This window comes from Microcoleus sp. Pol7_B2 (genome assembly GCF_036701035.1).
Classification (GTDB): domain Bacteria; phylum Cyanobacteriota; class Cyanobacteriia; order Cyanobacteriales; family Microcoleaceae; genus Microcoleus.
In genome coordinates this window covers 1-57671 of record NZ_JAUBQB010000040.1, presented here as the reverse complement: position 1 = coordinate 57671, position 57671 = coordinate 1, and the positions used below count along the sequence as shown (strand labels likewise).

At 46.1% G+C, this 57671-nt stretch carries 55 protein-coding genes, 1 tRNA gene and 1 pseudogene (1 of these 57 running past the window's edge); 27 read left to right on the top strand and 30 right to left on the bottom strand.

Features of this window, described 5'->3' with window-relative positions:
- Nucleotides 1-153: the end of a porphobilinogen synthase gene (gene hemB / locus QUA57_RS16375; protein ID WP_333062150.1), read on the top strand. Its footprint begins 831 nt before the window's first position; the window shows 153 of its 984 coding nt (coding positions 832-984); the start codon falls outside the window, past its left edge; its stop codon occupies nt 151-153.
- A gap of 512 nt (nt 154-665) precedes the next feature.
- Nucleotides 666-1154, top strand: a complete 489-nt coding sequence (locus tag QUA57_RS16370; protein WP_333062152.1) for a GNAT family N-acetyltransferase — start codon at nt 666-668, stop codon at nt 1152-1154.
- A 192-nt stretch (nt 1155-1346) separates the two neighbouring features.
- On the opposite strand, the gene QUA57_RS16365 is transcribed toward QUA57_RS16370, so the two are convergent.
- The 6 genes from QUA57_RS16365 to QUA57_RS16340 all read right to left on the bottom strand — a co-directional run bounded on the left by QUA57_RS16365 (nt 1347) and on the right by QUA57_RS16340 (nt 6154).
- Nucleotides 1347-2282, bottom strand: coding sequence for a HAMP domain-containing sensor histidine kinase (locus QUA57_RS16365; protein WP_333062154.1), 936 nt, complete (start codon nt 2280-2282; stop codon nt 1347-1349).
- A 25-nt stretch (nt 2283-2307) separates the two neighbouring features.
- Nucleotides 2308-2901, bottom strand: coding sequence for an L-threonylcarbamoyladenylate synthase (locus tag QUA57_RS16360; protein ID WP_333062155.1), 594 nt, complete (start codon nt 2899-2901; stop codon nt 2308-2310).
- Nucleotides 2902-2948: 47 nt separating this feature from the next.
- On the bottom strand, nt 2949-3836 hold the full coding sequence (prmC, locus tag QUA57_RS16355; protein ID WP_333062156.1) for a peptide chain release factor N(5)-glutamine methyltransferase: 888 nt from the start codon (nt 3834-3836) through the stop codon (nt 2949-2951).
- Between the two features lie 380 nt (nt 3837-4216).
- A complete protein-coding gene (locus QUA57_RS16350; RefSeq protein ID WP_333062157.1) occupies nt 4217-5050 on the bottom strand; it encodes a Tic22 family protein in 834 nt (277 codons plus the stop codon).
- A 152-nt stretch (nt 5051-5202) separates the two neighbouring features.
- Nucleotides 5203-5276: transfer RNA gene (locus QUA57_RS16345), tRNA-Pro, on the bottom strand.
- Between the two features lie 326 nt (nt 5277-5602).
- On the bottom strand, nt 5603-6154 hold the full coding sequence (locus tag QUA57_RS16340) for a GNAT family N-acetyltransferase (protein ID WP_172187348.1): 552 nt from the start codon (nt 6152-6154) through the stop codon (nt 5603-5605).
- Between the two features lie 270 nt (nt 6155-6424).
- Between QUA57_RS16340 and QUA57_RS16335 the strand changes: the two genes are divergently transcribed.
- From QUA57_RS16335 to QUA57_RS16290, 10 genes and pseudogenes are all read left to right on the top strand, one after another.
- Complete coding sequence (locus QUA57_RS16335) at nt 6425-6577, top strand: hypothetical protein (protein WP_333039846.1); 153 nt, start codon at nt 6425-6427, stop codon at nt 6575-6577.
- Nucleotides 6578-6662: 85 nt separating this feature from the next.
- A complete protein-coding gene (locus QUA57_RS16330) occupies nt 6663-7388 on the top strand; it encodes a hypothetical protein (protein ID WP_006631881.1) in 726 nt (241 codons plus the stop codon).
- A gap of 985 nt (nt 7389-8373) precedes the next feature.
- Nucleotides 8374-9243 (top strand): alpha/beta hydrolase, encoded by an 870-nt coding sequence (locus tag QUA57_RS16325; RefSeq protein WP_333062158.1) that lies wholly within the window; start codon nt 8374-8376, stop codon nt 9241-9243.
- A gap of 299 nt (nt 9244-9542) precedes the next feature.
- Nucleotides 9543-10685, top strand: coding sequence for a heat-inducible transcriptional repressor HrcA (gene hrcA / locus QUA57_RS16320; protein ID WP_445304486.1), 1143 nt, complete (start codon nt 9543-9545; stop codon nt 10683-10685).
- Nucleotides 10686-11056: 371 nt separating this feature from the next.
- On the top strand, nt 11057-11233 hold the full coding sequence (locus tag QUA57_RS16315) for a hypothetical protein (protein ID WP_333062161.1): 177 nt from the start codon (nt 11057-11059) through the stop codon (nt 11231-11233).
- A gap of 291 nt (nt 11234-11524) precedes the next feature.
- Nucleotides 11525-13117 (top strand): methionine--tRNA ligase, encoded by a 1593-nt coding sequence (gene metG / locus QUA57_RS16310; RefSeq protein ID WP_333062164.1) that lies wholly within the window; start codon nt 11525-11527, stop codon nt 13115-13117.
- 105 nt (nt 13118-13222) lie between these two features.
- The gene (locus tag QUA57_RS16305) at nt 13223-13828 is read left to right on the top strand and encodes a LabA-like NYN domain-containing protein (RefSeq protein ID WP_006631885.1); all 606 of its coding nucleotides are present in this window, start codon (nt 13223-13225) and stop codon (nt 13826-13828) included.
- A 196-nt stretch (nt 13829-14024) separates the two neighbouring features.
- Nucleotides 14025-15221: an LPS export ABC transporter periplasmic protein LptC gene (gene lptC / locus QUA57_RS16300; protein WP_333062165.1), complete on the top strand. Its 1197-nt coding sequence runs from the start codon at nt 14025-14027 to the stop codon at nt 15219-15221.
- A 438-nt stretch (nt 15222-15659) separates the two neighbouring features.
- A pseudogene (locus QUA57_RS16295) lies at nt 15660-16711 on the top strand (ISKra4 family transposase).
- Between the two features lie 375 nt (nt 16712-17086).
- Nucleotides 17087-17218, top strand: a complete 132-nt coding sequence (locus QUA57_RS16290; RefSeq protein WP_333062166.1) for a hypothetical protein — start codon at nt 17087-17089, stop codon at nt 17216-17218.
- On the opposite strand, the gene hpsP is transcribed toward QUA57_RS16290, so the two are convergent.
- The 8 genes from hpsP to hisH all read right to left on the bottom strand — a co-directional run bounded on the left by hpsP (nt 17215) and on the right by hisH (nt 24422).
- On the bottom strand, nt 17215-18393 hold the full coding sequence (gene hpsP, locus QUA57_RS16285) for a hormogonium polysaccharide biosynthesis glycosyltransferase HpsP (RefSeq protein ID WP_333062168.1): 1179 nt from the start codon (nt 18391-18393) through the stop codon (nt 17215-17217). The genes QUA57_RS16290 and hpsP overlap by 4 nt on opposite strands.
- Before the next feature lie 47 nt (nt 18394-18440).
- A complete protein-coding gene (locus QUA57_RS16280; RefSeq protein ID WP_332977946.1) occupies nt 18441-18620 on the bottom strand; it encodes a hypothetical protein in 180 nt (59 codons plus the stop codon).
- Nucleotides 18617-18964: a hypothetical protein gene (locus tag QUA57_RS16275; protein ID WP_333062169.1), complete on the bottom strand. Its 348-nt coding sequence runs from the start codon at nt 18962-18964 to the stop codon at nt 18617-18619. Before QUA57_RS16275 ends, QUA57_RS16280 begins: the two co-directional genes overlap by 4 nt.
- A gap of 43 nt (nt 18965-19007) precedes the next feature.
- On the bottom strand, nt 19008-20177 hold the full coding sequence (gene hpsO, locus QUA57_RS16270) for a hormogonium polysaccharide biosynthesis glycosyltransferase HpsO (RefSeq protein ID WP_333062171.1): 1170 nt from the start codon (nt 20175-20177) through the stop codon (nt 19008-19010).
- A 34-nt stretch (nt 20178-20211) separates the two neighbouring features.
- Nucleotides 20212-21183 carry a hormogonium polysaccharide biosynthesis glycosyltransferase HpsN gene (hpsN, locus tag QUA57_RS16265; protein ID WP_333062173.1) on the bottom strand — a complete coding sequence of 324 codons (972 nt, stop codon included), beginning with the start codon at nt 21181-21183 and terminating at the stop codon, nt 20212-20214.
- 186 nt (nt 21184-21369) lie between these two features.
- Complete coding sequence (glmM, locus tag QUA57_RS16260) at nt 21370-22830, bottom strand: phosphoglucosamine mutase (protein ID WP_333062175.1); 1461 nt, start codon at nt 22828-22830, stop codon at nt 21370-21372.
- A 258-nt stretch (nt 22831-23088) separates the two neighbouring features.
- Nucleotides 23089-23631, bottom strand: a complete 543-nt coding sequence (gene rsmD, locus QUA57_RS16255; RefSeq protein ID WP_333062176.1) for a 16S rRNA (guanine(966)-N(2))-methyltransferase RsmD — start codon at nt 23629-23631, stop codon at nt 23089-23091.
- A gap of 155 nt (nt 23632-23786) precedes the next feature.
- Nucleotides 23787-24422 (bottom strand): imidazole glycerol phosphate synthase subunit HisH, encoded by a 636-nt coding sequence (gene hisH / locus QUA57_RS16250; RefSeq protein WP_333062177.1) that lies wholly within the window; start codon nt 24420-24422, stop codon nt 23787-23789.
- On the opposite strand from hisH, the gene QUA57_RS16245 reads away from it, so the two are divergent.
- A complete protein-coding gene (locus QUA57_RS16245; RefSeq protein WP_445304485.1) occupies nt 24412-24990 on the top strand; it encodes a pyroglutamyl-peptidase I family protein in 579 nt (192 codons plus the stop codon). The genes hisH and QUA57_RS16245 overlap by 11 nt on opposite strands.
- A 242-nt stretch (nt 24991-25232) precedes the next feature.
- On the opposite strand, the gene QUA57_RS16240 is transcribed toward QUA57_RS16245, so the two are convergent.
- The 4 genes from QUA57_RS16240 to lgt all read right to left on the bottom strand — a co-directional run bounded on the left by QUA57_RS16240 (nt 25233) and on the right by lgt (nt 28626).
- Nucleotides 25233-25715 (bottom strand): flavin reductase family protein, encoded by a 483-nt coding sequence (locus QUA57_RS16240; RefSeq protein WP_333039820.1) that lies wholly within the window; start codon nt 25713-25715, stop codon nt 25233-25235.
- 152 nt (nt 25716-25867) lie between these two features.
- A complete protein-coding gene (locus QUA57_RS16235) occupies nt 25868-26704 on the bottom strand; it encodes a dienelactone hydrolase family protein (protein WP_333062180.1) in 837 nt (278 codons plus the stop codon).
- 71 nt (nt 26705-26775) lie between these two features.
- Complete coding sequence (cobM, locus tag QUA57_RS16230; protein WP_333062182.1) at nt 26776-27612, bottom strand: precorrin-4 C(11)-methyltransferase; 837 nt, start codon at nt 27610-27612, stop codon at nt 26776-26778.
- Between the two features lie 120 nt (nt 27613-27732).
- Nucleotides 27733-28626 (bottom strand): prolipoprotein diacylglyceryl transferase, encoded by an 894-nt coding sequence (gene lgt, locus QUA57_RS16225; RefSeq protein ID WP_333062184.1) that lies wholly within the window; start codon nt 28624-28626, stop codon nt 27733-27735.
- A gap of 346 nt (nt 28627-28972) precedes the next feature.
- Here lgt and rlmN point away from each other — a divergent pair, with 346 nt between their 5' ends.
- Nucleotides 28973-30082, top strand: a complete 1110-nt coding sequence (gene rlmN, locus QUA57_RS16220) for a 23S rRNA (adenine(2503)-C(2))-methyltransferase RlmN (protein WP_333062185.1) — start codon at nt 28973-28975, stop codon at nt 30080-30082.
- 329 nt (nt 30083-30411) lie between these two features.
- Here the strand turns inward: rlmN and QUA57_RS16215 are convergent, their stop codons facing one another.
- The 3 genes from QUA57_RS16215 to QUA57_RS16205 all read right to left on the bottom strand — a co-directional run bounded on the left by QUA57_RS16215 (nt 30412) and on the right by QUA57_RS16205 (nt 32889).
- Nucleotides 30412-31521: a class I SAM-dependent methyltransferase gene (locus QUA57_RS16215; protein WP_333062187.1), complete on the bottom strand. Its 1110-nt coding sequence runs from the start codon at nt 31519-31521 to the stop codon at nt 30412-30414.
- A complete protein-coding gene (purN, locus tag QUA57_RS16210) occupies nt 31514-32185 on the bottom strand; it encodes a phosphoribosylglycinamide formyltransferase (protein WP_333062189.1) in 672 nt (223 codons plus the stop codon). The genes QUA57_RS16215 and purN overlap by 8 nt, the downstream gene beginning before the upstream one ends.
- 128 nt (nt 32186-32313) lie before the next feature.
- The gene (locus QUA57_RS16205) at nt 32314-32889 is read right to left on the bottom strand and encodes a GNAT family protein (RefSeq protein WP_333062190.1); all 576 of its coding nucleotides are present in this window, start codon (nt 32887-32889) and stop codon (nt 32314-32316) included.
- Nucleotides 32890-32948: 59 nt separating this feature from the next.
- Between QUA57_RS16205 and QUA57_RS16200 the strand changes: the two genes are divergently transcribed.
- A complete protein-coding gene (locus QUA57_RS16200; protein WP_333062191.1) occupies nt 32949-33839 on the top strand; it encodes a sugar ABC transporter permease in 891 nt (296 codons plus the stop codon).
- A gap of 143 nt (nt 33840-33982) precedes the next feature.
- Here the strand turns inward: QUA57_RS16200 and QUA57_RS16195 are convergent, their stop codons facing one another.
- Nucleotides 33983-34600 (bottom strand): DJ-1/PfpI family protein, encoded by a 618-nt coding sequence (locus QUA57_RS16195; protein WP_333062193.1) that lies wholly within the window; start codon nt 34598-34600, stop codon nt 33983-33985.
- Nucleotides 34601-34677: 77 nt separating this feature from the next.
- On the opposite strand from QUA57_RS16195, the gene QUA57_RS16190 reads away from it, so the two are divergent.
- Nucleotides 34678-35037 carry a hypothetical protein gene (locus QUA57_RS16190; protein WP_333062194.1) on the top strand — a complete coding sequence of 120 codons (360 nt, stop codon included), beginning with the start codon at nt 34678-34680 and terminating at the stop codon, nt 35035-35037.
- A gap of 265 nt (nt 35038-35302) precedes the next feature.
- On the opposite strand, the gene QUA57_RS16185 is transcribed toward QUA57_RS16190, so the two are convergent.
- A complete protein-coding gene (locus tag QUA57_RS16185; RefSeq protein ID WP_333062195.1) occupies nt 35303-35449 on the bottom strand; it encodes a photosystem I protein PsaX in 147 nt (48 codons plus the stop codon).
- A 126-nt stretch (nt 35450-35575) separates the two neighbouring features.
- Nucleotides 35576-36532, bottom strand: coding sequence for a lipoyl synthase (lipA, locus tag QUA57_RS16180; RefSeq protein ID WP_333062196.1), 957 nt, complete (start codon nt 36530-36532; stop codon nt 35576-35578).
- 198 nt (nt 36533-36730) lie between these two features.
- On the opposite strand from lipA, the gene QUA57_RS16175 reads away from it, so the two are divergent.
- Both QUA57_RS16175 and QUA57_RS16170 read left to right on the top strand, forming a co-directional pair.
- Entirely contained in the window at nt 36731-37282 is a 552-nt protein-coding gene (locus QUA57_RS16175) for a response regulator (RefSeq protein WP_333062198.1), read from the top strand.
- 286 nt (nt 37283-37568) lie between these two features.
- Complete coding sequence (locus QUA57_RS16170; protein ID WP_333062199.1) at nt 37569-38660, top strand: PfkB family carbohydrate kinase; 1092 nt, start codon at nt 37569-37571, stop codon at nt 38658-38660.
- 213 nt (nt 38661-38873) lie between these two features.
- Here the strand turns inward: QUA57_RS16170 and QUA57_RS16165 are convergent, their stop codons facing one another.
- Nucleotides 38874-40628 carry a CapA family protein gene (locus QUA57_RS16165; RefSeq protein WP_333062200.1) on the bottom strand — a complete coding sequence of 585 codons (1755 nt, stop codon included), beginning with the start codon at nt 40626-40628 and terminating at the stop codon, nt 38874-38876.
- 905 nt (nt 40629-41533) lie between these two features.
- Here QUA57_RS16165 and QUA57_RS16160 point away from each other — a divergent pair.
- From QUA57_RS16160 to QUA57_RS16120, 9 genes are all read left to right on the top strand, one after another.
- Complete coding sequence (locus tag QUA57_RS16160; protein ID WP_333062201.1) at nt 41534-42730, top strand: HEAT repeat domain-containing protein; 1197 nt, start codon at nt 41534-41536, stop codon at nt 42728-42730.
- A gap of 105 nt (nt 42731-42835) precedes the next feature.
- Complete coding sequence (locus QUA57_RS16155) at nt 42836-43921, top strand: glycosyltransferase family 4 protein (RefSeq protein WP_333062202.1); 1086 nt, start codon at nt 42836-42838, stop codon at nt 43919-43921.
- Between the two features lie 135 nt (nt 43922-44056).
- Nucleotides 44057-44818 (top strand): type I methionyl aminopeptidase, encoded by a 762-nt coding sequence (map, locus tag QUA57_RS16150; RefSeq protein WP_333062203.1) that lies wholly within the window; start codon nt 44057-44059, stop codon nt 44816-44818.
- A 305-nt stretch (nt 44819-45123) separates the two neighbouring features.
- Complete coding sequence (locus QUA57_RS16145) at nt 45124-46053, top strand: LD-carboxypeptidase (protein ID WP_333062204.1); 930 nt, start codon at nt 45124-45126, stop codon at nt 46051-46053.
- Between the two features lie 165 nt (nt 46054-46218).
- Nucleotides 46219-47001, top strand: a complete 783-nt coding sequence (locus tag QUA57_RS16140; RefSeq protein ID WP_333062206.1) for a hypothetical protein — start codon at nt 46219-46221, stop codon at nt 46999-47001.
- A 234-nt stretch (nt 47002-47235) separates the two neighbouring features.
- Entirely contained in the window at nt 47236-48300 is a 1065-nt protein-coding gene (gene hemE / locus QUA57_RS16135; protein ID WP_333062207.1) for a uroporphyrinogen decarboxylase, read from the top strand.
- A 408-nt stretch (nt 48301-48708) separates the two neighbouring features.
- Nucleotides 48709-49674 carry an NAD(P)-dependent oxidoreductase gene (locus tag QUA57_RS16130; RefSeq protein ID WP_333062209.1) on the top strand — a complete coding sequence of 322 codons (966 nt, stop codon included), beginning with the start codon at nt 48709-48711 and terminating at the stop codon, nt 49672-49674.
- Nucleotides 49675-50059: 385 nt separating this feature from the next.
- On the top strand, nt 50060-51652 hold the full coding sequence (locus QUA57_RS16125) for a B12-binding domain-containing radical SAM protein (RefSeq protein ID WP_333062210.1): 1593 nt from the start codon (nt 50060-50062) through the stop codon (nt 51650-51652).
- Between the two features lie 326 nt (nt 51653-51978).
- Complete coding sequence (locus QUA57_RS16120; protein ID WP_333062212.1) at nt 51979-52878, top strand: M48 family metalloprotease; 900 nt, start codon at nt 51979-51981, stop codon at nt 52876-52878.
- A gap of 275 nt (nt 52879-53153) precedes the next feature.
- Here the strand turns inward: QUA57_RS16120 and QUA57_RS16115 are convergent, their stop codons facing one another.
- The 5 genes from QUA57_RS16115 to QUA57_RS16095 form a co-directional block, all read right to left on the bottom strand.
- A complete protein-coding gene (locus tag QUA57_RS16115; protein WP_333062215.1) occupies nt 53154-53390 on the bottom strand; it encodes a type II toxin-antitoxin system VapC family toxin in 237 nt (78 codons plus the stop codon).
- A 1-nt stretch (nt 53391) separates the two neighbouring features.
- Nucleotides 53392-53613 (bottom strand): type II toxin-antitoxin system VapB family antitoxin, encoded by a 222-nt coding sequence (vapB, locus tag QUA57_RS16110; RefSeq protein WP_333062217.1) that lies wholly within the window; start codon nt 53611-53613, stop codon nt 53392-53394.
- Between the two features lie 250 nt (nt 53614-53863).
- Entirely contained in the window at nt 53864-55732 is a 1869-nt protein-coding gene (gene ftsH4, locus QUA57_RS16105; RefSeq protein WP_333062220.1) for an ATP-dependent zinc metalloprotease FtsH4, read from the bottom strand.
- 231 nt (nt 55733-55963) lie between these two features.
- A complete protein-coding gene (locus QUA57_RS16100) occupies nt 55964-56437 on the bottom strand; it encodes a tryptophan-rich sensory protein (RefSeq protein WP_333062223.1) in 474 nt (157 codons plus the stop codon).
- A 112-nt stretch (nt 56438-56549) separates the two neighbouring features.
- Entirely contained in the window at nt 56550-57395 is an 846-nt protein-coding gene (locus QUA57_RS16095; RefSeq protein WP_333062225.1) for a M48 family metallopeptidase, read from the bottom strand.
- Nucleotides 57396-57671 lie beyond the last annotated feature (276 nt).

Sequence of the window (57671 nt, the reverse complement as noted above, 5' to 3'; positions counted from 1 at the left end):
GGAGAATATGCGATGGTGAAAGCCGCCGCCCTCAACGGTTGGATAGATGAAGAAAGAGTAGTGATGGAAACTTTGACAGGATTCAAGCGTGCTGGTACTGATTTAATTTTGACTTATCACGCCAAAGACGCCGCCCGCTGGCTGCAAAACTAGATTCACTCGATTAGAAATTAGAGATTAAAGAATTGACTCCACAGCACAATCTTCGGGTGTTTTCGTGGAGTCAATACCTCTCTCGATAGATGATTTTTGAGCAATTAGGCAACACACTAGCTATCGCTTACGCTTAGCAATAAACGACGCCTCGAAACCTGGTTTTTAGAGTTTCGGTGGGCTGTAACGAAATAGACGTGAGAAAAAACCCGGTTTCTCTGTAGGCAAACTCCAAACACCCTAACAAATCAGTCATTCCCCATCTCAAATCTCAAATCTCAGATCTCAAATAGTATGAGTTATAAGTTGGGAATTTTGACTCAAAGACTTTTTTACAAAATTTACCCCAAAAAGTATTAATAATCACCGAAATTATTTAGAAAATATGTATAACTAAAAATAGTTTTGTAAATCGGGAATTCAATCATTGATTGTTCCCAAGCAAAATTAACTATACCGGCTAAGACAGTAAAAGTAACACAGTTTAGATACAACTTGAAGGCAGATTGAGCATGACATCAACGACTAGGGATTCCAGTCACATTCAATTTTGTATAGGTCGCGATCGCGCAGACATCGCACAGATCCAAGAACTATTTAAAGCCGCCGCCTTTTGGGCGAGGGAACGCAAGATAGAAGATTGGGAAATTGCGATCGCCAACAGCGAACCAGTTGTTACAGTTTGGGACGGCTCACGGGCGATCGGCTTTGCCAGAGCCACTTCAGATGGGATCTATCGAGCTACCATCTGGGATGTCGCCATTCATCCGGATTACCAAGGTGCAGGACTCGGCCGTAAATTAGTGCAAACCGTCTTGAGTCACCCTCGGATGTGCCGAGTAGAGCGAGTTTACCTGATGACAACTTACAAACAAAGCTTCTACGAGCGCATCGGTTTTCAGAAAAACGCTAGCACCACAATGGTACTTGAAAATCAGCTTCTAGAAGAGAATCTCGAATTAGAAATTAGCAACGGCGAATTGCTAACTGCTAATTGTTAAATAATCACCCGATTGGCATCAAAATCTATAATATGTAGGGTGCGTCAGGGCGCACCTTACTCCCTATAAATACTTTCCTTCTTTCATCTTCCCTTTTCCATCTTCTCGCCCTCAGTTAAATCAGTTAAATCCCTTGCCCTCTTCCTCACCTGCGTTACATCCCGTACATTGCGCGTGGCCCAACTTTCTTCATCAGAAAGTTGCCAAAGGAATAGAACACTGAGTCCGGTTAAAATTGCACTCTTCGGACTCCGAAGGCACAGCCAGAACCTCCAACTTTCCGCTCATCAAACTTAAAAGAGTCTGATTCATCAATAACCTCATTCCAGAAGACACCTGAGAATTATCGCTGCTCTTAGTAACATCACACTCCAAATCGTGCTTCAGCAAATCCCAAGACTCGCTCCAAGCACTGACTGAACGCTGATCGTCCACCCAAATGTGAACGTATCCAGATTCCGGCGAAGCATGGGCAGACACAGAAATACTCCCCTCCTCCATCTGAGCAACAGCAGTATCTACCAAATTGACTAAAACCTGCCTAAACCTCGGCAAATCTGCCAATACATAAATCCCCGGATCTGGCGGCAATATCTCCAAACGAATGCCGCGATTAGCAGCCTGCAAGTAAGTTAAATCATCAACCTCGTCAAGAACCTTAGCTAACTGAATCGGCTCAATATCCATGCTTTCAGTGCCGTGTTCAGTTTTAGCAACAGAGATAATTTCATCTATTAATTTCACCAGCTTGAGTGCCGCGGCGTGAGCTTGCTCGACAAACTCTCGTTCCTCAGCAGGATCGTCGCACAAATCCGAGAGAATTAATTGCAGCGTACCAATCATAGTGCTCAGGGGCGATCGCAACTCGTGAGAAGTTCGAGCCAAAAAACCCGCCTTAAATTGGCTCATCTCCGATGCCATCTGATAAGCCAATTGAGTTTGCTTAAGTTGGTCGGAAAGGGCATCAAACTTCTCTAAGTGAATTTCTTGAGGAGGTGGGGCTACTTTGGGCGCCGGTTCGGGCTGTTGCGAGCTTTTTTGCCGCAGGCGCCAAATCAAACTGCTTCCCAAACCCAGCCCCAGTCCCATACCTAAATATATAAAGTTGCTCCAGCCGATCGGCGCCATATTGCTTTGCCTTGGAGTTTAGCTTTTAGCATTCTAACTCGATCGCGCCTTGTCGCAATATTTCCCACTCGCTGCCCGTCCATTTAGCCACAGTCGAAGGCAAACTCGAAGCTGTTGTCGCTGTTGCTAATTCAGAAGGAACTAATGTCAAGACTTCTGGAAAGTGAGCCTCAATTTCTGTCACAGACTCCAGAGGTGGCTGACCGGATAAATTAGCACTGGTAGTAGCCAAAGGGCCTGTCTGCTCTAGAATCTTTAGGGCAAGGGGAAGATTAGGCACTCGTATTCCGATTGTACTCGGGTCGATGGGATTTATCGCCGCCGGGACTTTTGGCGAAGCCGGCAGCACCAAAGTTAATGCCCCCGGCCAATAGGATTCGGCTACTTGCTGCCACAATTTTAACTCTGCTGGACTTCCCTGCACGTAGGGCCACAAGGCCTGGGCCGATGCGGCCATCAAAATCAGCGGTTTGTCTTGACTGCGACGTTTAGCTGCAAAAATCAACTCCGAGCGATCGGGACGCGCAGCCAAAGCGGGTACAGTATCTGTAGGAAAACTGACGATATAATTACCAGAAATTGCCCCTTGAACTAGGGCATTTATCGAAACTTGTGTCATGCCATTTTAGATTTAAGATTTTAGAATTTGCGGCATTTTCTTGAAACCTAAAGACGGTAGGCTAAGGCAAACCGATCGATCCCTGCTAAATCAGAAAATATCTGAACTCGATCGTAACTCCCGTGACTTTGCAGCATATCAGCTACCGCCTCAGCTTGTCCCGCCATCATCTCCACCAACCAAACTCCCCCGGATTCTAAATAATCGGGAGCCGTTTCTATCAAATGCCGGATGCAATCTAACCCGTCAAAGCCGCCGTCTAAGGCCAGATGAGGTTCGTGCTTCAAAACTTCTGGTTGCAGAGTCAGCACCGTACTGCTGGGGATGTAAGGCGGGTTAGACACCATGCCGCTCACTTGACCTTTGAGAAATGCTAGCGGTTCCCACCACAAACCTTGATAAAAATTAATTCGCGATCCAAAACCCAAATTCTCAGCATTCAGTCGAGCAACTGCCAAAGCTTCCGAACTGCAATCTACCGCATAAACCGTAGCATTTGTCAACGCAGAAGCCAAGCCGATCGCGATCGCCCCGCTGCCCGTCCCCAAATCCACCCAATGCGATTTTGGATTGACACCATAGCTTTTAACAGCTTCTACAGCCAAATCAATCAGCAATTCCGTTTCAGGACGAGGAATTAGCACCGCCGGCGTTACTTTGAGCGAAAAATGTCGCCAATGTGCAACTCCCGTTAAATACTGAACCGGCACCCGTTCCTGCAAGCGCCGCTGCCACAATTGGGCAAGTTCAGATAAATACAACTTTAATTCAATTTTTGGCAAATCTTTAAACGACTCTAAACGCAGAGCCAACCTATCCAAACCAGCCAGCTCTTGCAGCAGCCAGTCGATTTCTGCTAGGGGAATGTCAGAGGCGATCGCCTCTGTTTTAGCTTGATTCGCCCATTCCCAAAGCTCTAAACCAGAAACAAACATAAGACTTTGTAATAATTGCTAATTGCTAATTGCTAATTGTTATATTAATTCCGGTTGCACTCATACATGATATAGAGGACACGGCTCTTGGAGTGTCCCTACCGAAAATAATATTGTAGGGACTTAGGCACTCGCGGTGTCCTAATTTTGGCTAATATAGCAAAACCATTTGATTTGTAAACAATCGATTCAATGATCACAAGCGTTTCAGGTAGTTCTACATTCATGACTCAAATGGACTTGCTATAATTCCGATGCTACCGGAAACGATATTAATTGCTAATTGCTAATTCGTAAATAGTAGGTTGAGTCGAGAAACCCAACCTACTAATTAATGACTGATAACTGATGACTAATGACTGATGACTGCTGACTAACTATTAGCGAGTCGGTCGAGCTGGAGCCGGTCGAGCTGGAGCCGGAGCTGGAGCCGGAGCAACCTGTGGATTTTGGCCCGCACCTGCAGGTTGGAGCGATCGCACAAATTCCAGCGACTCCCGCGAGGGAATCAAAATCATTTGGGTCAAAAACGGGTCGTTCTCAGTACGCAAAGCTTCCAAAACGCTCTCCAAGTTCACCACCTCAATCTTAATTGTGGCTGTCACGTTGGGCTGCTGCTGCTTAAAACGATCGACCATTCCTTGCAAATCCTCCTTGTTAAAAAACAAGGGAATCACCTCTTGTTGACCCCGCTGAATCGTCAAATAACCATTTTCCGCGCCGCCTCTGGCTAAAAACAGAGGTACACCGTTGAACTCGTTAACTTGTTGACCAGTCTGCTGAAGTACAGTTTTAGCCGACTGCACCTGCACCGGAGCCGGAACGAAAGCAAATTGCACCTCCTCCGGCTTGCCTTTATTTGCTTGAGTGATCTGATAAATTTCCCCCAGCGACACCGGCATCACGCGCACCGACGCCGCCAACTGAGGATTTTTGGTTTTGAGTTGATCCACAAAAGCTTGAGCATCTTTCTGGCTGATGAAAATTCCCGCCACGGAAGCGTTACCAGTTTGACCCTGACCCTGCTTGGGAACAGAAGCTACCAGGGGCGCACCCTGAGCGTCTGTAATCGTAAATACCGGCACCGATCGCAATTTTTCCAAAATTTGCGGCTCCGGCAGTGCCAGTGCAGACATCTTGCCAATTGGGGAGGGGCCCAGCAGAGTGCTGCCGACAATTCCCAATATTGCGCCCAAACGAACTAATGATTTCATGTTTTTTCCATCAGGAGCGATCCTGAAACACATTAACGCAAAGACTGGCGAGTTAACACGATCGGCAAAAACTGCCTCAATTTGTTTTCATTTTGACGAAATGTAAACATCAGAGACAGTTCTGCTTCAATCTATTATTTAACATTATGCGATCGGGATGACAGGATTTGAACCTGCGACATCCTGCTCCCAAAGCAGGCGCGCTACCAAGCTGCGCTACATCCCGGTGGTATAGTTAGCTAACCTCTAACCATTAACACACAAAACCGCTTGCTTGTCAAGCTTTATTAAATATTTAGCTCTCGATGCAGCTAAGGCGAAGTTTTTTTCAGGTTGTCCGGTTTGACCCCACCCAAAAACCGATACCCGCCCCTGACTCCTATCGTGCTCGGCTCAAATCGACTGACAATACTTGCACAGCTTCATAACGGCCCTGATGCCGAGATACATCAACGGGTAACTGACCGCAGCGCACAGGTGCATTCAGTGTTGTCAGCGTCAATATTGTATTGTATGTCCTCAACAAATCAACGCCGACCGGCACCTCGCTTGCTAATCTGGATACCAAAACATACCTTTAATCCCCTCTGGATCGGACATAAAGCCCAAATTGCGGTAAAAGTCCACCACTTGAGGGTCAGCAAATAAGGTAATGTTGCTGATATCTTCACTGCGGAGTTTTTTAATGATGTATTTCATCAGCGCCTTGCCCATGCCTTTGCCCTGGTAGTCGGGATGAACTACCACATCCCAAAGCGTGGCATTAAAAGCATGGTCTGAAGTCGCTCTGGCGAAACCCACCAGCCGTCGCTGGCTGCCCCGCATCTCCCACATAGAGACGACTAGGAAGCTGTGCTGAATAGCTTTTTTGACTTTACGCAGGGGACGGCGGGACCAACCCACTGCATTACAAAGTTCTTCGAGTTCGTAGAGGTCAATGTCCCGATCGCAACTGAAAAAGATGCGAGCGTTGCCGCTGGCGGGTTTGCGAAACGTTGGGGAAAGCGGATCGCCTAACCCAACAGCCACATCTTCCTCAAAATCCGCTGTTTGGGGTACAGAGGCAGACTCAGAACTACTAAATAAGTTTTTCCAAAAACCCATGCAGGCGCGGTTAAGGTAGTAGAAGTTGGACGACGAGAAAGAGAACCCGACAGATAAACCCACTCCGATCGGCGTAGGATCAATTGCCGGTAGCCTCTTGAGGAACAGTTTACGGTACACTCATCTTACGCCGAAAACAGGGATTTGTCGTCCAACATTGAGTCTGCGCTTTTTTGATGCTGTCAAGTTTGGTAGAACTGTTCTGCTAGCCAGTGCCCGGACAACCCGCTTTTAAGGTAAAATTTGTTGCCGAACCAGGACTGAGGCATTTTGGGAAATGCTTCTTTTGAGTGCCGCCGATCGCGCCGGAACTTATACCCTTGGTGGGAAATACCACTGGAATGGCGCAACGGTGACATTCTCGTGATAAGTTCTCAGACAGATTTGACTTTTGCTTTTAGTGAGGAGACGGGCACAATTTAAGTCGAATCGTCGAATCGAAAATCCCATTGCCATAAGGCATGGAAGAGTCAATACCTCGTATATCTCCCGCACCTTCTCCTCAATTATGGCTTCGGGTTTAAAACCATCTACACTAGAACTCCTCAAGCGCTTTAACCGAGCGTTTCCGCAGTTTTATGAGCAATTTGTCAGCAGCGAAATCCAGTTGCAAAACCTCAAATTAGCTTACCAGCTTTACAAAACTCGGCAAGCAGTCATCGAAATCCGAGCCGAAGGTAACAAAAGTGCCCTGCATTTTGCTTACCGGAACCAGTCTTTTCTACTGAGCGATATTTTTGGAGTGCTCGCGGCCTACGGACTGACGATTCACAGTCTGAGTCTGTACGGTCAAATTTACCCGCCCATGCTGGTATTTATCAAATTGGTCGTATCTCGCGGTGGCAAGGTATTGGCAGATAAAACAGCAGAAAACGTCTGTAGAGCCGTTCGAGAGGCATTGGCGGGACATTTTGAGGTTGAAGAGATGTTGGCGGTGGAATTTAATTTAGACGCGGGTTTGGAAGATGTGGCAACTGAATTCTACGTCGATCCAGTTTTCCACTTGCCAGCTTTACTGATTGAAGCAGATAATCAACCTGGACTTTTTTACAAAGTTATGTATGCCATCTGGCAAGAGGATTTGTTGGTCGTAAATGCTAATTTGCTGGTTTGGCGGGGGCGAACTCGCCTAATTCTCTACTTGTTGGGGCCCAATGAAAGCTTAATTCCCGAATATCTGGGGCAGAAAATCGCTGAGGGGGTGCGACAAAGATTGCTGGGCGAGCGATTTTAGGGCAAGCTACCGATGATCCCTAAATAACTAGATTGCTATAAGTAGACATTAGTTTGCAAAAGTTTTCCAGTGAGATAGGATAAAAAGCTCGGCAAAATTGTTCCTACAAACGAGTGTAGATAGCGGTTCTCATAAACATGGGAGACGCACAAACGATGTTGTCAAGCTTTTTAAGTTTGATGGGTAATTCATCTACAAAATAACCACCCTAATAGAAAAAACGTGCCAGATAAATAGGCGAGTTTAACAAGCAATAATCCGGAGTGTTTTTAGTTCCTACTCTGAAAACAGCGATTTTCCGTTGGTAGCTCGATTGCCTTGGAGCCTTAAAATCCTTCTTCTACGGTTGGCTATCAAAAACTGTCCGAAGTATTGAACAAGTGTTACTTTCGTTTAACACGGAATTAAAACCTCCTAATAAACAGGTTTTAATTCCGTCAACATTCTGGATTAGCAAGACACGCTTACAATTGGGAGAACGGGATAATGCTCGAAATAGTGGCGTTGAGAGCAACGGATCAAACCATAAAACTCCCTACAGCGAGCGAATTACACAAACGCTTGGCAACAAAAATTAAAAGTTATTATCAGTGTGATTACAATCAATAATTAAATTTTTAAAATTATCTATGATTTACCTATAATGAACTGAGTTAATAACCGCTTAAAATAAGGATTTAGTGAGATTACAAACACCAAAATTTCCGATAAAAAAATTGCATAAAAGGGCAAGCTATGCCAATATTGCCCGTGCAGTGTACAAAAATCTTGTAACGTCCGCTTAAGACCGCGCGTTGCAGCAGGAAGTAAGCGGTAAATCGATAAAGTTGAGTCTTTTTGGCTTAGTTATAGCGCTTTTTGGGTATATGAGGTAAACAATTAAACTGAAAAAGCTTGAGAACACAGGGTTTCGGCGTACTCGCTCTTTCTGAGAAAGGCTATACATAGGTTTACATAGGTCTTATGGAGCGGATAAGATAAAAGTATGGCAACAATCGACATCCTAGGGGTTCGGCACGCTTACGATTTGACGGCTCCGACTGCAACTTCCCCGGTTCTGGTATTTGTCCACGGCTGGCTGTTAAGCCGCCACTACTGGCAACCTTTGACGGATCGCTTGGCATCAAACTATCAGTGCCTTACTTACGATTTGCGGGGGTTTGGCGATTCTCAATCCGACGGTGGCGTTCATCATGGGCATTCCGAACCGCTAAATTCCTGCTACACTCCCGCAGCTTACGCTCGCGATTTGGAACTTTTACTCGAAAAACTCGATATATCTTCTGCTTGGCTGGTGGGACACTCTCTGGGCGGTACGATCGCTCTATGGGGAGCCAGCAAATTGTCCGATCGCGTTAAAGGCGTGGTCTGCATCAATGCAGGGGGTGGCATCTATCTTAAGGAAGAATTTGAGCGGTTTCGAGCGGTCGGCAAGCAGCTAGTAACAATGCGTCCCGGCTGGCTGCCTCGCTTGCCGTTAGCAGATTACCTGTTTGCCCGCGATTCTGTAGCCCGCCCCATCGGCAGATCCTGGGGACGGCAGCGCTTAATAGATTTCGTGGGAGCTCATCCAGAGGCAGCTTTGGGGGCTTTGTTGGACTCCACCACAGAAGCGGAGATTCACCTATTGCCACAAATTGTCTCCCAACTCAAGCAACCTGTTTATTTTATTGCCGGTACTAAAGACAAAATTATGGAACCAAAATACGTGCTGCATTTGGCTAGCTTTCACTGGATGTTCCAAGGTTGTGGCGAAAATGTCCTTCAGCTTCCCGATTGTGGCCATTTGGCAATGGTGGAACAGCCGGATGCAGTGGCTAGTTACCTGCAAAATATTCTGAAAGAACACACTTAAAGGGCATTTGCTAAAGCGAAACCGAGGAATGGGGCATTGGGCAGATCTCCGGTTCGGGGAAGCTTCGCTTCCCAAATAGAAAGTTACAAGTTAAAAGTTAAAACATTTTTCCCTGTTCATTCCCTCAACATCGGTCCGTAAAATCACGTACACAATCCGTAAAATCCCGTACACAATCTGTTGCTGAACTTCCTTCACCTAAATCTGTTATCTTAAATAGATAACTCTGCCCGATCGCCCTTAAGGACAGAGCTTCTGACTCGATAGTGGCAAATTGTCTGAATACTAATTCTGCTTAAATATCTGTGCGCGTTAACCTCACCGATCGGCAACAACACATCCTTTGGGCAACGGTTCGCCACTACATAGCTACAGCGGAACCCGTTGGCTCAAAAGCTTTGGCTGACGAATTCAACCTCAGCGTCAGCCCAGCTACAATTCGCAATGCGATGGGGACTCTTGAAAAAGCTGGACTGCTTTATCAGCCCCACACTTCGGCAGGACGAGTCCCCTCTGACTCCGGCTACCGAATTTATGTAGACCAGTTGATTCAGCCGTCTGATACGCTGGCCCGCAAGGTGGAACAGGTACTACACCAACTCAATTGGTCGGACGGTCGCATGGACGCGGCACTGCGTGGCGCTGCTCAAATCCTGGCAACTATCAGCGGTTACATAGCAATGATCACCATACCGCAAACCAATATGGCTTGCTTGCGCCACTTGCAACTGGTGCAGCTAGAGCCGGGAAAGGTGATGCTGATCGTGGTGACGGATGCCTACGAAACTCAGTCGGTTTTGGTGCAGTTGCCTTTGGACGCAGAAGGTAACACGCCTGATGTCGAAATCGTCGATCGCCAGTTGCAGATTTTGTCGAATTTTTTGAACAGCAAGTTGCGGGGACGAGCGCTCTCGGAACTCTCGGCTGTAGACTGGAGCGAGTTAGACCGGGACTTTGAGCTGTACGCTGAGTGGATGGGAACCATGCTGACTGCTTTGAGCAGCCGCCAAAGCAATCCAACCTACACGCGGATTCTGATCGGCGGTTTAGCAGAAGCGCTGCGCTTGCCAGAGTTTTCGCAGTTGCAGCAAGTTCAAACCCTGGTGCAATTACTAGAACAAGAGCAGGAACTGCTTTGGCCTTTGATTTTTGAATCGCCTGAATTAGACACCCCCGGCAAGCGGGTAACGGTGCGTATTGGTTCGGAAAACTCTTTAGAACCAATTCGTGGCTGTACTCTGATTTCTTCGACTTACCGCCGGGGATCAGTGCCTGTTGGTAGTGTTGGGGTTTTGGGGCCGACGCGGATGGTTTACGAAAATGCGATCGCGGTTGTGGAAGCTGCGGCCGATTATTTGTCAGAAGCTATTGGCGGAAATCGAGTGAGTTTTCCTGATGGCGATCGAGGGCGATCGGATCATCTCTTGTTAGATGCACCCTAATTTGATAGCCCCAAGCTTAACTGGCTTGGGGTTTTATTGTCTGTGGACGTACTTGCAACCTTTAAAAACGGGGTTTTGTGACAAAAAACCTAGGCTTTCATCCCACATTCGGCATCCTGGGGTGTCACACAGCATAATTACGCAGAAAAATCTATCTTTAAAGTAATAAATTATGCCTTTAAAAAGTTCTTTATCCGTTAATGTACGGTATTATAGTATAGTTTATAGTTTTATTGCTTGATCAAAATAAGTAAAAACCGATAGTGAGAGTTGAGGGTACGGAATGTGGGTTTTATACTCTTTTTGGGGTAAGAAACTAAAGCGGTAGCGCTTGACAAGAGAGCTTCGTAAACAACCCGGTTTTTGCGTCCATGAGCGGCTCGGAAAGTGGCAGGAGTTGCGGGCGATCAACTTTCCAGCGATCGGGAGAAAGAGATGGCGATGGTGAGCGATCGCGCATTCACAGAAAGTGGTCGCGGAGCGTTAGTCGAACGCCGGGTTTAGCAGCCCAACTGACGAGTTTTGTTGGCAACCGGGTGGGCTGCTAAACCCGCTCTAGGGATAGCGGCTACGACCAATGAATAGATCAGGCACGTACCCTGGGATCGTCGATTCCCAAGGCAGCAGAATGTCAAAATATTAAGACATTTTAGAGAGTTCGTCAAAAACAACTAAAAAAGATTAGTGTGGAGATGAAAGCAATATTTTTTTTGGGAATAGCCCGGGTTAGACAATTGCAAATAACTTGCAGTGAATTTGGCTTGATTGCCACTCCCAAAAAAATTTAACCGCTGAGTTAAGATCGAAACGAAATTTAGGGAATTTTCTTTTAGCATTCAATGAAATCGACTGATAAAACTAAGAATACCTTTGCGATAACAACGCCTCTGTATTATGTAAACGATTTACCTCACGTTGGCAGCGCTTATACAACTATGGCTGCGGATGCCCTAGCCCGATTTGAGCGGCTGCGGGGCAAATCTGTTTTGCTGGTGACGGGGACGGACGAACACGGGCAGAAAATTCAGCGGACAGCCGAGAGTTTGGGACGATCGCCCCAAGCTCACTGCGATTCAGTAGTTCCTGCGTTTGAGGCGCTGTGGGAGCAACTCGACATCCAGTACGATCGCTTCATCCGCACAACTTCGCGGCGTCACGAGTACATTGTCAAAGAATTTTTCCAGCGCGTCTGGAACTCCGGCGACATCTACTTGAACCAGCAACAAGGCTGGTACTGCGTCTCCTGTGAAGAATTCAAGGATGAACGGGAATTGTTGCCGGGAAATCGGTGCTCCGTCCACACCAGCAAGGAAGTTGAGTGGCGCGACGAGGAAAATTACTTTTTTCGCCTGTCGCGGTATCAAGACCAACTGCTGGCCTTGTACGCAGAACGTCCCGACTTCATCGGGCCCGAAAGCCGACGCAACGAAGTGCTCAGTTTCGTCAACTCTGGACTGCAAGACTTTTCGATTTCTAGAGTGAATCTCGAATGGGGTCTGCCAATGCCAGTTGATCCCAGTCACAGCATCTACGTGTGGTTTGACGCTTTGCTGGGATACGTCACGGCCTTGCTAGATCCGGACAGCGACCCGATTTTGGAGAATGCTTTATCTAAATGGTGGCCGGTTGACTTGCACTTGATCGGCAAAGATATTCTTCGCTTCCACGCAGTTTACTGGCCGGCAATGCTGATGTCAGCGAATCTGCCGGTGCCGGGTCGCGTCTTCGCACACGGGTTTTTGACCAAAGACGGCAAAAAAATGGGGAAATCGGAGGGTAATACTTTAAACCCTGTCGAATTGGTCAATAAATACGGCGCTGACGCAGTGCGTTACTATTTCCTCAAAGAAATTGAGTTCGGAGAGGACGGCGATTTTAACGAAACTCGGTTTATCAATATATTGAATGCTGAGCTAGCAAATGATTTGGGAAATTTGCTTAACCGTACCCTAAACATGGCTCGAAAATATTGCGGTGGTTGCGTACCCAATGTGTTGGGAGAAAACATTGACGGCGACAACCTTCTCAAGGCTATGAGCCTGGATTTGGGCGCTCAAGTAACGGGTTTTTACGAAGAGTTGGCTTTTAGCAAGGCTTCCGAAGCCGTGCTTGCATTAGTTCGAGCCGGTAACAAGTTTATTGACGTGCAAGCACCTTGGAGTTTGTACAAGCAGGGACAGATCGAAAGTGTCGCACAAGTGCTATATTCTGTTCTGGAATCTGTTAGACTAGCATCTTACCTTTTATCGCCGATTATTCCAAATATCAGCAACGCTATCTATCAGCAGCTAGGTTTTTCAATTGACTTTAACGATCGAGTTACAGTTAACAGTTTAGCGAATTTTGCGGCTCATGCTGCCTGGGGCGCTTTGCCGGCAAACCAAACTCTGGGGGAACCCCAACCTGTTTTTAAGCGGCTCGAACTGCTGTAAACAGTACCTTCATAGTTGGCAGCCACCGCTCGGGGTGTTATGACAGACTACGAATTAGCAGTTATTTCCTTACCAATCTTTCATAAAATTTGAGGCATAACAATCATGTTGAATAGAATAGAGAGCAACGACCTTTTTACGCCGGAACAGGTTCTAGAAAATCGTGGTAGAGTGGCAATTTTTATTGACGGTTCTAACCTTTTTTACGCGGCTTTGCAGTTAGGAATTGAGATTGATTACACTAAGCTGCTGTGCCGTTTAACTGCGGGTTCGCGGCTGCTGCGCTCTTTTTTCTACACGGGTGTCGATCGCACTAACGAGAAACAGCAGGGGTTTTTGCTATGGATGCGCCGCAACGGCTACCGGGTGATTTCTAAGGATTTGGTACAGTTGCCTGACGGTTCTAAGAAGGCGAATTTAGATGTAGAAATCGCTGTGGATATGATGGCTTTAGTGGGCTCTTACGATACGGCGGTACTGGTGAGCGGTGACGGCGATTTGGCTTATGCTGTAGACGCTGTGAGCTATCGCGGTGTGCGGGTGGAGGTGGTGAGTTTGCGATCGATGACGAGCGACAGTTTGATTAATGTAGCCGATCGCTATATCGACCTGGAAATGATTAAGGACGACATCCAAAAAACATCGCGCCCTAATTATGCTTACCGCCCTTTGTCGGGTCTGAGCTTGATGGAGGAACACGACGACAGATAGGGATTTGGTAATGGGTAATTGGTAAGGGTTAATAGGTGATGATTAATGGGTTGAATTATTGAGAATTAGAAGTTAAAAATTTAGATAAAGCATGACACATTTTTAATTTTTGATTAAGTGTTTTTCACGACCCAATTATCAATTACCAATTCCCATTCCCCATTCCCCATTACCGATTATCAATTCCCTATTCCCAATGATTTATCTCAAATCCCAAATTCCCAATCTCAACTCCCCAAAATTGAGGCTGCTATTTTTAGCCGCACTGATTTTGGGGATTGATGCTTGTGCGGTTCCGCAAGAGACTCAAAAGAACAAATTAGCTGAGGATCTCCAAACTGCTCAACAGTCAAACAGCACTTTAACTTTAAACAAAGTAACTCTAGAACAAGCAAACGAAAAGGGGGAGACGTTCTGGAAAGTCAACTCGCAAAATGCCGTTTACAGCAAAGACAAAAAAATAGTTAACGTTCAGAAACCTGTGGGCAAATTGTTTCAGGACGGCAAAGAAATTTACGATATTCAGGGAGAAACGGGGCAGGTATTTCAGGAAGGAAATCAGGTTTTTCTCAAAGGTAACATAGTCGCTAAAGACCTAAAAAATGGAGTGGTCTTGCGCGGAAATGAGTTGGAGTGGCGACCAAAGGAGGATGTTTTAGTTGTCCGTAACAATTTGACGGGAGAGAACAAACAGGTGACGGCTTCAGCGAAGGAAGCGCGGGTTTTCAGCAGGGCTAAGAGGATGGAGTTATTCGGTTCTGTGGTGGCGAATGTTAAAGATCCGGTTTTGCAATTGCGAACCGAGCACTTAGTGTGGTTTGTGGAACAACAAAAGGTAAACAGCGACAAACCAACTCAAATTGACAGATACAAAGATAAAATAGTAACAGACAGCGGTTTTGCCGACCAAATAGATGTAGACTTAAAAACCAAGATTGCGACGCTGACAAAAAACGCTCAGTTGATGCCATCAGATCCGCCGCTGCAAATAGAAAGCAGTTTGATGAGTTGGAATTTTCCGGCGCAATCTGTGGTATCGCCCGGGCCTGTGAAGGTTTTTCACCGCGTGGAAAAGGTGACGATGACTGGGGATACGGGGCGGGGAGATTTAGATAAAAAAGTTTTTTATTTGACTGGAAATGTGGTAGGAATTGGTGAAAAACGTCAAGCTCAATTAAATACCGATCGCGTAACATGGTATTTAACTAATCAGACTTTTGATGCAGAAGGAAATGTGGTTTACAAGCAACTAAATCCGGTGTTTAATTTGACTGGGCCAAGGGCGGCGGGAGAGTTGAAAAATCAAACTGTGATTGTCAAAGGCGACGGTGGTGGCGGCCAAGTGGTTACGGAATTTGTACCGGACGAGTATAAGGGAACTTTGGGAGAGTAGATGGGATTGCGATCGCAGATGTCGACAGATGAGCCCTGATGAACGCAGATAAGTAGCTAGACAGAATTAATAGACCTCTTGCAAAAAAAATATGTGTTATCCTTAAAAGTTTGCTCAAGTTTATGTCAAACTTTGAATTATGGGGTTGATTGGCATCTCCTTAAACTTGCCCAGCCTGCTCGATCATAAAATTGGCTAAACTTTCAATAATAGCACCAAATTATTTTGCAAGAGGTCTAATTACACAAATAGGGAGCATCCCGCTTTTGCAAGTAGGCAAAAGTATGATAAAATCTTTCGCTTTATGGAAAAACCTACACTTAGCTTCCCAAAAAAATCTGTTTTAGAGTCAATGAGCCATTTTATAGCAATTGAAAAATAGAGTATCTCAAGAGTTACAATAGTCAATAAATAATTTTGACGAACCCAACATGACGCCTGACGAACAAGCACGTTTACGATCTTCGTACTGCTGAAATCGCCAAAATTTTATACAAAAACACTCCCCCCGAGGCATAAGAGAGGCTAGAAACAATAGAAGGGCACCTGAGAAAACAATGGATAAAGATAGTGGGGCCCCAAGTTGCTTTTTTTTTATCAAAGAAAGAACGGCAACAGACAAAAGACGTCCCCGAACAGTAAAAATCTGTGTGGGTGAGTTAAAATTTACCCAAAAACAAGCGGAACAATTAAACCTCAAAAAATCGACTCGCTTGGCCCCTTTTTTCGAGAAATGCTGTCTGCGACAAGTGGCAGTGTTATCCTATTCCAAGGCATCTAAAGAAATTGAGGTACAGACGGGAGTCAAGATAGGTCATACCACTTTACATAGATTGGTATAAAACCAAGAGTGGGTCGAACCAGTAGCCGAAGCCCCCGTTAAAGAAACCAGCGTAGACGGAGGGAAAGTGCGTATTAGAGGACGAAAAGGGGAGGGTTCTCACTGGCTCGATTATAAAGCAGTTAGTCTTCATGACAGCTTTTATGCTGCATATTTTCTGGAAAATGAAGTGTTGATTGATTATGTCAATCGTCAGCCGTTAAATTCCCTACTGACTTGTTTAGGCGATAGACACGATAAAATTTGGAATATCATCGGTCAATTAAATCCGAATGGCAATAGCCGAGAAATCTTAGACTGGTATCATTTAGTAAAAAATTTGCACAAAGTAGGAGGGTCTAAAAAACGGCTGTATAGAGCCAAAAAATTGTTGTGGCAAGGCCGTCTATATGAAACGATTAAGTTGTTTGAGTTGTGCGGTCGCCGTCAGAGTACCAACTTTTGTAACTACATAACAAAACCTCGGAATCGGATCGTTAACTATCAAGTCTTGTCCATCCAAAATACTTGCTCTATCGGGTCGGGAGCCGTGGAATCATTAGTGAAACAGATTGATAGAAGATTAAAAATTTCCGGGGTTCAGTGGCGCCGTGAAAATATTAATCAAATGCTGAAACTTAGGTGTGCTTACTTGAATGAATTAATGTAAAATATAGACGCATCCTTCAAGAGCCATATTCCTTCCAAACTCTCATACTTTAGATGCTCCTAAAGCCAGTGCGCTTAGCGCGCGGGCGAAACTTTTGCGTTCTATCATATAGCGCAGGGCGAAAACTTTTGGCTCTTATCATACTTTTAACCATTTACAAAAGCGGGATGCTCCCTGGCTCGCTTCTGTTCTCTAGGCTCGGGGTTGCTATCGATAAAATCACTTAATTCTTTGAGATTTTGCTGCTCAGACCTATTTTTCTATTCACGCTATATTGCCCATCTAAATATTAACACACGACCTAACTATTATAAATTATAAATTTTTACGAATCATTTAGGATTGCTATATTTATTCATTACCTCAAGTTTGGTGATGTCCCTGTACCCGCGCGCTTCATCCCTTAATTCAGCAACGCCGACAAAATCTCGCCTGAAAATTCAGATAGTAGCAGCACAACAACTCGCAGCAGGAGAAGAAGTAAAAGGTAAACGGCTGTTGCACTAATTAATAGATGACAAAATCTGCTGGTAAGCATCGATGGTTTGTTGGGCGATCGCCTCCCAGTTATAATGCTTTTTGGCATACTCTTGGCCGTTCAATCCCCGGCGTTGACGCTCCTGTGGATTCAGAAGTGCTGATTTGATTGAATTGGCGATCGCCCCTACTTCCAAAGGCCCCACCCAACCAGCCTCTGCTTGCTGTATGTCTTCGGCAATATGTATGCGATCGGAAATGGCGACAGGTAGACCGGCGGCCATCGCTTCTGCTACAGCAATGCCAAAGTTTTCGTAATAAGAAGGCAATACAAATAAGTCGGCTTTTGTCAACAGTTTAGCTTTAAAATCACCGCTCACAAAGCCCATTATTGTTGTGTATTTTGCTAAGCTTGAATTCTGAATTTGCCCTTTAATTTTTGTTTCATAATCAGCATCTTGGGGATTTGAACCAGCTAAAATAAAGTGAAACTCTATACCCGCTCCTAAAATACTTTCTAATGCTGGAATTAACAAATCAAGCCCTTTTTTAGGTTCAATTCGCGACATAAATAAGATGATTGGCACTTGAGAGTCCCGCAATCTCTTAGGAAACAAACCTGCTGTCACCCCCAATGGAATCACCAAATCCCGTGGCACAGGCATCTTGCCTGTGAAGTCCAAACCAAATCTTTCTGAGATTTTAGCCTCTTCTTTACTTGTGAAATGAATTGCGGCTGCCCCTGCTAAATTAGGGCGTTCTAAAAGCGTGGCATAAATCTGTTTCAAGCGCTTTTTTTTCTGCAAATCGGCGGGGTCAAGCATACCGCAGGGACGCATAATATATGGCAAACGATGATATCTAGCAATTGTGGCGGCAAAGGTAGTTACTGGTGAGAAAAGAGCGTGAATGTGAGCCAGGTCAAATTGTCGCGCATTTTCATTTAACCACTGCAATAAACTCAGAGAAAACTTATATCTACGAAACGGAGAACAGCGGAAATAAATAATTTGATAACCGTTTTGTTTTAGTGATTGATTTAAGGGGACATCTAAGGGATGTTGACCGATATCTCCGTTAGAATCTGTGGTGATAATTGTGACATCAATACATCGGGAAGCGAGGGCCGCAGAAAGTCCAAGTACCATTTGACTTGGCCCACCGTATACCAAGGAAATTGAGGGGATAATTTGAAGAATCCGCATGGGGGATAGTTATTTAAATCAACATACCAACATCTCCCATTACAAATTTAATTATCTGCAAAAGGTTGCCCGTCTAGCTGTTCAGCTTCCTCTCTTTTTGTTGCTGTAATTTGGGTATTGTGAGCCATTGTCTTGGAAAATTCATACATTTCACTGGCTTTTGCTTCCGCAGCTTTCACAATTTCAAGGATTTCCAGGAGTAGGCTTTCATCTGGTAATTGTTTCATGGCAATGCTTCTAATCTCTCAACTACTTTGTCAATCATAATTTTCGATTCAGGAGCCATATGTAGCAACCCTGCTAAATAATCTCCTGCTTTTTGAACATCTTCATGGGGCACACCAGCCATCAATACATTCCCCACAATGTGCTCTGCTTGTAAACGAGTACCTGCTACGTTGAATTGAAAATTGGTGATGGAAGAAAAGTATTGCATCAGTATTTCATTTTGGGGAAAAAGAGACATTGCTCTTCTAAGTGCAAAAAGTCCCTGCGTTGCTTGGCGCTCACTATCGTCTAGTACCTGGTAGAGTTCGTCAACCAAAGAGCGTATGTCGGAAGGAATAGACATTTACTACAGTTTTTATTTAACACTTGCATTATACTGCTAAAAGTTACAACAATTCTTTGTAGAATTCCAATAACTGCTCAGCTAAAGCTTTATTTGTATAATTGCTCATCGCTCTATGATAACCCCGATCGCCCAAATCGGCCGCCAACTCCTGCCGCTCCATCAATTTCTGCAAACACTCTCGCAAAACCCCTACATTCCCTTCTGGGAATAATAAACCCGCATCGCCGACGACGTGGGGAATTTCGCCGCAGTCGGAACCAATAACCGGAATGTGACAGGCCATCGCTTCAATTAAAACGTGACCGAATTGTTCTTTCCAGCCCACAGTGGTCAAAGTTTTGAATTTATAGCTGGTTTGCGAAGGCAATACCAAACAGTTCATTAAGTTAATGTAAGGGGGAATTTCTTCGTGGGAAACGCTTTCTACCCAGATTATTCGGTCGCTGATTCCCCATTCAATACATTTTTCGGCGAGGTGCGCCCGCAATTTTCCTTGTCCTACTAACAGCCACTTCCAAGAGCTTTTTTTCAACCCTGCCAAGGCTTCAGCTAAAGTCAACAATCCTTTTTCTTCGACAAATCGCCCTACAAATCCTACCACAAAATCGGTCGGTTCAATGGCGAACCTACGCGATAAATCAGCGTCTTTACCTGTGGGGCTAAACAAAGTTTCATCTACTCCGAGTTGTGGCATTACTTTTACCGCACCTTGATAGCCCCGCTGCCGCAAAATTTTAGCTCCATCTAGGTTGCCTGCAATAATTCCATCGGTGTGCTGAAGATTGTAATTTTCTAAGACTGAAACAGGCCAATTCAATTGATAAGGCAGGTTCCACCAAGTAAATAATATATTTTTTGCTTGCAGCTTTAGCAGTTTATTTAGTAATATTAACTGAGCGCAAGCGATAGATTTTGAACCTTGTTCAACTTGAATTATCTGGGGTTTAATTATTTGCAAAAGTTTAATTAAATCTGTGCCAAAAGTTAGCAATCCTTGATTGTTTTGACTAAAGTTGGATACGGGGACTACTTTAAATGAGCCTTTTTGATAAAATTGCGTTTCTATAATTTTATTTTGTACGCCTCCGGGTTTCCAACGCTGCGGCACTACCACTGTTACTTCAATATCGGGTTCTAGGTTGGCTAATATCTTGAATTTTTCCCGATTAATGTCCACAATGTAGGTGTGACTAGCCACGAGAATTCTCATTTATGGGGAAGGGCGAATGGGGAATAGGTAATTATTAAGCGTTAATATTGTCTTGATGGCTATAACTTTGTCCATCATTCCACAGAGATTGAATTACTGTATTTATAGCACTGAGAAAACCCAGGATATAAAAAGCAAATCTAGTTATAATTTTAATGGGCGAGGCGCTTTTATAACAAGGTGGATTTCCCAAAACGTGGCAGTCAAAGAGTTTGGCAAAAAATCGCAGGCATTGAAAGGCTGTTAAATTTTTTAATCCCATCAGGAAATGGTTGTGATAAAATGTTACTTGATATTCGATCGATCGCGTGCTGACATCGTGACATCCGCCGCTCTCTTCCCCTAAGTGAACTAGACACGCATTGGGATCGTACCAAATTTTCAGGCCAGTTGATCGCAATCTCAAACAAAAATCCGACTCCTCCCGCACCGCACTCCCTGCAAACCGCTCGTCAAACCTCAGCCCGCATTCAGCAAAAACCTGCCGGCGAAAAGACATATTACAGCCTCTAGCCGAGAGCACCTGCTGCGGTTTGACTGTATGCACCAAATCGATAAAATACCAGGCAATCCCGGCATCCATCGCTTCTGAGGGCAAATATTCGATCGCCAAATCCCCTCCTGAATTATCCAGTTTCATTCTGTCAAAAACCCTGCCCGCCACACATCCCACATCAGGTTTTTCTAAATAGTTGTCAGCGTGAGCCGCCAAAAAACCCTCTGGCAATTTTACATCATCATCAATAAATAAAATAATCTCTCCAACTGCGCGTCGCACTGCATAATTTCGAGCCGCAGGTAAACTCGCCCAATCTACTCTAAACCAGCGAATTTGGCCAGCATTTGCCAATTGCTCTAAATAAACTTGAGTTTCCGATTCGTGGGTGCGAGTTTGATCAATTACAAGCACTTCAAAATTCGGGTAATTTTGCCGAATCACATCAGCCAATGTCTCTCGCAGAGGTTGCTCGCGGTTGTAGGTGGGTATCACAACAGAAATCATCATCACACAATTGAGTGAAAATAAAGTTAAGGGCAGGCAAGATGCCTGCCCCACTCGTTATTTTTGGAGAAGTTGATTAAAACTCGAAATTAATAGTTATAAATTTTGATTTATGAATTTTGAATCAAAGGATTTTAACTCAAAACTCAACACTCAAAATTCACAACTTTTAGCAAGTCCCCATTTCCATCAGAGAGCTATGTGTTGCTGAACGGCTAAAACTAAATTTTCAGTCCAGAAATTAGCTAATTCGGCGCTGGCAGCTTCCACCATAACTCGAATTAGCGGTTCAGTGCCAGAAGCGCGCACCAAAACCCGTCCCTGTTCGCCCATTGCTGTTGTAGCACGTTCGATCGCACTTTGCATTGCCTCGCACTCCTGCCATTTCAGGCGTTTTTCGCGATCCTCCACCCGAATATTTCGCAACAACTGCGGATAAGTTTGGAAACTGCCACTTACCAATTGTGCCAAAGATTGCCCGGACTGGCGCACCAGCGAAGCCAAATGCAAAGCTGTCAGCAAACCGTCGCCGCTGACACCATAATGCGGACAAAGAATGTGTCCTGACTGTTCGCCGCCCAACATCGCACCAGTGCGCTGCATTTCAGCGTGAACGTACTGATCTCCCACGTTGGTTCTAGTTAGTTTGCCCCCCAATTCTTCCCAAGCTCGCTCAAAGCCGAGGTTAGCCATTACAGTAGAAATAATTAAATTGGACGGTAACTGTTCCGAGTCGCGCAACTGCCGACCCCACAGATAAAGAATGTAATCGCCGTCAATCGCTCGACCTTTGTTGTCAACACACAAAACTCGATCGGCATCGCCGTCAAAAGCAAATCCCAAATCGGCATTGTGTTCCAAAACAGCCGCTTGCAAACTGTCGAGATGAGTAGAACCGCAGTTAACATTAATGCGAGATCCATCAGGAGAGTCGTGCAAACAGATAACCTCCGCCCCCATTTGCGCGAACACCGCCGGCCCCAAGCCCGCAGCGGCCCCCCAAGCCAAATCCAAAACTATCCGCATTCCCTCCAAATTCATCTTTTGCAGCGAATCACAGAGGGAAGTGGCATAATCTTTAACCAACTCAGACCGATGGTAGTGGTGTCCCCAAGCCAAGCTAGCAACCGGAACCTTTGCCCCCCGGATTCCCGCTTCGATTTGTTCCTGCAACTGCTGCGACAGCTTGGAGCCGTTTGAGTCGAAAAACTTAATGCCGTTGTCTTCTGGGGGATTGTGAGAAGCCGAAATCATCACTCCGCCGACCGACTCCGAAACGCTTGCCAGATAAGCAACGCAGGGAGTGGGACACAATCCCAAATTCCACACTTCCAAACCGGCGGCCGTCAAACCCGCTGACAGTGCCATTGCCAGCATATCGCTGGAATTCCTGCTGTCTTGGCCCAAAATCACAGGCCCCTGGTTGGGGGAATTTTGGCGTAGAACTTGTCCAGCCCAGAAGCCCACTTGCAAGGCTAGGGGTGCATTCAGCAATTCTCCAACTTTCCCGCGAATGCCGTCTGTGCCGAAGAGTTTGGTATTTGGCAGGGAGAGGCTATTTCCCAGCAGAATCGTATCCAGTTTGGCTGGCTGTACCGAGTTAACAGCCGGAAACTCGCTGCCACGAGGGCGCGAAGGTGTCTGAACCATATTCACTCCTTTAGGAATATTCACACTCACACTTTGGGTTCATGTTACAACTGAAAGTCTTTATTTTCAGCGTAAACTCCATTTATTTCGTCAATTGCTGAAGCAACTTGCTTTGACAACCTACGCACAAAGCTTAGCTTCATCGGAAAAATTTGTATTGTATCCAAGGGAAAAACTTTTAGTACCGGGGGCGGCCCCACGCCACGAAACCCGGTTTTTTTCTGTCTCCAGGCCTGACGCTGCTGCGGTTTGAGCCGATCAGCAACTGCGGGTATAGAAGGTTAATGCTGTATTGCCGTATACTTTGTGGCGGCAAATTTCTAGACCGGAAATCGGTTGTGTCGATCGCTCCGGGCTGTGTTCGATCGCGATTTCGCCGTTTGGTGCTAGCATTTCTTGGCTGGCGATCGTGTTTAACACAGGTTCGTACAAGTCGCTGGCGTAGGGCGGATCGAAGTAAATGCGATCGAACTGCTGCCCCGCTAGTGCCACCAATTTCGCCGTCGCGTTTCCCCGCAGTATTTGGAATGTTTGGGACGAGTCTGCTACTTGCTCCCAGTTTTCGCGGATAATCGCACAAGCTTTCGCCGACTGTTCGATGCCAATGACAGTCGCTGCTTGACGACACAAAGCTTCTGCACCCATCGAACCGCTGCCGGTACAAATGTCAAGCCATCTGCAATCTGCGATCGTCCCTTGCCAAATATTAAATAAAGCTTCTCTGACTCGCGAAGGTGTAGGGCGAGTTGCGAGTCCCGGCAGGGTTTTGATTTGGCGATTGCCACAGATTCTTAAACTCATTTAGGAAGAAGGAAGTTCGGCAACGGATTGTGTAACGGATGTAACGGATTTAACAGATGTCAGGAAGAAGGAAGAACAAAGAAGAAGGAAGAAGACTTTTAAAAATGTCAAACCCGGTTTCGGCAATCTACCGGGTTTTTCAAGACTCATGCCACCTAAGCAGGTACTTTTTCCCTCACCCGACTGACAAAATTTGACAGCATTTGCAATCCGGTACTCGAAGACTTTTCCGGGTGAAATTGCACGGCCATCAAATTATCTTTAGCTATAGCCGCCGTCACGTTTTGACTGCCGTGACTCACCATTGCCGATCGCACTTCCCAATCAACTGGATCGACATAATAAGAATGCACGAAATAAACCCAAGGATCGGACGGTAAATTTGGCCACAGCGGGCAATTCTGCTGAGTAAATTGCAATTGATTCCATCCCATGTGGGGAATTGTCAAACCCGGTTCCGAGCGAAATCGGCGCACTGTTCCCGCAATAACGCCCAATCCCGGTTCTACACCTTCTTCGGAACTTTCCAACAGAATTTGCATACCCAAACAAATGCCTAAAAAAGGTTTTCGCGAGGCGATCGCCCTTTTTATCGGTTCTATCAAATTGCGCGATCGTAAATTCTGCATTGCCGGGTCAAAGGAACCAACTCCCGGCAAAACCACCGCATCAGCCTGCTCGATTATAGCAGGAGAATCTGTAATTTTTGGCACTGCACCCACATTTTCCAAGCCTTTACAGACTGAGTGCAGATTGCCCATGTCATAGTCTACTACTGCAATGACAGACATTGACTTACTTGCCTTATATTATCAATATCAGTATTATTGCACAAATATGACAGCGAAAATCCTGCTAACCTCATTTGATACTTGGCTTCCCCATCAGCAATCCAACTCTTCGGACGACTTATTAGCCAAGATTTCCCAAATCAAATCTTTGCCTGATTCCCTGACTTTTTTGAGGAAACTGCCAGTAGATTTTCAGCTAGCACCTAATTTAGCGATCGCCCAAATCAACCAACTCCAACCCGACACTATTATCTGCTGTGGCATGGCCGAAAGTCGGCAAAAGTTAACCGTAGAATCTTGCGCTTGCTGCGATAGCGACATTCTGAAAACAGCAGTTAATCTCGAACCGCTGGTCGCTGATTTAGCTGCCACAGAAATCAGTCACGAAGCCGGAAAATTTGTATGCGAAGCCCTATATTATGCGGTTTTAAAACATATTTGCGATTCTCAAATAGCCGCTAAATGTATTTTCGTTCACGTACCAATTTTAACTGATGAAAACACCGAAAAGATTGTCGCCGATTTTTTATTAGTTATGCACCGCCTCAATCTAGTGGCTAATAAATAGGTCGCTTTAATCTGAGATATTGCACCATTGTCAATAAGTCTTGGACGGGCGGGCAGGATGCCCACCCCACAAGAAAACTCACTCTTTGTGGAACAGGCATCTTGCCTGTTCTTGACAATGCTACAAGATGTAAGTCTAATTCAACATAAAAATTTGTTTAGTATTCAGAAACCCGGACTTTTAAAGAAACCGGGTTTCTCAGTGTTAGTTTTTTTTACTAACAACTGCCAACTGCCCAGTCTTTAGCCGCCGTAATTCCAACCGGTGCTTTCTAGCAGCAACGGATTGCCTTCTCGGTGGACGCCGGCTGCCACAACTTCTCCCACATAAACCGTGTGATCCCCGTGTTCCACAGCACCGACAACTTTGCACTCGACGTAACCCAGAGAATCCGAGATAATCGGACAACCAGTTTCCGCGCCGGGATAAAATTCTACATCCTCAAATTTATTGCCAACGCGGCGCTGCTGCTTGAAGAATTTCTGGGCTAAGTCTTTCTGTTCTGCTTCTAGGAAACTCAAAGCAAAGACACCGCTAGCTTTGATCATGGCGTGGGATTTGGAGTCTTGCTTGACGCAGTTGACAACTAACGGAGGGGTAAAGGAAGATTGCATCACCCAGCTAGCGGTGAAACCGTTGACTTCCTCCCCGTCTTTGACACCGCAGATGTACAATCCGTGAGGGATTTTCCGCAAGATGGTCTTTTTAGCTTGTTCGTCTAGCACGGGCTTACCTGTTCGATCGATAATTCTACACCGCTCAGTTTACCAATGTCGGGCCCACAAACCCACCTGTCTTAAGGGCTATTCGCTAATATTGCCTTTTCCGATCCCAAACTTGACACCAGTTTTAAGTGAAAATTAACAACTCAAAACTATTATGAAACTCCATACTTTTTAAACCAATCTTGCATCCGTTTCCAACCATCCTCAGCTTCTTTTTTCCGGTAACTGGGGCGATAGTCGGCGTTAAAAGCGTGCGGCGCATCTGGATAAAGCACAATTTCGGAACCGCTGCTGCCAGTTTTGAGAACTTCCCGCATTTTCTCGACTGTATCGTTGGGAATTGACTGGTCTTTGCCCCCGTAAAGCCCCAATACGGGCACTTTCAAACTGGCTCCAATGTCGATCGGCTGTTTGGGAGTTAAATCCGTAGAATTGCCAACCACACGCCCGTACCAAGCCACTCCTGCTTTGACTTTCGGGTTGTGGGAAGAGTACAGCCAAACAATTCTGCCACCCCAGCAAAATCCTGTAATTCCCAACTTATTAGTATTGCCTTTTCCTGACTTTTGTGCCCACTCTACGGTAGCATCTAAATCAGACATAACTTGAGCGTCAGGAACTTTCGAGACAACTTTACTAATAATTTCTTGAACCTCGGTGAGTTTAGAAACATCACCTTGACGGGCAAACATTTCTGGGGCGATCGCTAAATAACCTAATTTGGCAAAACGGCGGCAAATATCTTGAAGGTGCGCGTGAACTCCGAAGATTTCTTGAATTACTAAAATTACTGGAAAATTGCTGCCGCTGGCTGGCATGGCTCTGTATGCTGGAATTGAGCCGTCTTTTACAGGAATTTTTACCTCACCTGCAACTAAACCAGCAGCATCGGTATTGATAACGGCAGCGGCAATAGGATGAACTGCTAAGGCAAATCCGGCGCTTAATGCGGTGACAGTGATAAATTGTCTGCGAGTTAAATCAGTCATGGCGATTTTAGATTTTAGATTTTAGATTTTAGATTTTAGATTGGGGAATTGGGAATTGGTAATTGGTTATTTCATAATTGCTCCTTCTTCCCTCTTCCTTCTTCCTTCTTCCTTCTTCCTTCTTCCTTCGATGGTCTAAAAAGCCGATCGTGCTCTGGATGGTACAAGCGCGATCGCCCTTCTGCTTCCTTTCCCAACGCCGGACTAATCACATACATTGTCGTTCTCAGCAAATTATTTTCGCGGGTAGCAACTGCCATTTTGTCAAGGGGAACTAGCACAATTTTTTCATCTGGCCACCCCAACCGATAACAAATAGCTACAGGCAAATCCGAGGGGTAATGTTCCATCAATTTAGCTTGAGCCTGTTCGACATGGCGGGCGCTCAAATACAGACACAAACTCGCTTGATGAGCCGCTAAACTCGCCAATTCTTCGCGTTCCGGTACTTCTGTTCTGCCGCTAATTCGCGTCAAAATAATTGTTTGCACAACTCCCGGGACTGTCAACTCAATTTTAAGTTTAGCTGCGGCAAGTTGGAAAGCGCTAATTCCCGGGATTACCTCAAAAGCAATTCCCTCGGAGGCCAAAGCTTGCATTTGTTCGCCGACAGCCCCGTACAGACAGGGATCGCCGGAATGGAGGCGGACGACGCTTTTTCCGTCGCGCACTCGTTCCACCATCAAAGGTACAATCTCTTCGAGGGTCTTATCCGCAGTTTGGATCACTTCAGCATCCGCGCGCACCCCATGCAAAATTTGCTCTGGGACTAGGGAATCAGCAAATAATATGACATCAGCCGCAGCCAGTAATTTTTGAGCCTTAACAGTCAACAAATCCGGATCTCCCGGGCCTGCACCTACAATGTATACCCTTGGAATTAGGGCTTCAATCTCTGTCAAACTCATTGCTGCTAAAAAATTTGCTAAATTTACGAACGCTTCCGGATGTACCTATTTTGGTTGGAAGTAATAGATGGTAGATGCACCCTGGTTTTGAACCCTAGAGACTAACCTCTCTGGGGTTTTTTATTGATCCTCTGGCAATTTCTGAGTGATTTTTGCCCGATCGCTATTGGGGGAGACAACATCGGGCAAAGGTCGATCGAGCAAATAAAGCCAAGCCAACCCGCCCAACCCTAAAACGATCCCAGTCAAGCTTACCATTTGCGCCGTCCGCAGCGGCCCGAACATCAAACTATCAGTTCGCAACCCTTCAATCCAGACTCTACCAGAACTGTAAGCTGCGATATAAACTAAAAACAAAGCACCAGTTTTTAAGCGAATTTTGCCCTGCAAATCGCGGAAAAATAAAGTTAAAAGCAATCCAAATACTGTCAAATTCCACAGGGATTCGTAGAGAAATGTGGGGTGGAAGTATTCAAAATTAGCGTAGGCGGGCGGGCGGCTGTTTGGCGGAATATAGAGTTTCCAAGGCAAATCTGTAGGACTGCCAAAAGCTTCCGAGTTAAAGAAATTTCCCCAGCGTCCGATCGCCTGACCGAGAATTGCCGAAGGCGCGATTAAATCTGCCAATTGCCAAAAAGAAACTCGCTGGATTTTCGCAAAAATTAAAGCTGCGATCGTGCCACCCAAAATCGCCCCGTGAATGGCAATTCCACCTTTCCAAATCGCAATAATATCTTCAGGCCTCTGGGCGTATTGCTGCCACTCGAAAGCCACGTAATAAATTCGAGCGCAGGGAATAGCGCCCAGAACCAGCCAAATTGCCAAATCACCCAGCAATTCCGGGTTGACGCGGCGTTTTTGGGCCAAGTATTGGGACAGACTGACCCCTATCAAGACGGCAGAAGCTATCAACAGCCCGTACCAGCGAATCGCTACGGGGCCAAGTTGAAAGATAATTGGGCCCGGCGATGTAAATTGAAACGCTAAGGGCAGCGCAAGAATATTTAGCACCATAAAAGTTGCATTAATTGTGATGGAAAGCTGTCAAATTTGCATACCCTTTAACAAACTCCAGAGTTTATTTTAGGGGGCTGTGGTCATTTACACGCAATATTTGGGGAATTTTACCAAAAATTAACTGGATTCTTGATTGTGCAGATTTCTGTCTTGAGTTTTCTTTGTGAGTCCACAATAAGAGACCCCTAACCCCCTTTTTTAAAGGGGGGAACCGGATTATTCTTAAAGTCTCCCAGATTAAGAGGGATTTAGGGGGATGGAGACTTCACCTTTTGGAGGATTAACGGCAGCTTTGGTCGAGAAGTTTTAATATAGAGGGTGGCTTTAAATTTTCTGATGACCTATGTCTCCTACTTCCGTTTCTCAGGTGTACTCTTCTGGTAATTCCAAGGGCGCGAATCAGTCTCGCAAGACTGCTGCTTTGGCTGTTGAGTCGGGTAAAATTCCGCCCTTGTTGGGGGCGAGTTTGGCTGAGTTAACGGAGTGGGTGCAGCAAAATGGGCAACCTGCTTATCGCGGGAAGCAGTTGTACCAATGGATTTATGAGAGAGGCGCCCGATCGCTCTCTGACATTTCTGTATTCTCGAAACAGTGGCGCGAGACTGTTGCTAAAATTCCGATCGGGCGATCGACCCTTCACTATCGATCTGTCGCACCAGACGCCACGGTAAAGTATCTCTTAAAATTGGCAGACGGTCAAATCATTGAAACAGTAGGCATTCCCACCGATAAACGGCTTACTGTGTGCGTCTCAGCCCAAGTTGGCTGCGCGATGGGCTGCGACTTTTGCGCTACCGGAAAAGGCGGTTTCAAGCGCAATTTAGAAAAACACGAAATCGTCGATCAAGTCTTGACTGTACAGCAAGATTTCGGCCGCCGAGTCAGCCACATCGTATTCATGGGAATGGGCGAACCCCTGCTGAATTTCGATAATGTTGTAGCTGCTGTCAAGTGTTTGAATCAAGACGTAGGAATTGGACAGCGAAATATCACCATTTCCACAGTAGGAATTCGCAATCGCATCAGCCAACTAGCCGAACATCAACTGCAAGTTACCCTCGCCGTCAGCCTCCACGCTTCCAATCAAAGATTGCGCGAAGAGTTAATTCCTAGCGCCCGCCCTTATCCTTTGGGTGAGTTAATCGCAGAATGTCGGGAATATGTGCGATCGACGGGACGCAGATTAAGTTTTGAATACGTACTTTTAGCAGGTGTGAATGACTTGCCGGAACACGCAGCCGAGTTAGCAACTCACTTGCGCGGTTTTCAGTGTCACGTCAATTTGATTCCTTACAATCCGATTCAGGAAGCTGAATACAAGCGACCGACTCCCAATCGAATTAACAGTTTCGTTGCGACTTTGAAGGAAAAGAAAATTGCAGTTAGCGTGCGGTATTCTCGCGGCTTAGAAGCAGATGCAGCCTGCGGACAATTGCGGGCATCCGAGGTTTAGGATTGGATTTTTAACCGCTAAAATTTGTCGTAGGGTGCATTATACCTGAGATGTTGCACATTCTCAATTAGCCTTTTGCGGGCGGGCAGGATGCCCACCCCACAAGAAAACTCCATCTTTGTGGAACAGGCATCTTGCCTGTTCTTGAGAATAGTGCAAGATGTGAGTTAGAGCGCGTTATTTTATCAATCATCGATAAACTACTTTGTGACGCACCATACTAAATTCTTTAAGCTGTTCTGCCTTTAAATCGTCTGTCCAAAAAAATCAAAGTCTTGTGGGGTGGGCGTCTCGCCCGCCCTGAATATACAATTTAAATGCGCGACAGCTTACAAGCGTTTAACAAGTATCCACCGCAACTCTAACGGCGGTGTTTGTTGCACAGAAAATAAATCGCGTCCGCTAGCCCAACTGACAAACCAAGGTGTCGGGGGCCACGCCGAGTCAGGCAAATGTTTTTGTTCGTATTCAATCACAGATTCATCAGAAATAATTTCTAACGGCAAACCCTCTATTGCTGCTTGCAATTCTTGTCTGGTAATCAGATAAGACCAACACAATTCAGACATTTGTTTTGCCATCTCGTCGGGTTCGTACCCATCTATAGCTAAGAAAGCACTGAATAAGATAAACCCGCCGCTTAAAACAGCATCTGACATTTTGCCGAGGAAGAGGCGGACTTGTTCGGGGTAGCGGAAATGAGAGAGAACTTCGGTAGCAATGGCTAATTTGTACCGATAAGTTTTCATCCTCAATAATGGATCTAAAACGTCGCCTTGGGTGACATTGATCGGCAAGTTTTCGGCGGTGGCTGCTGCTGATAGTTTCTCGGCAAATATCGGTGTTAGTTCGATCGCATCCACGGAATGGCCTAACCTTGCTAAGGGCAAACTATTGCGCCCTGGGCCAGCACCGACATCTAAAATAGGTGCTTTTCCCGGTTCGCCTAATTCGGCGGCAATGGCGATGACTTTGGCATCGGGATGGCTGCCGAATAAAGGTTCGGGGCGAATATCCGGCCAGCTATGATATTTCTGGGCCATTGATTCGATTTGAATCTTGGTATTCAGAGTAATGCCGCCGGCTAAACCGCTTTGGGAATTGGCGGGAAAGTATGAGACTATTAGATTAGCGTGGGGGGAATTTTTGAATCCTTCTGCTAAGGCGTTGGCGATTAATGTTCGCAAGTTTTCGGCTTGGGCAGCGTCGATGTTTTGTCCGAGAATGTTTAAGAAGTCTGAGAGTAATTTAAGATAGTCGTCTAGCATTGATGGCAAGCAAGGCAGATAGAATTCTCCCTTGAGGCCGATGCTCCTTTTGAGCCTTTCTTTGAGAATTAATTTCAGGCGATTCGAGTCTGTCAGCGGCGGGCCTGTTTCGGGTGATTCGCTGACGGGCAATTTGGGGGTAGATGCGACACTGGTGAGGTTTTTAGTCACAATATTTTCGATTAGATTCGGCAATAAGTGCGATCGCACCGAGCATAATCTTGTGTTCTTGCACCTGAATTCTCGCGTGCAGCGTTTCTGCGGTATCATCAAGCAATACGGGCACCGCAGCCTGCATTAAAATCGGCCCGCTGTCTACTTCTAAACGGGCAATATGCACCGTACAGCCGGTGATTTTAACCTTGGCAGCTAGTGCTTGCTCGACGGCGCGAATTCCTGGGAAACTCGGCAGTAAGCTGGGGTGAATGTTAATAACGCGATCGGGAAAAGCATCAAGCAAAACTTTGGTAACAATTCGCATCCAACCCGCCATCACTACCCATTCTACATCATATTCTTGGAAAGTTTTGACAATTTTTGTATCTAATTCTTCGCGGCTTTTGCAGTCGCGGTGATTGAGCAGAATCGAGGGAATGCCGTATTTTTCGGCTCGGGCTGCGGCTTTGGCTTCGGGGTTGTTGTAAATTAATACTGGGATTTTAGCGTTGAGTTGTTGATTTTGGATGGCTTGGGCAATTACCTCGAAATTGCTGCCGCTTCCTGATGCTAAAACTCCTAATTTTAATGGAGGATGGGCCGGATCGATCGCACTTTTGCCAATCTCAGGAGAAATCAGGCAGGCCGTGGAATTAACAGATACTGGATTAGCGGTCATAAAGATAAAAACTATTCACTCGTCTTCTACAATACAGGTAAAGGGTAAGGTGTGCTTCGGCGCACTCTACATGGAGATATTGCGTAAGTCCTAAGTATATTTTTTTTCGCTGAGCTACTGATTCACTCCTATTCTACAATATTCTCAAAAAACTCTTCTCTGAGAATCGAATAAAGTTTTAGATCCCAATATCTGTCTTTCACAAATAGGTGCTGTCGCAATACCCCTTCCAATTGCATCCCCACTTTTTCCATCACCCGAGCGGAAGCAATATTGTTAACTTCACATCGAGCCATAATTCGATTCAGCAACATCTCCCGAAAACCGAATTCAATAACTGCATTGACAGCCTCGCTCATGTATCCTTCGCCCCAATAGCTCCTAGAGAGCGCGTAGCCAATTTCCGCGCGGCTGTGCGTCATGCTCCATTCCACAAATCCGCAAGTCCCGATAAACTTTTTCTCGACCTTGTGGACAATTCCCCAATCTACAAGCTCTCGTCTTTTGTACATTTTTGTAAGTGACTTGAGAAAGTATTTAGTGTCTTCAATCGAAGTGTGGGTTGACCACATTGTGTATTGTGATACTTCGGGGTTTGAGGCATACTCAAACATATCGCTCGCATCGTTTAAAGTAATTTTTCGGAGTAGGAGCCTTTCAGTTTCTATAGTGGGTAAATGAGCTAATATATCGAGAAGGTTCATTTTGACATTGACCTATTTTGTGATACCATTTAAAACTAAAAGCTAAAATTTACAAGCCAATGGTTCGGATTAAATTTGGGCGTTTTAACTGGTTGGATAATGATGCGATCGCAGCTTGGACTTTTCTAGCCCCGGCTTTGCTGTTTCTGGGTACTTTTTTGATTTGGCCGATCGCCTATTTATTTTACCTCAGCTTTACCAGCGGCAGCTTTACCCAGTCGGGAGTGCGTTGGATTGGCTTCAACAACTACTGGCGTCTAGTCACAAACCCGGATTTCTGGCAAATTCTCCAAAATACGGTCTATTTTACTACTGCAACAGTCATTCCCAGTTTAGTGATTCCATTAGGCTTAGCAGTGTTGCTAAATCGCTCGTTTGCTTGGCGAGGAGCTCTCCGTACCGCTTATTTCATTCCTTCGATTACCTCTTTAGTTGCAGTGGGCTTGGGTTGGCGGTGGTTGTTTCAAACCGACGGCCCGGTGAATAATGCCCTAAGTGCGATCGGCTTAAATCCAATTCCTTGGCTTAGCAGCACAGTTTGGGCAATGCCAGTGATCATTCTGCTCAGTGTTTGGAAACAATTAGGCTTTAATATGGTAGTATTTTTAGCAGGATTGCAAGCAATTCCGGTAAATCGTTACGAAGCCGCAGAATTGGATGGAGCTAATGCTTGGCAGCAATTTTTGTACATCACTTTACCCGGTTTGCGACCGACTTTAGTATTTGCTACTGTCACTACTGCTATATTTACTCTGCGGAGTTTCGAGCAAGTTTACGTCATCACCGGCGGCGGCCCTTTGAACTCTACTAATTTGCTAGTTTATTATATTTACGAGCAAGCTTTTTCGCAATTTGATTTTGGCTATGCAGCCGCTGCGGCAACTTTCCTGATGGCTGTAGCTTTGCTATTAGTTTATTTACAACTAAAAGTTTGGGGCGAAGATGCTTGACATCACGTCCAGTAGCATCCTTCGTGTATGTGCGGGGCGGGTTTACCGAATTGTTTGTTGTAGGCAATTATGGTTGGTAAAACCCGCCCCAACGCGCAAATTATACAATTAACAATGCCCGATACCCGATGCCCAATGCCCAATTACCAATTCCCAATTTGATATTCCATGTGCTCTGCTGTTTGTTCAGCTTGTGCTGTTCCCAAAAGTTTGCCTACAACGTGCAAAGACATATCAATTCCCGCAGCAATTCCCCCAGAAGTGATGATTTTGCCGTTATCTACAAATCGCTGATTTTCAATAATAGTTGTGTTGGGAGCTAATTCTTTCAATAAATCCAATACTTGATGGTGTGTAGTTGCTTCCAAACCTTCCAACAAGCCAGCTTTTGCTAAAAGCAGCGAACCCGTACAGACAGAAAGCACTAATTCTGCTGTTCGCGCACAATCTTTTATCCAATTAATAACTGCTGAATTATCGATTAACTTTCTCGTACCTTGTCCTCCCGGTACAATTAAAATATCCGGTGGCGGACAATCGGAAATGGTGCAGTCGGGATTTACACTCAAACCATTGCGGGCGTTGACCGCACCGGGATGTTCGGCTACGGTAGAGACTGTAAAAGGTCGTGAAGCGAAGCTATCCCGAAGGGAATCGCCCTTACTTAATTCTGATGCCACCGAAAACACTTCAAAAGGGCCTGCAAAGTCTAGTACCTCGACATCATCGAACATTAAAATAGCTACGTTCCTAGTTGCCATAAGACATACTTCTGATAGAGGTCAAAATATCGGCGATTTGTTATCGTAGAACTGGTATAATTTAAATCATTAAAGCTATGCCGAAAAATATTCGCCATCGCGCCCTGAAACTCTGTGTTTTGTGTCTGGCTTGTGCCTTGGCAATTGCTGTTTCGCCAATTTTTACACCCGCCCAATCCACAACTCAATTAGAATTTCGCATTGTTCAATTAGAACGTCAAATTTCTGAACTTAGAGGACAAATCTACAGTTTGCAGAATCAAGGTTCTAGAGTTAACAGACCTCCGTCTCCTTCCGGTTCTGGTCGGACAAATGCTAGAATGCTGTCGGGAGACCCGATGTTTGACAATTTAGCAACTTTGGCAATTGAAACTAAGCAAGATGTTATCAAAATTCAAGAGCGGTTGTCAAAGCTAGAATCGTCCAGAAATCGCTAGAGAAGTCATTAGTTAGAAGAAAGAGGGAAGAAGGAAGGCACGACAAGGATTTTGACACGGATACAGGAATTAATTATTGAGTAAAAGTCGGAAGTCAGGAGTCAGGAGTCAGAAGGAAGAGGGAAAAAGTCAGTAGTCATTAGTTAGAAGAATGAAGTCATATTCTCGCCAACTCCAAACTCCAAACTGTCCCCCTCTCCATCTCTCCTATTCTCCGACGTTGAGGTCGAGAACAGCAGGGTCTGCTAAAAGTTAACTTGCAGAACTATTCAATGATATGGAAATAAAAGCCGGCCACCACAAAATTGATGGCTAACAGCAAGAGAAACCAGCCTGCGCGAAATGTGTAAGGGAATTTGCCCGTTTTCATCACGGAGTCGGATTTTAATTGGTTCTTGGCTATCTCTGGCATAGGTAAAGCTCCTAATTCATAATGTCACTCTATTCACAAATAGCAGAGAGCGTCGCACTTATGCACAATCCTCTAGAGTTATTTTTTGTAACAAGGAGTTTATACCGAGTTGAATTCAGATTAGTTTCAGTCGCTCTCTCCGGCGTGGTAGGAACTGCGGACGAGAGGCCCCGATCGCACGCGCTCAAACCCCATCTCCCGGGCGATCGACCCGAAACGGTCAAATTCGGCTGGCGTCCAGTATTTACGCACTGGGAGGTGATCTAGAGATGGTCTCATGTATTGACCGAGGGTGAGCCGATCGCACTTGGCATCCCGCAAATCTGTCATCGCTTCGACTATCTCGGCTTCGGTTTCCCCGTGTCCCAACATCAAACCGGATTTGGTGGGAATAGTTGGGTCATATTGCTTAACAATACGCAGAACATCGATCGAGCGATCGTACTTCGCCCCCCTCCGCACCGGCCCTTGCAATCGGCGCACCGTCTCAATATTGTGGTTGTAACAAGCCGGTTTAGCCTCCACCACCGTGCGAATCCGATCTCGCTGCAACTCATCGAGCCCTGAATTCTCCCCCTCTGAACTCCTGCCCATTCCCCCCCAAAAATCCGGCGTCAGCACCTCCACTTCAGTATGCGGGTTGAGAATGCGGATTTGGGCGATCGTCCTGGCAAACCAACCCGCACCCCCATCCGGCAAATCATCCCTCGCCACCGAAGTCAGCACCGCATAGCGCAAACCCAACAACTGCACAGCCTCGGCCACCTTTTTCGGTTCCTCCGGGTCGAGCGGCATCGGAGAATGACCTTTATCTACTTGACAAAAAGCACAAGCGCGGGTGCAAGTCGGCCCCATCAACAAAAAAGTCGCCGTTTTTTGCGCGTAGCACTCGCCCCGGTTGGGGCATCTCCCCTCCTCACAAATCGTGTGAATTTGCCGCTGTTTGATAATTTTTTGCACTTGGGAAAGTTCGCTAGCTTTGCCAACGGGTCTACGCAACCATTCCGGCATCGCCTCGATTTCACCCCGCATTTGGGCGGCAACTGCTTTGACAGTAGGAGTTTTAGGAGTTTGGGGCGACATAAAATTAAGTGGCGATTGAGTTAATTCCTTCGATCGTATCCGAAATCAAAGCCCCTGAACTTGTAGGAGTATCACCCGAAATCAGGATCGCGCCGAGGTGCAACAAAACTAAACTCGCCCAGAATTATGGGTAGAATTCTGTTAGGGATATACTGAAGGTTGCAAATCATCACTCATTCATTACTGAAGGAGTCAGTCGTGGCTGGTCAAAAAATCTTGGTAATCGATGACAGTAAAGTCATCCGCGTCCGAGTCCGAGAGATGTTGCCTCAGGGTAACTTTGAAGTTCTAGAAGCAAAAGACGGCGAAGAGGGACTCAAACTGATCCGTCAAGCCCGGCCAAATCTAATTATGTTAGATTTCCTACTGCCCAAAGTCAGCGGTTGGGAAGTGTATCAAAAAGTGCAAGCCCATCCTGAGCTTTCTAAGATACCTTTGGTGATCATGTCGGGCCGCGAAGAAGAGGTGATGGAAAAAATTCCGAAACCCTTTGAGAAGCATTTTTTTGCATTCATCGCCAAACCGTTTGAGAAGAAGCAGCTAACCGAGGCAATCAAATCGGCGATGGTACTGGCCAAAAAGAAACCAGTGCCGGAAGCCGCAGCCGCCGCCGCTGCACCCAGCTCTGGAGCGGGCGCCGCCGAAATTCAAGCGATGACTGCGAAAATGGCGAAAATGCAAGCGGAAATTGATGCACTCAAAAAACAAATGACTCAGGTGATTACGATCATCAAGCAGAAATTGAAATAATTCTGCAGTTTTTTGAAGGCACTTATGTAGAAGGAAACTTCCACACCGTGAAACTTTCAGTTGAGTCTCAAAGGCTGCGATTTTATCTGCATTTTTTTGCCAAATTGTTGGAGCGAGTGCGATCGCCAATAGCCTGCAACTGGTTTCTCAAAATCCCAGTGAGAAAATCAATTAAAAGTTAAAAATAAAACAAGGGAGGAAATTAATTATTAATTAATATTAGGATTTTTAATTCCCGCTCGTTCCACACTCAATTATTAACTCCTCAGTCTCATTTTTTTGGTTAATGACTAACGACTATTCCGATTTTTTGCCTCAACTGCGTGCCTCAACAGAGCAATTATTGAAAAGATTAGACTGCTTCGATCGAGCGCAGGTATTAGCGATCGGAGATTTGACCTTGGACGAGTTTCTTACCGGACAAGTAGAGCGAATTTCCCGCGAAGCACCTGTGTTGATTTTGCGCTACGAAAATACTCAGCAAGTACCCGGAGGTGGCGCAAATGCGGTCTATAATTTAGCCAAACTGGGAGGCCAAGTAAAAGTTGCTGGTTTGGTGGGAAAAGACGACCAGGGAAAGGCTTTGTGCGGTATTTTTGAGGCGGCGGGAATTGATACGGGTGGGATTTTAATCGATTCGCAGCGTCCAACTGTCACCAAAACTCGAATTTCCGGGCACGCGCGGCAGTCGGTGACTCAGCAAATTGTCCGAGTCGATCGCAAATCGGACGAGTTGCCGGATTTAGATTTGCAGTTGCAATTGGCAGACTACATCCGGCAGCAAATACCGACAGTAGATGCAGTGGTTTGTTCCGACTACGGCGACGGAGTTTTGACGAATTTGGCGATCGAATCGGCAGTGGTTCCCGGCAAAACAATAGTAGACGCTCAAACAAATTTGCAGCGATATTCTGGAGCAATGTTATTTACTCCGAACTTGCCCGAAGCCGAGCAAGCCGTCGGATATGCTATCAAAAACCCTCAAACTTTAATGCAAGCAGGACGGGATTTGTTGAACTTAACTCAAGCTCAAAAAATCCTGATTACTCGCGGCGAAGAAGGGATGACTTTGTTTGAAAGAGCGAACGGCGAAGAAATCAAAAATTCACCTTCTCCAACATCCATTTGTGAAAAGGGGGAATTTGCCATTCAAAGTTGGGACATTCCCCCTTTTAACAAGACTGATGTATTCGACGTAACCGGTGCTGGAGATACAGTTGTAGCAGCAATGACTTTAGCTTTGTGCGTCGGTGCATCTGGTTGGGAAGCGGCAGTTTTGGGCAATTTGGCGGCTAGTATTGTCGTGCGTCAGTTCGGTACGGCAACGACGACAGCAGACGAAATGAAAGAAGCTTTGAAAACGATGATTGCACTATAGGGGCGGGTAAGCTGTACTCCATTTAAATTGCATATTTCGGGCGTTGCTCCGAGCAACGGGCCACAAGAGTTTGATTACTTCCAGGCTCTGCCTGGTAACGCAGATCCGGAGGCTCAGCCTCCAATTTTCCCGATCACTTTTCGAGGCAGAGCCTCTGGATATCGGTTCCCAGGAAGAGCCTGGGAACCAGTTAAAATTCCCAATTCCCAATAACTACTTACTCTTTTTCAAAATTTGTCCCTTGTCATCAATTGTCAAACCGCTATTGGGAAAATCGCTCTTTGTCAAACGGTCAATCAACCCCACAGTCCTAAAATTGTTATCAACAGCCGGCACACCTCGCCCGTCAAGTTGGATGGGGATAATCTTACCAGAAACAAAATCCCCTTGCGGAGTCATTTTCACATCCAAAATTAGAGATTTACCGAGTGCTCCTGCTGAGGACAAAGTGCGATAACCCAAAAAATTGCCCAGCGAATAAGCAATCAATTTCCCTTTATAAAGTTCCATCGCTCGGGGAACGTGCGGGCCATGTCCCAAAATCAAATCTGCTCCCGCATCAATCATCGTCCGCGAAAACAAAACCATATTTCCCCGGTTTTCTCCGTAAAAGAACTCAGTTTTATTTCTCACATTCAGAGCTCCCGTTCCTTCAGAGCCAGCATGAACTGATATCACTACAATATCAGCTTTTTCCTTAGCTTTTTTGACAACTTCTGAGCCTGCTTTCAGTTCCAGCAAAGAATTGTGAACGTCGCCGTAGTTGCTGAAACCGATAAAGGCAAAATTCACGCCCTTGACATTTTTATAAACAATTTGATTTCTTTTACCAACAGCCTTCATGCCATTGCTGTCGATGTTTTTAATCGTGTCATTAAATCCCTGCTCGTGAAAATCGTAAGAGTGATTGTTGGCAATACTCAAAATATCAAAACCAACATCTTTGAAGATTTTGGCATAACTCGGAGGCGTCCGAAAGGCAATCAGCATTCGTCCGCCGCCTGCTTTGGAACTGTAAGGATAATCGGTCATCGTGCTTTCAAAATTGCCAAACAGAATATCAGCTCCTTTGAGGTACGGTTTTACCGACTCTAATAACATCTCTTTTTTTGCCGGCAGTTTGTTGTAGGGATAATTTGTACCGGGAACCATGTCGCCAACTGCTTTGATACTGACAGTTGCGGGCACAGTGGCAGGTTTTTTGGCAGCCGGGGAGGGCGATTTTGGATCTGGAAGGGGTTTGGCTGCGGCTGCTGGTGCTGGTGTCGAGCTCACTTCTTGTACCGCAGGCTTTGACGTTAGAGGGTTATTAGTAGCGGTGGTTGAAGATTTGTAAAGTTGAGAAGCCAGCACAAGGCCGGATATCGGCACGAGAATTAGACTCAGAGCACCGACTGAGAACCCAAATTTTTTAGTTTTAGTGCGGGCTAACTCTGGCTGCGGTGATGGCTTTTGCTGCCTTTGATTTGGGGGTTTTGGAGTGGGGATTTTAGGGGGTTGGGGCGGAGATTGTTCTGGTGTTGGAGGGGGCTCAATTGTGACATTTTGAGGTTTTTCTAGCTTGGGCAAAGTGACAGGAATGGGAGAAGCGGGTAGACTCGCGGCTACTGCTGCACTCGCGGCTACTGCTGCATTCACGGCAACTAATGCACTCACGGGTTCGGAAGTCAAGCGTTTTTTTAATTCTACCGTCTGAGTCCAAGCGGGCAATTGCTGGCCGCCCTGCCGCCCGTAAATTGTCACTGAGTAAAGGTTATTTGGTTGCAGCCGCTGCAACCCTTTGACTGCGACTCGGAGACAGGCTTCTTCTGCGGGCAATTGTTCTGCTTCCAGCAGCAGGTGCAGGGTGTCATTTTCCCGGCTGGCTTTAGCCGTGACGCCGAAGCTTTGGAGTGCTTGGCCGATCAGAAATGCGATCGCCCTGGCATCGCCTTCTTTTGCTAAATTTAAAATATCTTGTTGGCTCACAAACGCCTCTACTCTCACACTAGAAATTTAGGTCGATCTTATATCAAATTTGGCGGCACAGCATTAAATACCGATTGATTTAACTTAAGTAAGTGGGTATAAATAAACAGAACGTGGGGAGAAGGCGCGTGCGTGAAACGGTCTACTCGCTCTCACTATAGCTCCTAACTAAATCCGACCCTACTTTTACAAAATAGTATGATTTTTGGCGCTGGCTAGCTGAATACAATATTTCCTAACGGTTATCTTAGCCGATCGCCCAAACACTTCTATCCGGCATAATTGCCCCCTTCAAATTAACATCTGTCAAATCAGCGCTCTCTTTCTTACAGCATTTTTGGTAAATAAAACTGGTTTACGATCTCCAGAGTGCGTCCTTGAATGTACTGAAAATATGCGGTTGAGCAGGGAAGAATTAACGAAAAAATCAGGTTTCTCGTTTCCAATGCCAATCCCCCTGTCCCACTTCCGCCCAAATTCAGACAAAAACGATCGACCCGCAGGCTCGGAAGCTTGTTAAACTCTTGGTCATGCCACGCTATTAGTGAGAAATCGACGGCGAGCCACAATCGTCTGCTAGTGTCCCCGCAGTGCTGCGCTGCGGGGCCTGCACTGCACACTGCACGTAGGTGAGATTAGCTGCAATCAACTTTCGGGATGCCGCTGCTCAAGTCGCGGCCGCCGATGTAGTTGTTCGTTTTAAACTAATTATTTAAAGGAGTTGCACGTCAATGACACAATTGTGCTTATGAGAGCTGGCTCGGTGCCCTCTCAAACCAGGGTTTTTCGTTAGTCTGGTGCTATTAGTGAGTTAGTTAAGCCCATAGCAGCTAGGATCGAGCTAACTCAAGGTTAAACTAAAGCTCGTCATGCGGCGTTGCCTCTCAAAACCCGGATTGAGTCTTATGGCGCATTACCGCTCCTCTGTATGTTTGTTCACCTGCATTGCCTGTCTGGGCGCTGCGTTCAGTCCAAGTGCGGACGGAAAGCATCATGCTCTCAATGCTTCCTACCGGGCTGTTTCCCCAGAAATTGCTCAGGCGAACTCTCCCTCGGACGATCGCCAGGATTCCAAGCCTTCAAAACCGTCTCCAGCGCCCGATAAAAACAAATCTCAGCCGTCCAAAACGTCCAAATCTAATTCTAAGATCCCGAAATCGGTATCCAATTTGATCGTCATTTTGTCTCGTCAGCGGGGGTTCTTAATGTTGGGTTTGGCAGCAGTTGTCGTCACGGCAGCGGCAGTATTTATCATGCTCAAATTAGTTAGCAGTGACGAGTCAAATTATTCTAAGCGAAGACGAGGAAGATTTGATCGCCACAACCAAAGAAACTCTCAATTTACTAATCCTGATTCTCCTACAAACTCGCACGAAAGTAGACCGAAAGAGACTTCTTCGGGGCGACAGTCGCTGTCAGCCTTGCCCTACCCTTTTGATTTGCCAAAAGGCCACAGTATCGAGAGCAGCGATCGACCTTTACCGTTTATCAGGGAATCCGGGGAACCAGAATCCAAGGATGCAGCAGTCGAGGGCGATCGAATTAATTCCGACACCTCGCCCTTGGAACCTCACAGCAATGGGTACAGCAACACAGGTTTCAACATTCCTGAAACAACTAATCAAGGCGATTCCCTAGCGAGTCGCAAGAAAGATATTGCCCTTCCCGAAACGGATGGTAGACCTAAACTTGATATTATTGAAGCACTGATTGAAGATTTGCAGCACCTAAATCCGGCAAAGAGGGGCAAAGCAATTTGGGAACTCGGCCAGCGGGGAGATTCCAGAGCAGTTGAGCCGTTGCTCGATTTGCTAGCAAATTCCGACTCCAAGCAGTACAGTTTAATTTTGGCAAGTCTCTCGGAAATTGGCATTCGCACGCTCAAACCCATGAATAATGCGTGGTCAATTTCGCTGCAGAATGAAAATCCAGAAGTGCGTAAAAATGCAATTCGCGACTTGACGCGGATTTACGAATTGGTGAATCAAATCAGTTACTTGTTGCACCGTGCGACGGACGATCCAGATCCAGAAGTTCAGGAAACTGCTCGCTGGGCAATCAATCAGTTGAACCGCCTCCGTCCGCGTTCTGGAATGGATTAATAAATGTAGCAATTTTCAAATAATTTGAAGTTGAGATTTGAAATTGGAAATTTATAATTTAGATTATGTTAAAATTAGTGAATGCTGACTAATGACTAAGGACTAATGACTAATAACCATTTAAAACTATTGTTCCTCTCAACTTCGGTCGGTCAACTCGGTTCTGGGTTGGGCGGCGGAGTCGAACTTACAGTCCTTAACATCGCTAAAGAATTACAGAGTCGCGGTCATAAAATAGCAGTTGTAGCGCCGATTGGTTCAGTTTTAGAATCAATTCCCGTAATCGAAATAACGGGTGATTTGCAAGTAACGGCCCAAACACAAAATTACAATGATCCTATTGTGATGCCCGCAGATTCTGTGCTGGCGAATATGTGGGAATATGCTCGGCAAGTTCAGGATGAATGGGATGTCATTGTTAATTTTGCCTACGATTGGCTGCCGTTTTATTTGACACCATTTTTTAGGATTCCGATCGCACATTTGATCAGCATGGGCTCCCTTTCTGCAGCCCTCGATCGCATAGCCGGACAAACCGCCCTCCAGTTTCCTGGTACGATCGGAGTTCACACCGCTTCTCAAGCCAAAACATTCGCCTTTGCCGATCAATGTCAGTTGTTGGGAAATGGCATAGATTTATCCCTGTACGAATTTTGCAACCAACCGCAGTCTAAATTAGCTTGGCTAGGCCGCATCGCCCCGGAAAAAGGCTTAGAAGATGCAGTAGCAGCAGCGAAAATTACAGGCATTCCCCTGAAAATTATGGGCAAAATGCAAGATGAGGATTATTGGCAAAAAATTTGTGCAGATTACCCGGATGCTCCGGTAGAATATTTAGGGTTTCTGACAACAACCCAAATGCAAGAGCAAGTCCGTCAGTGCCGAGCATTGTTGATGACACCACGTTGGGTGGAAGCTTTCGGAAATGTCGCGATCGAGGCTTTAGCGTGCGGTGTGCCGGTGATTGCTTACGAGCGCGGGGGGCCGGCGGAAATTGTGAGAGACGGGCTGACGGGCTTTTTAGTGGAGCCTGATAGCGTAAATGGCTTGGTAGGTGCGATCGGCCGCTTAGACCAAATTGACCGCAGCGCTTGCAGGCGACAAGCAGAGGTAGAATATTCTTTAGCAGCTTTGGGCGATCGTTGTGAACACTGGTTCAAATCTATCACTGCTAGTAGGGTGCGTCAGTAATAATACTGGCCAATTTTTAGAAATATCCGCTGACTGACGCACATTATAAGTTTATTGAGCAGCAGTTCAACTCTATTCTAAAATTGAGTTAAATAAACTCTTAATCGAGTCCGAAAAAAGAAAACTGAAAAAACTATGGCAACCGAACGTTTAGTGCTTTTATCCAGTAGAGAAATCGAAAAAATGCGCCAAGCAGGCCGTTTAGCCGCCGAACTTCTGCTACATCTCGAACCTATGGTAAAACCGGGTGTAAGCACTCTCGAAATTAACGACGAAGCCGAACGCTGGACTTTGGCACACGGAGCAAAAAGCGCTCCGCTAGGCTATAAAGGATTTCCAAAATCTCTGTGTGCTAGCGTCAATGAAGTAGTCTGTCACGGCATCCCCAATGCGAAACAAATTCTGAAAGAAGGTGACATTATTAATATTGATGTAACACCTTTAGTTGATGGTTATCATGGCGATACTTCCAAAACTTTTTTTGTGGGAACACCTTCACCTGTAGCGAAAAAGTTAGTTGAAGTAACCGAGGAATGTTTAAGAAGAGGAATTGCGGAAGTCAAACCGGGTGCTCGTACTGGCGACATCGGTGCAGCGATTCAAGAATATGCTGAAGCCCAGGGTTTTTCGGTAGTGCGAAATTTTGCGGGACACGGCGTTCACCGCGTTTTTCACACCGAACCGGAAATTTTGCACTACGGTAAGCGGGGCACGGGGAAGAAGCTCAGACAAGGCATGGTTTTTACGATCGAGCCGATGATTAATGAGGGTACTTGGGAAGTGGAAATTTTGGCCGATGGTTGGACTGCTATCACGCAGGATGGAAAGCTTTCGGCTCAATTCGAGCATACTTTGGCTGTGACTGATTCTGGGGTCGAAATTCTGACTTTACCCTAGCAATGATTAACCAACAATCTCAAAAACTTATTCCTAAATCAATAATTAACCATGTCCGGTATGGGCGGGTTTCACCGACAATATCTAACGATTATCAACAATCTAGATAAACCCGCCCCGTCACAACCGATAACCCACATCAACCTGAAATTTGCATAGAATCCGAAAATGTAGGTTTGTATTTATGGGTGGGTGGGGGCGGGTTTTCGAGATTGTCTGTTTCAGTCAGAAATTGTCTGTAAAACCCGCCCATACGGAATTACGATCGATTTACCAAACACGATATAAATAATAACTAATAACTAATGACTGACATAAAATTTCTGCAACCAGGAGATTTGCTCAAAGTAATTGCCCCTAGTGGCACTTTGCGAGAATCAACCAACTTTGACAAGGGTGTAGAAATTTGGAAATCTCGCGGCTATCGACTTGAATTAACACCGGGTTTTGACGATCGCTGGGGCTATTTGGCAGGTTCCGACGAAAACCGCGTCCGACAGTTGGCAGATGCCCTCAATGACCCGGATTGTCGCGGTATTCTCTGTGTTCGTGGCGGTTTCGGCAGCACTCGACTTTTGGAAAAAGGAAATGTGGGAAAGGCGGAAAATTCCCAATTTCCAACTCCCGATTCCCATTCGCCGAAATGGTTAATCGGCTTTTCAGATATTACTGCTTTGCTGTGGAATCAGGCTAAATTGGGCGTTTGGGGCGTTCACGGGCCGATGCTGACAACTTTGGCTGCTGAACCGGATTGGTCTGTCGATCGACTTTTTGACTGCATAGAAGGTCGTCCCTTACAATCTTTGCAAGGTAAAGGATGGGGCAGCGGACAAGCCACCGGGCGGCTGTTTCCGGCGAATCTGACGGTGGCTTCTCATTTGCTCGGAACCCCGTATCAACCGGATTTGACCGGGGTTATTCTCGCCTTTGAGGATGTTTCCGAGGCTCCTTACAGGGTCGATCGAATGTTGACTTTGTGGCGGATGGCGGGGGCTTTCGCTGGGGTGCGGGGCATTGCTTTGGGGCGCTTCAGTCGTTGCGAGATTGAGCCAACTATTCCCAGTTTTAGCATTGAAGAGGTTTTGCGCGATCGGCTGGGGGACTTGAATATTCCCATTGTCTCGGATTTGCCCTTCGGGCACGAGGGAGTTAACGCTGCTTTGCCAATGGGAATTAGGGCGAGTCTCGACGCTGAATCGGGATTGCTGATTTGTGGCGATCAATCGCAACTTTAGATTAGGGATCAACGTCTATAACTTTAACATGAGATTTTGCACCCGCTAAATAGCCGGGTTGGGTGAGGTAGACACGGTTGGCAGAAATTACATTTAAAATGGATTGTGTATGCAAATGTCGGCGCCAAAAAAGCAAAAAAATTTTAAATTTTTCGAGAGGTTGATATGAAAGCACACAACTTGTTAAACAGTATTGCTGCCGCATTCCTAGTTACGGGATTGGCACTTACCGGGATTTCCTCAAGTGCGGTTGGCGAACAGATAGGGAATAACGATCGCATAGATGGAGTAATTCGCCGCACTTCCCCCATCTACCGTTTTCGGAATATGTGGGTTCCGGGCTCTCCGACGGAAGAATTGCGTGGTCAAGAATACACATTCAGCGCTCGGGAAGGCGATAACATTGAAGTGTTTTTAGACACAGATAGAAGTCGCGGTTTTACTCCCGTCATGGTGCTGTTTTACGGGAACAACAAACAAGTCGCTTTTACGCAAGACCGTTCTTTTAATTATCAAATTCCCCGTAGTGGCGATTACAAACTGTTAGTGTTAGCAAAAGATGCTGCCAGAGGCGGTAGCTACACGCTGGAAGTTGCGGGAATTGATGGGGGCGGCAGACAATCTCGCAATTCGCGGGACGATTGGTACACGAGGCGAGATAGCGATCGATATGACGGTGGATATGATAGAGAACGGCTGTTGCAAAATGATTTTGACTTGCAGTCTATTGATTGTCGCGAGAGACGTTCTATGGTGAGAGTAAGGTTTGACGAGGGTAATCAAGACTCGACTTACTGCGCTGTCCCGAATAGAAGGTATCCGGCGGGAGATTATTATTACAATTCGCGGACTAGAGAGTTAGACTCTGCGAGGCGGAATGATAGTAGATTCGATGCGGGCCCAGATCAATGTCGGGTAGTGGTGGGCGGAGTCTGCGTGACGAGGTAAGTAGGTCAAACTGTAGCTCAGAAACCCGGTTTCTTCGTAGAAACCGGGTTTCTGGCCCTATACACAGGATTTATACCAGTTCTTTATATACGAGTCGATCTCTGGCTATCGCCTCACTTTCTTTGGCCATGACAAAATACACATTTGTACACACAACGATTTTGTCAAAAAGGACGATCGCACAGTGGTAAGCTACCAAAGGCATTGAAATATCTAAGGTAGAGAAAAGTTAAAATGTCGGCATTAAAAGAAGTTCCCTTGTTGTTGCGGGCTGCCCGCGGCGAAACCCTAGACCGTCCGCCAGTGTGGATGATGCGTCAAGCCGGTCGCTACATGAAAGCCTATCGAGATTTGCGAGAAAAGTATCCCTCGTTTCGCGAACGTTCCGAAATTCCCGAAGTTGCGATCGAAGTTTCCCTTCAGCCGTGGCGCGCGTTTCAACCCGACGGCGTAATTCTGTTTTCCGATATTGTCACCCCCATGCCGGGTTTGGGCATCGACATGGACATCGCCGAAGGCAAAGGCCCGATTATCCACGCACCCATCCGCACTCAGCAGCAAATCGACAACCTGCAACCGCTGAACCCGGAAGAAAGCTTGCCGTTTATCAAAACCATCCTGAAATCCCTGCGCGAGGAAGTCGGCAACAAATCCACCGTGCTCGGCTTTGTGGGCGCGCCGTGGACGCTGGCGGCCTATGCGGTTGAGGGTAAAGGTTCTAAGGATTATGCGATCATCAAAAACATGGCATTTTCCGATCCAACTTTACTGCATCAGTTGCTGTCGAAATTCGCCGATGCGATCGCCGTTTACGTGCGCTATCAAATCGACTGCGGCGCGCAAGTAGTGCAAATGTTCGACTCTTGGGCCGGCCAACTCTCCCCGCAGGACTACGACACCTTCGCTCTACCTTACCAGAAACAAGTATTCGAGCAAGTCAAAAAAACCCATCCCGACACACCGCTAATTCTGTTAGTCACCGGTAGCGCCGGCCTCCTCGAACGCATGACAACATCCGGCGCGGATATCATCAGCGTCGATTGGACAGTTGATATGGCCGACGCGCGCAAGCGTTTGGGCCCGAATATGAACGTTCAAGGAAATCTCGATCCGGGCGTGTTGTTTGGTTCTCAACCGTTTATTCGCGATCGAATTCTTGATACAATTCGCAAAGCGGGCCCGCGCGGACACATCCTCAATTTGGGACACGGTGTATTACCGGGAACTCCCGAAGATAACGTGCGTTTCTTCTTTGAAACCGCAAAACAAGCCGACAAATTGCTTGCAGTTGCTGCTTGATTTGATTTCGATTGTAGAATCCGATCGAATCCGGTTAATTGCACCTGATATTTGTAGGGAGACGGCAATGCCGTCTCCCTACCGTCGAAAAAGATTATATAATCGGAGCGAATCGGGTTAATTGCATCTGATATTTGTAGGACACTCCAAGAGCCCCTTGGTGTCAACTGAACGTAAAACCGACCGTCTCTCTTGTTTGTATCAAAGTCTAGATCCCCCCTAACCCCCCTTAATAAGGGGGGATATGAAGCACTCAAACTCCCCCTTCTTAAGGGGGATTTAGGGGTATCTGGACTCGAATAAAAGGGATATTCCTCATGGACTTTAGGTTTAAGTTGACACTAATAGCCAATGCCGTCTCCCTACTGTCGAAAAAGCGTCAAACCCTCCCTCTTCCCCTGCGGCAAAATGAACTCCAAAAAAATTTTTGTGACGGGTGCAAGTGGCTGTATCGGTCACTACATGGCCGAAACTTTGATTCAAGAGACAAACCACGAACTTTACTTATTAGTTCGCAACCCAGAAAAATTAAAATTTGACTGGAAAGCCCGCCCCGGCATCCATATAATACAAGGCGATATGCGAGATATCGATCAACACGCCGAACTTCTGCAAACAATTAATGTCGCAATTGTAGCCGCTACTGCTTGGGGAGGAACTCAAGAAGTTTTTGATGTTAACGTAACCAAAACTCTGCGCCTAATTCAACTACTTTCGCCACAGACTTGCCAGCAAGTAATTTATTTTTCAACTGCCAGCATTCTCGGTAGAGACAACAATTTGCTCAAAGAAGCCGGGGAACTGGGGACAGATTATATTAGCTCAAAGTACAACTGCATGGTGCATTTGTCAGCTTTGACAAATGTGCCTCCGATTACGGCACTTTACCCGACATTAGTATTGGGAGGAGACCCTGAAAAACCAGTCTCTCACTTGTCATCTGGCCTACCACTTGTCGCCAAATGGATTGGTTTGATTCGCTGGTTTAAGGCAGATGGCAGTTTTCACTTCATCCACGGTGCAGATATTGCCAAAGTAGTTAATTATTTAGTTGAACATCCACCTGCTTCCGAAGAACCGCGACATTTTGTGCTAGGAAATCCGGCGATTACAGCTAATGAAGTGGTAGAACAAGCTTGCCAGTATTTGAATAAAAAGATATTTTTTCGGATTACTCTGTCACCTTGGCTGGCTGATTTCTTTATTTGGCTGTTCCGAATTCAAGTGGCTGCTTGGGATAGATTTTGCATCAGCTACCGCCATTTTACCTATCAAAATCTTGTGAATCCCGAAAGCATAGGAATGCCGAGTTACTGCGGCACAGTTGCCGATATGTTAAGAACTAGCGGGATTCCTGGCAAAGATTCAAATTAGAAGGAAAAGGGAACAGGGAAAAGGGAACAGGGAAGAGGGAATGTGTATCTTACGAGATATATGTAGGGTGCGCCGAGGCGCATCTTACGAATAAGGGAAGTTTTTACAGTTCTTTTTTGCCTTAATCCCATGCTTTTTAAATGCGATTATCGTCAATTAAGGGTCAAATACGATAAGATATCAGCATTTGCAAACTTTAACAGGGAACTGCAAGCTAAAAATTGCGCTCATTGTGTGTGGTTTAGGGGGTGTGACCCATCGCCAAATATTTGATCGAGTGCAAGATCGTAATTTTAGCCTTAACATGAAGTCTTGAGAGTCGATCGAACTCTCAAACACGCCAGCCCGATCGCAAGTTGTTTACTGATGTGAGGTTTAACATATAATGCGAGTTCTTCTAGTTTACCCGCTGTTTCCGAAAACATTTTGGTCTTACGAGAAAATCTTAGAATTAGTTGATCGGAAAGTTCTGCTGCCACCGCTGGGTTTGGTAACAGTAGCAGCTATTTTACCCCAAGAATGGGAATTTAAGTTAGTCGATCGCAACATCAGACAAATCACCGAAGCAGAATGGGAATGGGCAGAGCTCGTTATTCTGTCAGCAATGATTGTCCAAAAAGAAGATTTGCTAGACATCATTCGCGAAGCAAAACGGCGCGGTAAATCCGTAGCTTGCGGCGGCCCTTACCCCACTTCCGTACCCGAAGAACCTCAAGCAGCGGGCATAGATTACCTGATTCTAGACGAAGGCGAAATCACCTTGCCGATGTTCGTCGAAGCAATAGCGCGCGGCGAAAAAAGCGGAGTTTATCGATCGGATGGCGTAAAACCCGATGTTACGACAACTCCTGTCCCCCGCTTCGATTTGCTGGAATTAGATGCCTACGATTCGATGTCGATTCAATTTTCCCGAGGTTGTCCCTTCCAGTGCGAATTCTGCGACATCATCGTCCTCTACGGCCGCAAACCCCGCACCAAAAACCCCCAACAATTGATAGCAGAATTAGACTATCTCTACAACTTGGGCTGGCGGCGCGGCGTGTTCATGGTAGACGACAATTTTATCGGCAACAAACGCAGCGTCAAACTGTTGCTAAAAGACTTACAAGTCTGGCAAGAAGAACACAAATTTCCGTTTACTTTCAACACAGAAGCCTCCATCGATTTAGCCCAAGACCAAGAATTGATGGATATGATGGTAGCGTGCAATTTTAATGCAGTATTTCTAGGGATTGAAACTCCCGATGAAGAAAGCCTGCAAATGACCAAAAAATTCCAAAATACCCGCAATTCTCTGATAGAATCCGTAGAGTTAATTGCCAAATCCGGTTTGCGAGTAATGGCCGGATTCATCATCGGATTTGACGGCGAAAAACCCGGTGCCGGCCAGCGGATTGTCCAGTTTGCCGAAGCAGCAGCAATTCCGAGCACAACCTTTGGAATGCTGCAAGCTTTGCCGCACACTGCATTGTCCCACAGACTAGCAAAAGAAGGGCGGTTGCGCGACAAATCTGGCAACCTCAACCAGACTACCTTGATGAACTTTATCCCGACGCGGCCTCTCGAAGATATTGCCCGCGAATATGTCGAGGCATTCTGCGAAGTGTACGATGCTGAGAAATATTTAGACCGGACTTATCGCCATTTCTTAATGTTGGGTGCACCTACAGCAAAGATACCTGCGAGAGTTCCCAGTTGGATCGATTTGCGAGCACTGTTAACTGTGGTTTGGCGGCAGGGAGTCAAGCGCAAAACTCGCTGGAAGTTTTGGCATCATTTGTTCAGCATTCTCAAGCGCAATCCTGCGGTTTGGGATCATTATTTAACAGTGTGTGCTCACAACGAGCATTTCCTGGAATACCGCCAGATTGTGCGGGATGAAATCGAAGCTCAATTAGCCGAGTTTTTGGCTAATGAGTCTCAAACCGTCTATCAAGAACCTGTTCCTGTTGAGGAAAAGCAAGTGCAAGCGGTTTAGGGTTGAAGAATTCAACCGCAGATGAACGCAGACAAACGCAGATGAATGTAAGATTGTCTGCGTTTATTTTGTTTTTAATCTGGGTTTATTTTGTTTTTAATCTGGGTTCCAGGTTCGGGCTGGAAATGTCATATCCTGCCGCTATGCCACCTTTTGAGAGCAGGCGAGAGAGCCTCCCGAGGGATTCCCAGTTTCTGACAGAAAACTTGAAATACTACTATTGGCGGCAGCAGTTATTTCGGCAGATAGAGGCGCGATCGCCCGCAATTATGAAAATCTAATTACAAGCTCAAAAATATCAAAATAGCGATCGCCCTCAACCCGCCATGCTAGGAACAAATCAACTCAGAACAGCCGCTCTCTTAGGACTCCTAAGCGGCCTTCTCGTTTTAGGAAGTTATTATTTAATCGGGAACGAGCAAGGACTTTACATCGGTTTAGCGCTAGCCGCCTTCTCAAGTTTTAGCTCTTGGTACTATTCCGACACGGCCGCGTTAATGGCTTACCGCGCTCAGCCGCTCGCCCGCAGCGAAGCTCCCGAACTCTACGATATGGTAGCCTCGCTGAGCGAAAAAGCCCAAATTCCGGTGCCGAAAATATTTCTAGTTCCCACTCAATCTCCCAACGCATTCGCCACAGGAAGAGACCCGGAACACGCGACAATAGCAGTTACTGAAGGCATCATCAAGCTGCTTTCCCGCGAAGAATTGGAAGGGGTTTTAGCGCACGAACTTACTCACATCCGCAACCGCGACACCCTCACTCAAGCAGTTGCAGGCACAATTGCCGGTGCGATTACATTTGTCGGGCGAATTCTGACTTTTGGAGCGCTTTACGGCCCGGTAACGCGGGATAGCAGACAAGGCGCAAATCCTTTTGGTTTGCTGTTTTTAATCATTTTAGCACCGCTATCAGCAACCGTAATTCAATTGGCGATTTCTCGGACGAGGGAATTTGCAGCCGACAGCGGTGCGGTGGAAATTACCAATAACCCGATCGGCTTAGCAAACGCGCTGCAGAAATTAGAGAAACTGGGTCATGAAATTCCCATGCACGGCAATCCTGCAATGTCGCCGCTGCTGATTGTGAATCCTTTTTCGACTAAAGGTTTGCAGTCACTTTTCCGCACTCACCCGCCGACAGAGGATCGCATTCAACGCCTTTTGGAAATCGCGCAGCAGCAGCAGCAAGGTACTCCAGTTATGGCCTACGTGCCCGGAATTTAATCGGTCGAAAATGCAGCAACAATATTTAGAAACCCGGTGTTTTGAAGCAGCCGGATTTCTCTATGTTTATTGGGTTTTTGGTTATTAATTAGGTAGGGGCGATCGCTAGTATAAAACTTTTGCCTTCTTCATGACCAAACTCGCTGAATTGGATAAGCATCAAAAGCCTCATCGCGACTAATCAAAACCAGCGAATGATTCATAGTCTGTGCTACCAGAATGCGATCGAAGGGATCTCGATGATGCAGAGGAAGACCTGCATAAATCTCCGTGTCTTAAAGTGTAATTGGTAGAATTTGAGCGTTAATGTATTGCAATTCCTTCGGCAGGTCTTCAACTGGTCGATTCAGTTGAAGCTTACCGACATTAATTTTAATAGAGATTTCCCACAGGCTGGCAATACTAAAATATAAACCTGTTTTAGTATCGATCGCTTCTTTTGCTTTAGTACCTAGATTGGAATCGCCAAGCAAATACCACAGAAAGGCATGAGTATCTAAAAGGGATTCCATGTTACATATATTCCTTTAGATCTTCCAGCGGTTCATCGAAATCATCAGACATAACGATCTGACCAGCCCAACTACCATAACCATGAGGTTGTTCAAGTTGTTCGGGAGATGTTTCTGTTTTGGCGTGTTTTTCAAGTAGATATTTTGCATAATGCAATATCTCTTGTTTGAGAGATTCTGGCATCTTGACGACAGTTTGAAAAATCTGTAGCTCGATAGTCATGATTTCTGTACAATTTTTACTATGTCATATTCACCAATTATACTGTAATGGCAGTCAGAAGGTATTTGGTGCGAAGGGAGAGCGCCCTGTGATTGCTCTCCCTTAATACGATTACTTGCGATCGCACAAACGCGGGTTTGTCCGTTTGCCGTTGTCTGTTTCAGTCGGCTCATCGTGGAGTGCGATCGCAAAACGCAGATGATTTGGAATCATCTGCGTTCATCTGCGGTTTAATTAAACCCTATTAACCTCAAGCCGTAACCTTATCTAAAGCCCGCACTTGATGGAGAAATTCGCGAAGTGCATCGCCTTCCACCACTTCAGTTTCCAACAGCTTCTGCGTAATTGTTTCCAACAATTCCCGATTTGCTTTCAGAATATCCACAGCTTGTTGGTGTGCAGTTTCGACAATTTCCTTCACTTCTTGGTCGATCGCCTCCGCAGTTTGAGCACTGACAGCGCGGCGGGCATTTCCCATACCGTCGTTGAGGAACATTGCTTGCTGGCCTCGATCGTAAGCTAGAGGCCCCAAAACCTTACTCATCCCGTAAGTGGTCACCATCCGTTCAGCTAGATCGGTCGCCCTTTGCAAGTCGTTGGAAGCGCCAGTAGTGATGCTACCAAACACGACTTCCTCAGCCGATCGCCCGCCCAGCAGTGTAGCAATTTGACCGCGCAGTTCCGATTCATCCAACAAGAAACGGTCTTCAGTCGGTACTTGCAACGTGTAACCCAGTGCAGCCATACCGCGCGGGACGATCGAGATTTTTGACACTTCGCCGCCGCCAGTCATCGCAGCACCCACCATCGCGTGCCCGACTTCGTGGTAAGCCACAATCTTTTTCTCTTTTTCGTTGAGCACCCGGCTTTTCTTTTCCAAGCCAGCGACAACGCGCTCAAACGCCTCATAAAAGTCTTCCTGAGCTACAGTTAGGCGCTTGTTGCGAGCAGCTAGCAAGGCAGCTTCATTGACCAAATTTGCCAAATCTGCGCCCGAAAAACCGGGGGTGCGAGTGGCGACCGCCTTCAAGTCAATATCCGGGCCCAACTTCACTTTTTGAGAGTGAATGTTCAAAATTGCTTCGCGGCCGGATAAATCCGGGCGATCGACTAAAACTTGGCGATCGAAACGACCAGGGCGCAACAAAGCAGCATCCAAACTTTCCGGGCGGTTAGTTGCAGCCAGCACAATTACCGTAGTATTGCCCGCCGCAAAACCATCCATTTCAGTTAATAATTGATTGAGAGTTTGTTCGCGTTCATCATTCCCACCGAAGCTAGCGTTACTGCTACGAGATTTGCCAATCGCGTCCAATTCATCAATGAAAATAATACAAGGAGCCTGTTTCTTTGCCTGCTCGAATAAATCTCTAACTCTTGCAGAACCAACACCCACAAAGAGTTCCACAAACTCTGAACCGGAGATGCTAAAAAACGGCACGCCAGCTTCACCAGCCACTGCTTTTGCTAGCAGCGTTTTGCCAGTTCCCGGAGGTCCGACTAACAGCACGCCTTTCGGAATTCGCGCGCCAATTGCCGTAAACCTGTCAGGAGTTTTCAGAAATTCAACAACTTCGACTAATTCAGTTTTAGCTTCTTCTACTCCAGCCACATCAGCAAAAGTAATTTTAGCCGATTCGCCTTCTACATAGACCTTAGCCTTGCTTTTGCCGAGCGACAGCGCACCCTGCGGTCCGCCACCCTGTCTGTTCATAAAAAATTGAAAAATCGCCACAAAAATCAGCGGCGGAACCACCCAGCTTAAAACACTGCCGATCCAGCCATTTTTAGCCGGCGGAGTTGCCGCAAATTCAACGCCTTTTTCTTGCAAAAGTTTAGGCAGTTCCAGGTCAAAAATTGGAGTAGTTGACAGCACTTGACCGGGTTTGTCACCCTCGCCTTTGAGTTGGTAGCGAATTTCATTTTGGCCTACCGAAGCTCGGACTACATCTTGTTCTTGTACTTGATGGACGAACAAGCTGTAAGGCACTTGCGGAATTTGGGAACCGAACAAATTCGGTAAAAAGATGTTTGCCAGCAGAAACAAACTTGAGAGCAATAACAAGACATTGCTAATTTGTCGAAAACGAGGTGCTTGGGGCTGGTCTTTAATGGCCATTGATAACTGTCATCCTTTGATTTAACGCTGTTTTATTCATCTATTTTCTCATCAAATACCCACACACTGTTAAGCGGATTTCCTCACTTTTTCGGGTGGGTTAACCCGCTAGCACGGATTTGCTATTATTAACAATGTTTTTTTTAACTAACCGCGAAGACGCTAAGGACACAAAGGGAGAGAAGAGAAGAGGGTTATAGTCTGTAGGGTGCGCCGAAGAACACCGAATATTTATGCAGCTTCTGGGTTTAATTGAATCATTTCCCAAGTAGTATAAGTGCCGATCGCACCCCAAATCGCGTAAGGCAAAAGTAACAAAGCGGCGGTTTGAGAAATCGGCAAAACAGCCAACGCCAGCACAACTCCCAAAATCTCGCCAGCCCCTCCCAAAATTGTTCCTACTTTGAGACTTTTGGCTCTGAGAGTAGCAGGAATATAAGCAACTGTTACAATTTCTAAAAGTAAGTACAAAGCCATCAGCAGCCATGTTTTAAGGCTCCCTGGTTCCTGTTCCCACACGAAAGTAGCGCTGCCGGCCCCGCAAGCAAAAATTACCGTCCAAATTAACGGAATTGCAGGCTCAAAAAACATCCAATCGGGTCTTTGAAGTTTGACTGCCCAGTTAATATCGCGCAGTTTAAAAAACAGAGTGCCCATGGCGACTGAGAAAGTCACGCCGCCGATAATCATCCAAGATTGAATCATGGTTTTCAACTTTCCAATTGCTCGATCGCTCATTAAGTCGATCGTGCCAACTCCCAGCCGAACTTAGATCCGCCTTTAGTAATAACTTTTGTAAAGCCCTATGCAATTATTGCTAACCGCCAGACAAATTCTTAGCAAACTCCTCGCGTCCAGACACCAAATTAGCTGGAACGCCGTTAGGGTAATTTTGCGCGATTAAAGCTTGCAACTTTTGAACTCGGTTTTCAGGGTTGGGGTGAGAACTCAAAAACTCCGGCGGCGCTTCGCCCTTCCTAGCAGCACCGAGAATTTGCATCACCTCAACAATACCTCTAGGATCGTAACCCGCTTCCGTCATAAACCGAAAACCGAGCCGATCGCTCTCAAGTTCGTCAGACCTACCGTACCGCAAACCGACAACTTGATTGACAGCTTGAGCAATTAATGCTGCCTGCTGACCACCCCCGCGATCGTCGCTAGTAGCCACCCCAACCGCCGTTACCAAAGCCCTGCCCAACTGCTGTTTTGCCAAGTGTTCCGCACCGTGGCGGGCGACAACGTGACCGCTTTCGTGCCCTAGTATAGCGGCCAACTGAGCCTCGGAATTTAGCCGGCGCAGCAGCCCCGCAGTAATGAAAACTTGTCCCCCCGGTAAAGCAAAAGCATTGACTGTTTGGGGATCTCGCAGCAGGTGGAATTCAAACGGATAACCTGCTTGTTTCGCCGCCGAACCGTTGACAACTCGTGCTCCTACTTGATCGATATACTGCTGAATACTTTGGCTGGGATAAAGCCCCCCGTGCTTGGCTGCCATTTGATCTCGCGCCTGCAATCCCAAAACTATCTCCTGGCGGGGAGAAAGCTGCACCCGCTGTCTCTCTCCTGTTACGGGATTTTGTACGTCGTTTGTAAAATAGGTAATTGCCCCAAAAAATGCCATTAATAGTCCGATCGCGGCTCGAAATAAAAATTTGTTCACAGGCTTTTACCTAAAAAGTTTCGCGATTAGACTACTACACTGACAGCTACCTCCACATCTGCCTGAAGTATCAAAAATGGAAAGTTGTTAGAGTTTTTTGGAATATTTTGCGAGCAAGGCTTTTTTTAAGAACCGGGAAGGCGCAAAGAACACGCAGGAAGAGAAGAAGAGAAGAAAATAATAGAAGAAGGTTATAGTTACAATACTCCGGACAGTTTTTAAGCAGCCAAAGTACCATAAGACAAGACTGAAGGAAGATTAGGGTGATTTAAAATC

Excerpts from the sequence above, each read along its gene's own strand:
- QUA57_RS16370 (WP_333062152.1), top strand. The coding sequence starts at position 666 with ATGACATCAACGACTAGGGATTCCAGTCACATTCAATTTTGTATAGGT.
- QUA57_RS16365 (WP_333062154.1), bottom strand. The coding sequence starts at position 2,282 with ATGGCGCCGATCGGCTGGAGCAACTTTATATATTTAGGTATGGGACTG.
- QUA57_RS16360 (WP_333062155.1), bottom strand. The coding sequence starts at position 2,901 with ATGACACAAGTTTCGATAAATGCCCTAGTTCAAGGGGCAATTTCTGGT.
- prmC (WP_333062156.1), bottom strand. The coding sequence starts at position 3,836 with ATGTTTGTTTCTGGTTTAGAGCTTTGGGAATGGGCGAATCAAGCTAAA.
- QUA57_RS16350 (WP_333062157.1), bottom strand. The coding sequence starts at position 5,050 with ATGAAATCATTAGTTCGTTTGGGCGCAATATTGGGAATTGTCGGCAGC.
- QUA57_RS16340 (WP_172187348.1), bottom strand. The coding sequence starts at position 6,154 with ATGGGTTTTTGGAAAAACTTATTTAGTAGTTCTGAGTCTGCCTCTGTA.
- QUA57_RS16330 (WP_006631881.1), top strand. The coding sequence starts at position 6,663 with ATGGCTTCGGGTTTAAAACCATCTACACTAGAACTCCTCAAGCGCTTT.
- QUA57_RS16325 (WP_333062158.1), top strand. The coding sequence starts at position 8,374 with ATGGCAACAATCGACATCCTAGGGGTTCGGCACGCTTACGATTTGACG.
- QUA57_RS16315 (WP_333062161.1), top strand. The coding sequence starts at position 11,057 with ATGAGCGGCTCGGAAAGTGGCAGGAGTTGCGGGCGATCAACTTTCCAG.
- metG (WP_333062164.1), top strand. The coding sequence starts at position 11,525 with ATGAAATCGACTGATAAAACTAAGAATACCTTTGCGATAACAACGCCT.
- QUA57_RS16305 (WP_006631885.1), top strand. The coding sequence starts at position 13,223 with ATGTTGAATAGAATAGAGAGCAACGACCTTTTTACGCCGGAACAGGTT.
- lptC (WP_333062165.1), top strand. The coding sequence starts at position 14,025 with ATGATTTATCTCAAATCCCAAATTCCCAATCTCAACTCCCCAAAATTG.
- QUA57_RS16290 (WP_333062166.1), top strand. The coding sequence starts at position 17,087 with ATGTCCCTGTACCCGCGCGCTTCATCCCTTAATTCAGCAACGCCGACA.
- hpsP (WP_333062168.1), bottom strand. The coding sequence starts at position 18,393 with ATGCGGATTCTTCAAATTATCCCCTCAATTTCCTTGGTATACGGTGGG.
- QUA57_RS16280 (WP_332977946.1), bottom strand. The coding sequence starts at position 18,620 with ATGAAACAATTACCAGATGAAAGCCTACTCCTGGAAATCCTTGAAATT.
- QUA57_RS16275 (WP_333062169.1), bottom strand. The coding sequence starts at position 18,964 with ATGTCTATTCCTTCCGACATACGCTCTTTGGTTGACGAACTCTACCAG.
- hpsO (WP_333062171.1), bottom strand. The coding sequence starts at position 20,177 with ATGAGAATTCTCGTGGCTAGTCACACCTACATTGTGGACATTAATCGG.
- hpsN (WP_333062173.1), bottom strand. The coding sequence starts at position 21,183 with ATGATGATTTCTGTTGTGATACCCACCTACAACCGCGAGCAACCTCTG.
- glmM (WP_333062175.1), bottom strand. The coding sequence starts at position 22,830 with ATGGTTCAGACACCTTCGCGCCCTCGTGGCAGCGAGTTTCCGGCTGTT.
- rsmD (WP_333062176.1), bottom strand. The coding sequence starts at position 23,631 with ATGAGTTTAAGAATCTGTGGCAATCGCCAAATCAAAACCCTGCCGGGA.
- QUA57_RS16245 (WP_445304485.1), top strand. The coding sequence starts at position 24,412 with ATGACAGACATTGACTTACTTGCCTTATATTATCAATATCAGTATTAT.
- hisH (WP_333062177.1), bottom strand. The coding sequence starts at position 24,422 with ATGTCTGTCATTGCAGTAGTAGACTATGACATGGGCAATCTGCACTCA.
- QUA57_RS16235 (WP_333062180.1), bottom strand. The coding sequence starts at position 26,704 with ATGACTGATTTAACTCGCAGACAATTTATCACTGTCACCGCATTAAGC.
- cobM (WP_333062182.1), bottom strand. The coding sequence starts at position 27,612 with ATGAGTTTGACAGAGATTGAAGCCCTAATTCCAAGGGTATACATTGTA.
- lgt (WP_333062184.1), bottom strand. The coding sequence starts at position 28,626 with ATGGTGCTAAATATTCTTGCGCTGCCCTTAGCGTTTCAATTTACATCG.
- rlmN (WP_333062185.1), top strand. The coding sequence starts at position 28,973 with ATGTCTCCTACTTCCGTTTCTCAGGTGTACTCTTCTGGTAATTCCAAG.
- purN (WP_333062189.1), bottom strand. The coding sequence starts at position 32,185 with ATGACCGCTAATCCAGTATCTGTTAATTCCACGGCCTGCCTGATTTCT.
- QUA57_RS16205 (WP_333062190.1), bottom strand. The coding sequence starts at position 32,889 with ATGAACCTTCTCGATATATTAGCTCATTTACCCACTATAGAAACTGAA.
- QUA57_RS16200 (WP_333062191.1), top strand. The coding sequence starts at position 32,949 with ATGGTTCGGATTAAATTTGGGCGTTTTAACTGGTTGGATAATGATGCG.
- QUA57_RS16195 (WP_333062193.1), bottom strand. The coding sequence starts at position 34,600 with ATGGCAACTAGGAACGTAGCTATTTTAATGTTCGATGATGTCGAGGTA.
- QUA57_RS16190 (WP_333062194.1), top strand. The coding sequence starts at position 34,678 with ATGCCGAAAAATATTCGCCATCGCGCCCTGAAACTCTGTGTTTTGTGT.
- QUA57_RS16185 (WP_333062195.1), bottom strand. The coding sequence starts at position 35,449 with ATGCCAGAGATAGCCAAGAACCAATTAAAATCCGACTCCGTGATGAAA.
- lipA (WP_333062196.1), bottom strand. The coding sequence starts at position 36,532 with ATGTCGCCCCAAACTCCTAAAACTCCTACTGTCAAAGCAGTTGCCGCC.
- QUA57_RS16170 (WP_333062199.1), top strand. The coding sequence starts at position 37,569 with ATGACTAACGACTATTCCGATTTTTTGCCTCAACTGCGTGCCTCAACA.
- QUA57_RS16160 (WP_333062201.1), top strand. The coding sequence starts at position 41,534 with ATGGCGCATTACCGCTCCTCTGTATGTTTGTTCACCTGCATTGCCTGT.
- QUA57_RS16155 (WP_333062202.1), top strand. The coding sequence starts at position 42,836 with ATGACTAATAACCATTTAAAACTATTGTTCCTCTCAACTTCGGTCGGT.
- map (WP_333062203.1), top strand. The coding sequence starts at position 44,057 with ATGGCAACCGAACGTTTAGTGCTTTTATCCAGTAGAGAAATCGAAAAA.
- QUA57_RS16145 (WP_333062204.1), top strand. The coding sequence starts at position 45,124 with ATGACTGACATAAAATTTCTGCAACCAGGAGATTTGCTCAAAGTAATT.
- QUA57_RS16140 (WP_333062206.1), top strand. The coding sequence starts at position 46,219 with ATGAAAGCACACAACTTGTTAAACAGTATTGCTGCCGCATTCCTAGTT.
- hemE (WP_333062207.1), top strand. The coding sequence starts at position 47,236 with ATGTCGGCATTAAAAGAAGTTCCCTTGTTGTTGCGGGCTGCCCGCGGC.
- QUA57_RS16130 (WP_333062209.1), top strand. The coding sequence starts at position 48,709 with ATGAACTCCAAAAAAATTTTTGTGACGGGTGCAAGTGGCTGTATCGGT.
- QUA57_RS16125 (WP_333062210.1), top strand. The coding sequence starts at position 50,060 with ATGCGAGTTCTTCTAGTTTACCCGCTGTTTCCGAAAACATTTTGGTCT.
- QUA57_RS16120 (WP_333062212.1), top strand. The coding sequence starts at position 51,979 with ATGCTAGGAACAAATCAACTCAGAACAGCCGCTCTCTTAGGACTCCTA.
- QUA57_RS16115 (WP_333062215.1), bottom strand. The coding sequence starts at position 53,390 with ATGGAATCCCTTTTAGATACTCATGCCTTTCTGTGGTATTTGCTTGGC.
- vapB (WP_333062217.1), bottom strand. The coding sequence starts at position 53,613 with ATGACTATCGAGCTACAGATTTTTCAAACTGTCGTCAAGATGCCAGAA.
- ftsH4 (WP_333062220.1), bottom strand. The coding sequence starts at position 55,732 with ATGGCCATTAAAGACCAGCCCCAAGCACCTCGTTTTCGACAAATTAGC.
- QUA57_RS16100 (WP_333062223.1), bottom strand. The coding sequence starts at position 56,437 with ATGATTCAATCTTGGATGATTATCGGCGGCGTGACTTTCTCAGTCGCC.